This is a genomic window from Methylobacterium gossipiicola (assembly GCF_900113485.1).
Taxonomy (GTDB): Bacteria; Pseudomonadota; Alphaproteobacteria; order Rhizobiales; family Beijerinckiaceae; genus Methylobacterium; species Methylobacterium gossipiicola.
Genome location: NZ_FOPM01000008.1, coordinates 1 through 55,655, shown reverse-complemented (window position 1 = coordinate 55,655; position 55,655 = coordinate 1). Strand labels below are relative to the sequence as shown.

56 protein-coding genes and 1 riboswitch (1 of these 57 running past the window's edge) are annotated in these 55,655 nt (G+C 69.2%); of the genes, 19 read left to right on the top strand and 37 right to left on the bottom strand.

The features are described 5' to 3' along the window. Positions 1-824, top strand: the 3' portion of a protein-coding gene (xoxJ, locus tag BM249_RS08955) for a rare earth element methanol dehydrogenase accessory protein XoxJ (protein WP_091971022.1). 31 nt of this gene lie to the left of the window's left edge; 824 of the gene's 855 nt are visible here — the last part of the coding sequence; its start codon lies beyond the left edge, outside the window; its stop codon occupies positions 822-824. A gap of 45 nt (positions 825-869) precedes the next feature. Here xoxJ and folK read toward each other — a convergent pair whose 3' ends face one another. From folK to BM249_RS08900, 11 genes are all read right to left on the bottom strand, one after another. Further along, positions 870-1,349, bottom strand: coding sequence for a 2-amino-4-hydroxy-6-hydroxymethyldihydropteridine diphosphokinase (folK, locus tag BM249_RS08950; RefSeq protein ID WP_091971020.1), 480 nt, complete (start codon positions 1,347-1,349; stop codon positions 870-872). Then, a complete protein-coding gene (gene folB, locus BM249_RS08945; protein WP_091971018.1) occupies positions 1,346-1,723 on the bottom strand; it encodes a dihydroneopterin aldolase in 378 nt (125 codons plus the stop codon). The genes folK and folB overlap by 4 nt, the downstream gene beginning before the upstream one ends. Further along, complete coding sequence (gene folP / locus BM249_RS08940) at positions 1,720-2,493, bottom strand: dihydropteroate synthase (protein WP_177232374.1); 774 nt, start codon at positions 2,491-2,493, stop codon at positions 1,720-1,722. Before folP ends, folB begins: the two co-directional genes overlap by 4 nt. A 165-nt stretch (positions 2,494-2,658) precedes the next feature. Then, positions 2,659-4,530 carry a response regulator gene (locus tag BM249_RS08935; protein ID WP_091971014.1) on the bottom strand — a complete coding sequence of 624 codons (1,872 nt, stop codon included), beginning with the start codon at positions 4,528-4,530 and terminating at the stop codon, positions 2,659-2,661. 2 nt (positions 4,531-4,532) lie between these two features. Then, positions 4,533-6,287 (bottom strand): response regulator, encoded by a 1,755-nt coding sequence (locus tag BM249_RS08930; RefSeq protein WP_091971259.1) that lies wholly within the window; start codon positions 6,285-6,287, stop codon positions 4,533-4,535. Further along, complete coding sequence (cheB, locus tag BM249_RS08925) at positions 6,275-7,321, bottom strand: chemotaxis-specific protein-glutamate methyltransferase CheB (protein ID WP_091971258.1); 1,047 nt, start codon at positions 7,319-7,321, stop codon at positions 6,275-6,277. Before cheB ends, BM249_RS08930 begins: the two co-directional genes overlap by 13 nt. A 38-nt stretch (positions 7,322-7,359) precedes the next feature. Then, positions 7,360-9,549: a hybrid sensor histidine kinase/response regulator gene (locus BM249_RS08920; protein WP_091971012.1), complete on the bottom strand. Its 2,190-nt coding sequence runs from the start codon at positions 9,547-9,549 to the stop codon at positions 7,360-7,362. 117 nt (positions 9,550-9,666) lie between these two features. Next, positions 9,667-11,337, bottom strand: coding sequence for a methyl-accepting chemotaxis protein (locus BM249_RS08915; protein WP_091971010.1), 1,671 nt, complete (start codon positions 11,335-11,337; stop codon positions 9,667-9,669). 48 nt (positions 11,338-11,385) lie between these two features. After that, entirely contained in the window at positions 11,386-11,964 is a 579-nt protein-coding gene (locus tag BM249_RS08910; RefSeq protein WP_091971008.1) for a chemotaxis protein CheW, read from the bottom strand. Beyond that, entirely contained in the window at positions 11,961-13,442 is a 1,482-nt protein-coding gene (locus BM249_RS08905; RefSeq protein ID WP_091971006.1) for a CheR family methyltransferase, read from the bottom strand. The genes BM249_RS08910 and BM249_RS08905 overlap by 4 nt, the downstream gene beginning before the upstream one ends. After that, a complete protein-coding gene (locus BM249_RS08900; protein WP_342029851.1) occupies positions 13,439-13,948 on the bottom strand; it encodes a chemotaxis protein CheW in 510 nt (169 codons plus the stop codon). The genes BM249_RS08905 and BM249_RS08900 overlap by 4 nt, the downstream gene beginning before the upstream one ends. Before the next feature lie 193 nt (positions 13,949-14,141). Here BM249_RS08900 and BM249_RS08895 point away from each other — a divergent pair, with 193 nt between their 5' ends. After that, positions 14,142-14,396 (top strand): PepSY domain-containing protein, encoded by a 255-nt coding sequence (locus tag BM249_RS08895; protein ID WP_091971001.1) that lies wholly within the window; start codon positions 14,142-14,144, stop codon positions 14,394-14,396. Positions 14,397-14,653: 257 nt separating this feature from the next. Next, positions 14,654-16,447: an acetolactate synthase 3 large subunit gene (locus tag BM249_RS08890; RefSeq protein WP_091970999.1), complete on the top strand. Its 1,794-nt coding sequence runs from the start codon at positions 14,654-14,656 to the stop codon at positions 16,445-16,447. A gap of 37 nt (positions 16,448-16,484) precedes the next feature. Here BM249_RS08890 and BM249_RS08885 read toward each other — a convergent pair whose 3' ends face one another. Beyond that, positions 16,485-17,375, bottom strand: a complete 891-nt coding sequence (locus BM249_RS08885) for a class I SAM-dependent methyltransferase (protein ID WP_091970998.1) — start codon at positions 17,373-17,375, stop codon at positions 16,485-16,487. 145 nt (positions 17,376-17,520) lie between these two features. Here BM249_RS08885 and ilvN point away from each other — a divergent pair, with 145 nt between their 5' ends. The 4 genes from ilvN (at position 17,521) to BM249_RS08865 (ending at position 20,771) form a co-directional block, all read left to right on the top strand. Next, a complete protein-coding gene (ilvN, locus tag BM249_RS08880; protein WP_091970996.1) occupies positions 17,521-18,063 on the top strand; it encodes an acetolactate synthase small subunit in 543 nt (180 codons plus the stop codon). Between the two features lie 27 nt (positions 18,064-18,090). Beyond that, on the top strand, positions 18,091-18,729 hold the full coding sequence (locus tag BM249_RS08875; protein WP_091970994.1) for a glutathione S-transferase family protein: 639 nt from the start codon (positions 18,091-18,093) through the stop codon (positions 18,727-18,729). A gap of 158 nt (positions 18,730-18,887) precedes the next feature. Beyond that, positions 18,888-19,907, top strand: coding sequence for a ketol-acid reductoisomerase (gene ilvC / locus BM249_RS08870; protein ID WP_091970992.1), 1,020 nt, complete (start codon positions 18,888-18,890; stop codon positions 19,905-19,907). A 210-nt stretch (positions 19,908-20,117) separates the two neighbouring features. Next, on the top strand, positions 20,118-20,771 hold the full coding sequence (locus tag BM249_RS08865; RefSeq protein ID WP_091970991.1) for a pyridoxamine 5'-phosphate oxidase family protein: 654 nt from the start codon (positions 20,118-20,120) through the stop codon (positions 20,769-20,771). Positions 20,772-20,868: 97 nt separating this feature from the next. Here the strand turns inward: BM249_RS08865 and BM249_RS08860 are convergent, their stop codons facing one another. The 13 genes from BM249_RS08860 to BM249_RS08800 form a co-directional block, all read right to left on the bottom strand. Further along, positions 20,869-21,255 (bottom strand): hypothetical protein, encoded by a 387-nt coding sequence (locus BM249_RS08860; RefSeq protein WP_091970989.1) that lies wholly within the window; start codon positions 21,253-21,255, stop codon positions 20,869-20,871. Beyond that, positions 21,236-21,916 (bottom strand): hypothetical protein, encoded by a 681-nt coding sequence (locus tag BM249_RS08855; RefSeq protein ID WP_091971257.1) that lies wholly within the window; start codon positions 21,914-21,916, stop codon positions 21,236-21,238. Before BM249_RS08855 ends, BM249_RS08860 begins: the two co-directional genes overlap by 20 nt. Positions 21,917-21,942: 26 nt before the next feature. Continuing rightward, positions 21,943-23,100 (bottom strand): pyrroloquinoline quinone biosynthesis protein PqqE, encoded by a 1,158-nt coding sequence (gene pqqE / locus BM249_RS08850; protein WP_091970987.1) that lies wholly within the window; start codon positions 23,098-23,100, stop codon positions 21,943-21,945. Beyond that, positions 23,097-24,179 carry a pyrroloquinoline-quinone synthase PqqC gene (pqqC, locus tag BM249_RS08845; RefSeq protein ID WP_091970985.1) on the bottom strand — a complete coding sequence of 361 codons (1,083 nt, stop codon included), beginning with the start codon at positions 24,177-24,179 and terminating at the stop codon, positions 23,097-23,099. The genes pqqE and pqqC overlap by 4 nt, the downstream gene beginning before the upstream one ends. A gap of 159 nt (positions 24,180-24,338) precedes the next feature. Then, a complete protein-coding gene (pqqB, locus tag BM249_RS08840) occupies positions 24,339-25,238 on the bottom strand; it encodes a pyrroloquinoline quinone biosynthesis protein PqqB (protein ID WP_091970983.1) in 900 nt (299 codons plus the stop codon). Positions 25,239-25,283: 45 nt separating this feature from the next. Further along, a complete protein-coding gene (gene pqqA / locus BM249_RS08835) occupies positions 25,284-25,373 on the bottom strand; it encodes a pyrroloquinoline quinone precursor peptide PqqA (protein WP_055889187.1) in 90 nt (29 codons plus the stop codon). Positions 25,374-25,554: 181 nt separating this feature from the next. Beyond that, complete coding sequence (locus BM249_RS08830; protein ID WP_091970981.1) at positions 25,555-26,259, bottom strand: response regulator transcription factor; 705 nt, start codon at positions 26,257-26,259, stop codon at positions 25,555-25,557. Continuing rightward, on the bottom strand, positions 26,256-27,866 hold the full coding sequence (locus tag BM249_RS08825) for a sensor histidine kinase (protein ID WP_091970979.1): 1,611 nt from the start codon (positions 27,864-27,866) through the stop codon (positions 26,256-26,258). Before BM249_RS08825 ends, BM249_RS08830 begins: the two co-directional genes overlap by 4 nt. A gap of 127 nt (positions 27,867-27,993) precedes the next feature. After that, the gene (locus BM249_RS08820) at positions 27,994-28,200 is read right to left on the bottom strand and encodes a hypothetical protein (RefSeq protein WP_091970977.1); all 207 of its coding nucleotides are present in this window, start codon (positions 28,198-28,200) and stop codon (positions 27,994-27,996) included. A gap of 142 nt (positions 28,201-28,342) precedes the next feature. Beyond that, the gene (locus BM249_RS08815) at positions 28,343-29,140 is read right to left on the bottom strand and encodes a formylmethanofuran dehydrogenase subunit C (RefSeq protein ID WP_091970975.1); all 798 of its coding nucleotides are present in this window, start codon (positions 29,138-29,140) and stop codon (positions 28,343-28,345) included. Continuing rightward, complete coding sequence (gene fhcD / locus BM249_RS08810) at positions 29,137-30,093, bottom strand: formylmethanofuran--tetrahydromethanopterin N-formyltransferase (RefSeq protein WP_091970973.1); 957 nt, start codon at positions 30,091-30,093, stop codon at positions 29,137-29,139. Before fhcD ends, BM249_RS08815 begins: the two co-directional genes overlap by 4 nt. Before the next feature lie 33 nt (positions 30,094-30,126). Then, on the bottom strand, positions 30,127-31,770 hold the full coding sequence (locus BM249_RS08805) for a formylmethanofuran dehydrogenase subunit A (RefSeq protein WP_091970971.1): 1,644 nt from the start codon (positions 31,768-31,770) through the stop codon (positions 30,127-30,129). Then, positions 31,764-32,843 carry a molybdopterin-binding domain-containing protein gene (locus BM249_RS08800; protein WP_091970970.1) on the bottom strand — a complete coding sequence of 360 codons (1,080 nt, stop codon included), beginning with the start codon at positions 32,841-32,843 and terminating at the stop codon, positions 31,764-31,766. The genes BM249_RS08805 and BM249_RS08800 overlap by 7 nt, the downstream gene beginning before the upstream one ends. A gap of 306 nt (positions 32,844-33,149) precedes the next feature. Between BM249_RS08800 and BM249_RS08795 the strand changes: the two genes are divergently transcribed. From BM249_RS08795 to fae, 7 genes are all read left to right on the top strand, one after another. Further along, positions 33,150-34,127: a beta-ribofuranosylaminobenzene 5'-phosphate synthase family protein gene (locus tag BM249_RS08795; RefSeq protein ID WP_244528658.1), complete on the top strand. Its 978-nt coding sequence runs from the start codon at positions 33,150-33,152 to the stop codon at positions 34,125-34,127. Positions 34,128-34,252: 125 nt separating this feature from the next. After that, positions 34,253-35,146: an NAD(P)-dependent methylenetetrahydromethanopterin dehydrogenase gene (locus BM249_RS08790; RefSeq protein ID WP_091970966.1), complete on the top strand. Its 894-nt coding sequence runs from the start codon at positions 34,253-34,255 to the stop codon at positions 35,144-35,146. A 74-nt stretch (positions 35,147-35,220) separates the two neighbouring features. Beyond that, the gene (locus BM249_RS08785) at positions 35,221-36,294 is read left to right on the top strand and encodes an ATP-grasp domain-containing protein (RefSeq protein ID WP_091970964.1); all 1,074 of its coding nucleotides are present in this window, start codon (positions 35,221-35,223) and stop codon (positions 36,292-36,294) included. Beyond that, positions 36,291-37,277 (top strand): methenyltetrahydromethanopterin cyclohydrolase, encoded by a 987-nt coding sequence (mch, locus tag BM249_RS08780; RefSeq protein ID WP_091970961.1) that lies wholly within the window; start codon positions 36,291-36,293, stop codon positions 37,275-37,277. Before BM249_RS08785 ends, mch begins: the two co-directional genes overlap by 4 nt. Positions 37,278-37,522: 245 nt before the next feature. Beyond that, entirely contained in the window at positions 37,523-38,437 is a 915-nt protein-coding gene (locus BM249_RS08775) for an ATP-grasp domain-containing protein (RefSeq protein ID WP_091970959.1), read from the top strand. Further along, positions 38,437-39,270 carry a triphosphoribosyl-dephospho-CoA synthase gene (locus BM249_RS08770; protein WP_091970958.1) on the top strand — a complete coding sequence of 278 codons (834 nt, stop codon included), beginning with the start codon at positions 38,437-38,439 and terminating at the stop codon, positions 39,268-39,270. Before BM249_RS08775 ends, BM249_RS08770 begins: the two co-directional genes overlap by 1 nt. A 265-nt stretch (positions 39,271-39,535) precedes the next feature. Continuing rightward, positions 39,536-40,048 carry a formaldehyde-activating enzyme gene (gene fae / locus BM249_RS08765; protein WP_091970957.1) on the top strand — a complete coding sequence of 171 codons (513 nt, stop codon included), beginning with the start codon at positions 39,536-39,538 and terminating at the stop codon, positions 40,046-40,048. Between the two features lie 128 nt (positions 40,049-40,176). Here the strand turns inward: fae and BM249_RS08760 are convergent, their stop codons facing one another. Further along, positions 40,177-40,860, bottom strand: a complete 684-nt coding sequence (locus BM249_RS08760; RefSeq protein ID WP_091970956.1) for a HisA/HisF-related TIM barrel protein — start codon at positions 40,858-40,860, stop codon at positions 40,177-40,179. A 26-nt stretch (positions 40,861-40,886) separates the two neighbouring features. Here BM249_RS08760 and BM249_RS08755 point away from each other — a divergent pair, with 26 nt between their 5' ends. Together BM249_RS08755 and BM249_RS08750 are read left to right on the top strand one after the other, a co-directional pair. Further along, entirely contained in the window at positions 40,887-41,939 is a 1,053-nt protein-coding gene (locus BM249_RS08755; protein ID WP_244528657.1) for a hydantoinase/oxoprolinase family protein, read from the top strand. A 23-nt stretch (positions 41,940-41,962) separates the two neighbouring features. Further along, complete coding sequence (locus BM249_RS08750; protein WP_091970955.1) at positions 41,963-42,163, top strand: hypothetical protein; 201 nt, start codon at positions 41,963-41,965, stop codon at positions 42,161-42,163. A 3-nt stretch (positions 42,164-42,166) separates the two neighbouring features. Here BM249_RS08750 and BM249_RS08745 read toward each other — a convergent pair whose 3' ends face one another. Both BM249_RS08745 and BM249_RS08740 read right to left on the bottom strand, forming a co-directional pair. After that, positions 42,167-43,258, bottom strand: a complete 1,092-nt coding sequence (locus BM249_RS08745; protein WP_425284812.1) for a polyamine ABC transporter substrate-binding protein — start codon at positions 43,256-43,258, stop codon at positions 42,167-42,169. Positions 43,259-43,299: 41 nt separating this feature from the next. Beyond that, complete coding sequence (locus BM249_RS08740) at positions 43,300-43,659, bottom strand: RidA family protein (RefSeq protein WP_091970954.1); 360 nt, start codon at positions 43,657-43,659, stop codon at positions 43,300-43,302. 208 nt (positions 43,660-43,867) lie between these two features. Between BM249_RS08740 and BM249_RS08735 the strand changes: the two genes are divergently transcribed. Further along, positions 43,868-44,134 (top strand): GlsB/YeaQ/YmgE family stress response membrane protein, encoded by a 267-nt coding sequence (locus tag BM249_RS08735; RefSeq protein WP_091970953.1) that lies wholly within the window; start codon positions 43,868-43,870, stop codon positions 44,132-44,134. Positions 44,135-44,203: 69 nt separating this feature from the next. Here BM249_RS08735 and BM249_RS08730 read toward each other — a convergent pair whose 3' ends face one another. The 5 genes from BM249_RS08730 to rpsO all read right to left on the bottom strand — a co-directional run bounded on the left by BM249_RS08730 (position 44,204) and on the right by rpsO (position 49,895). Beyond that, complete coding sequence (locus tag BM249_RS08730; protein WP_091970952.1) at positions 44,204-44,425, bottom strand: YgaP family membrane protein; 222 nt, start codon at positions 44,423-44,425, stop codon at positions 44,204-44,206. A gap of 204 nt (positions 44,426-44,629) precedes the next feature. Then, positions 44,630-45,946: a sensor domain-containing diguanylate cyclase gene (locus BM249_RS08725; RefSeq protein ID WP_091970951.1), complete on the bottom strand. Its 1,317-nt coding sequence runs from the start codon at positions 45,944-45,946 to the stop codon at positions 44,630-44,632. A 7-nt stretch (positions 45,947-45,953) separates the two neighbouring features. Next, positions 45,954-46,682 carry a hypothetical protein gene (locus BM249_RS08720; RefSeq protein ID WP_091970950.1) on the bottom strand — a complete coding sequence of 243 codons (729 nt, stop codon included), beginning with the start codon at positions 46,680-46,682 and terminating at the stop codon, positions 45,954-45,956. 554 nt (positions 46,683-47,236) lie between these two features. Beyond that, the gene (pnp, locus tag BM249_RS08715) at positions 47,237-49,408 is read right to left on the bottom strand and encodes a polyribonucleotide nucleotidyltransferase (protein WP_091970949.1); all 2,172 of its coding nucleotides are present in this window, start codon (positions 49,406-49,408) and stop codon (positions 47,237-47,239) included. A 217-nt stretch (positions 49,409-49,625) separates the two neighbouring features. Continuing rightward, positions 49,626-49,895, bottom strand: coding sequence for a 30S ribosomal protein S15 (rpsO, locus tag BM249_RS08710; protein ID WP_091970948.1), 270 nt, complete (start codon positions 49,893-49,895; stop codon positions 49,626-49,628). A gap of 407 nt (positions 49,896-50,302) precedes the next feature. Between rpsO and BM249_RS08705 the strand changes: the two genes are divergently transcribed. Further along, complete coding sequence (locus BM249_RS08705) at positions 50,303-50,503, top strand: hypothetical protein (protein WP_091970946.1); 201 nt, start codon at positions 50,303-50,305, stop codon at positions 50,501-50,503. A 67-nt stretch (positions 50,504-50,570) separates the two neighbouring features. Here BM249_RS08705 and BM249_RS08700 read toward each other — a convergent pair whose 3' ends face one another. After that, a complete protein-coding gene (locus BM249_RS08700; RefSeq protein WP_091970944.1) occupies positions 50,571-51,632 on the bottom strand; it encodes a threonine aldolase family protein in 1,062 nt (353 codons plus the stop codon). Between the two features lie 53 nt (positions 51,633-51,685). Further along, positions 51,686-51,793, bottom strand: a riboswitch (SAM-I-IV-variant riboswitch). Between the two features lie 289 nt (positions 51,794-52,082). Further along, positions 52,083-52,892 (bottom strand): exodeoxyribonuclease III, encoded by an 810-nt coding sequence (locus tag BM249_RS08695; RefSeq protein WP_091970942.1) that lies wholly within the window; start codon positions 52,890-52,892, stop codon positions 52,083-52,085. Positions 52,893-53,059: 167 nt separating this feature from the next. Between BM249_RS08695 and BM249_RS08690 the strand changes: the two genes are divergently transcribed. Next, entirely contained in the window at positions 53,060-53,812 is a 753-nt protein-coding gene (locus tag BM249_RS08690) for a lysophospholipid acyltransferase family protein (RefSeq protein WP_091970940.1), read from the top strand. Between the two features lie 372 nt (positions 53,813-54,184). On the opposite strand, the gene BM249_RS08685 is transcribed toward BM249_RS08690, so the two are convergent. Further along, positions 54,185-55,072 (bottom strand): LolA family protein, encoded by an 888-nt coding sequence (locus tag BM249_RS08685; protein ID WP_091970938.1) that lies wholly within the window; start codon positions 55,070-55,072, stop codon positions 54,185-54,187. Positions 55,073-55,193: 121 nt separating this feature from the next. Then, positions 55,194-55,655 (bottom strand): DNA translocase FtsK (locus BM249_RS08680; RefSeq protein ID WP_280142660.1); only part of this gene is annotated, 462 nt, incomplete at its 5' end.

The following is a 55,655-nucleotide window of genomic DNA, read 5'->3' as shown; positions in this document are numbered from 1 at the left end:
CCGTCGCGCTCCTGCTCACCGCAGCAGGGGCGCGGCCCGCGTTGGCGCAATCGCTGCCCGACCTCGTCACCACCGACACCCTGCGCGTCTGCGGTGATCCGGGCAACATGCCGTTCTCCGAGCGCAAGGAGGACGGGTTCGAGAACCGGATCGCGGCGATCATCGCCGAGGAACTGAAGGTCAAGGTCCGGTATTACTGGCTGACCCAGGGGCCGGGCTTCGTGCGCAACACCCTCGGCACCGGTCTGTGCGACGTCATCATGGGGTCGGCGTCCGGCGGCGAGTTGGTTCAACACACCAATCCGTATTACCGGTCGGCCTACACTCTGGTCACCCGCAAGGGTGATCTCGATGGCGTGACACGCCTCGACGATCCCCGCCTCAAGGGCAAATCCATCGGGGTCATCGGCGGCACGCCCCCGGTGAACCGCATGGGTGAACTCGGCCTCGTAAGCGCGATGAAGGCCTATGCGCCGTATCAGCTCGATCCGGCGCGCAAGCACCAGACCATCGCGGCCGAGGTGATCTCCGATCTTGCCGAGAAGCGCATCGACGCGGCGATCCTGTGGGGGCCGGCCGCCGGCTGGCTGGCCAAGCAGAGTGGCGTCCCGATGACCGTGACGCCACTCCTCGAAGAGCCCGACCGGCCGCCGCTCACCTTCCGCATCGCCCTCGGCGTACGGATGGAGGAGAACGACTGGAAGCGGACCCTCAACACGATCCTGCGCAAGCGGCGGGCCGATATCGAGGCGGTGTTACGGGACTACGACGTGCCATTGCTGGAGGAAGAGGGCAACAAGCTCCTCAAGCCCGCCAAGCCCTGAACAATCCGAGACGGCCGGGACGCCCAAGCGCCCGGCTTCTTTCGTTCAGGTCGGGTTCCGCGTGATCCCCGTGGTGTCGAGTTTGCCCAGGGCCTGCGCCACGGTCTCGGGGCCGATGACGAGGTCGGGGGCGATCTCGGCGAGCGGCACCAACACGAAGGCGCGCTCGCGCACGAAGCGGTGCGGCAGGACGAGGCGCTCGTCCGTGATGGTCGCGCCCTCGTAGGACAGCACGTCGATGTCGATGACCCTCGGCCCCCAGCGCCGCTCGCGCACCCGGCCCATGGCGGTCTCGATGGCGAGGCCCGCCTCCAGCAGATCGTGCGGCGACAGCGCCGTCTCGATGCCGAGGGCCGCGTTGAGGAACCAGTCCTGATCGGTGTCGCCCCAGGGGGGCGTGCGGTAATCGGCCGAACGCGCCGTGATGCGGATCCCCGGCGTCACGGCGAGGCGCGCCACCGCCTCAGCGAGGGTGGCGGCCTTGTCGCCGATGTTGCTGCCGAGGCCGAGATAAGCGGTCTTCACGAGGCGTATCCGGCGCGGTGGCGGGTGATCGCGATGGCGACGCCCTCGATCACCGCCGGCACCGGGGCACTCGGCTTGTCCACCCGCACGCTCACGGACGCGACCAGGGTGTGCCGGGCCAGGATCTCGGCCGCGATGGCTTCCGCCAGGGCCTCGATGAGGGCGAAGCGCCGTTGCGTGGCGATGCGGGTGACGATCTCGGTGAGGTCGGCGTAGCTCACCGTGTGGGCGACGTCGTCGGAACGACCGGCGGGCGCGAGGTCGAGGCGGCAATCGAGGGAAACGTAGAAGCGTTGGCCGAGGCGCGCTTCTTCCTCCAGCAGCCCGTGATAGGCGAAGACCGCGATGCGCTGGACGAGGATGCGGTCGGTCATGGCTCAACCCTCATCACGGCGTCCACCACCCGCAGGGCGTCGACATGGGGGCGGACATCGTGGACGCGCACGATTCCGGCGCCGAGGGTGGCGGCCAGCACATGGCTCGCCACCGAGCCGAACAGGCGGTCGGCGGGTTTGGTCTCGGTGTCGTGCAGGCGCCCGAGGAGGGATTTGCGGGAGACGCCGACGAGGACGGGAAAACCGAGGGCCACGATCTCTGGCAGGCGGCGCAGGGCTTCGAGGTGCTGCCCCCAGCTCTTGCCGAAGCCGATGCCGGGATCGAGGACGATGTCGGCGTCGCGGATGCCGGCGTCGCGGGCGATCATGAGGGAACGCTCGAAGAACCGCAGCATGTCGGCGATGATGTCGATCTCCGGCTCCACGGTCTCGCGGTTGTGCATGATCATCACGGGCGCGCCGTGATCGGCGGCGACGCGGGCGATGTCGGGCTCGCGCTGGAGCCCCCAGACGTCGTTGACGATGCGGGCGCCGGCCGCGAGGGCGACGCGGGCCGTGGATGCCTTGTAGGTGTCGATGGAGATCGGCACGGGCAGGCGTTGGCTGAGATCGCGGATCACCGGCAGGATGCGGGCCTGCTCCTCTTCGGCCGAGACCGGCGTATGGCCCGGCCGGGTCGATTCGCCGCCGATGTCGATGAGGGCCGCGCCCTCGGCCACCAGGGTCTGGCCTTGCGCGCGAGCCGGCTCCGGATCGGCGAAGCGCCCCCCGTCGGAGAACGAATCCGGCGTGACGTTGAGGATGCCCATGACGAGGACGCGCTGCCCGAGATCGGGCAGCAGGGTCTGCAACTGCGAGGGAGGAGGGGGCACGGCGGCTCTGCGGCTGTCGGGACGGGTTGAACGTGCTTTGGCCCGATTAGCGCCGGGGGGCAACGGCTCTTCCGGAGGCTGCGGACGTCCGGGACGGGAGGCTCAGGCAGCGGGGGCGAGCAAGCGGGAAATTTCGGCCGCGAGGTCGCCGGACTCGAACGGCTTGTGCAGCACCGGCAGGTCGGGGGGGATCGGCAGGGCCTCGGCGTGGCCCGTGACGATGAGCACCGGCACCTCGGCCCAGCGCGCCCGCACGATCTCGGCGAACTCGACGCCGGTCATGCCCGGCATGGCGAGATCCACCACCACGAGGTCGAAGCTGTCCCGCTCCATCAGGGTCACGGCGGAAGGGCCATCCGCGGCCTCGCTCTCGGCATAGCCGAAGGCGTTGAGGAACGAGGCCGTCACGTGGCGCACCTCCGCGTCATCGTCGACCACGAGGATGCGGGCGGGCTGCACAGCCACCGGGGGCGAAGCCTCGGGGGCGACATCCCCTTGCGTCTCCATCCGGGTCAGGGGCAGCAGCAATTCCACCCGGGTGCCGGTGCCGACCTCGCTGTCGAGGTCGAGGCGCCCGGCCGATTGCTGGGCGAGCCCGAACACCATGGCGAGGCCGAGGCCGGTGCCCTGGCCCAGGGCCTTGGTGGTGAAGAACGGCTCGCACACCCGTTGCAGGATCGCGGGCGGAATACCGGTGCCGGTATCCGTCACCGTGATGACCGCGTAGTCGCCGTCGGCGAGATCGGGGTCGTCGCGCAGGGCCACGGTGCGGGTCGAGACCGTGATGCAGCCCCCCTCCGGCATGGCATCGCGGCCGTTGATGCACAGGTTGAGCACCGCGAGTTCGAGCTGGTCGGCATCGACGCAGGCGGCGGGGGCGGCGGGGTCGAGGTCGAGCCGCAGGGTCACGAGGCCGCCGAGGCTGCCCCGCAGCAATTCGGCCATGCCCGCGATGACGGCGTTGAGGTCGACCGCGCGGGGGCGCAGGTCGCGCGAGCGGCTGAAGCCGAGGAGGCGCTTGGTCAGGGTGGCACCGCGCTGGGCCGCCTGGGTGGCGTTGGTGACGAGGCGCAGCACCCGCGGCTGATCGGCGATCTTCGGGGTGGCGAGTTCGAGGCTGCCCAGGATGGCGGTGAGCAGGTTGTTGAAGTCGTGGGCGATGCCCCCCGCCAGGGTGCCCAGGGCCTGCATCTTGTCCGATTGGCGCAGGCGGGCTTCGAGGCTCTTCTGCTCGGTGATGTCGCGCTCGATGGTGGCGAGGTGCGCGACGGCGCCGGACGCCGCCCGGATCGGCACCCGCACCACGTGACGCCAGCGTTCGAGGCCGCGCTCGCCCGTGACCAGGAGGGTGTCCGTCGGTTGCCCGGCCGCGACGGCGGCGGCATCTGCCTCCGATGACGCATCGTCCGCATCCCCGCCGGCCTCGGCCCGCAGGGCATCCTCCGTCCGCCCGAGGCACTCGGCGACGCTCCGGCCGAGGGTTTCAGCCTTGCGGGCGTTGAGGCGCACGAAGCGGCCGTCCGCGTCCTTGAACGCGATGGCGTCCTCCGACTGGTCGAGGAGGCCCATGAGCAAGGCGCGCTCGGTGGCCAGGTCCCGGCCGAGGCAGTGGCGCTCGTAGGCTTGGCGCACAACGCCGCGCAGGAGGTCGGCATCCCACGGCTTGGTGGCGTAGCCGGTGATGCCGCCCTGGTTGAGGGCGGCGATGACGGCGCTCATGTCGGCGTAACCCGTGAGCAGGATCGCCTGAGCGTCGTGGAGGCCGCGCGCCTGCGCCAGCATGGCGTCGCCGGTCATGCCCGGCATCCGCTGGTCCGAGACGATGACGGCGATGTCGGGCTCGGCCGCCAAGATTTCGAGGGCTTCCACCGGTTTCGAGGTCGTCAGGACGCGGTATTCGTCCTCGAACAGATCTTCGAGGGCGATGAGAATGTCAGGCTCGTCATCGACGGCCAGGATCGTACCTTTGGACATGCTCACCGCGTCTGCCGGGGAATGCCGATGATGAAACAGGCTCCGCCGCCCGGAGCGGTCTCGACCGTGAGGGAGCCGCTATGCGCTTGTACGACGGAGTAGGCAATCGCGAGGCCGAGGCCGGTCCCGGCTCCCACGGGCTTGGTGGTGAAGAACGGCTCGAAAATCTTCTCGCGCAACGCTTCGGGAATACCCGGTCCGGTGTCGGAGATGCGGATCTCGTCGGTCTCGTCGGTGCTCGTGGTGAGAATCGTGATGGTGCCGGTCTCCGGCATGGCGTCGGCGGCATTGCCAAGGATGTTCATCACCACCTGATTCAGGAGCGCCGGGGTGCAGTGGATCTCCGGGCGACCCTCGAAGGTGGAGCGCACGGTGATGCGGTCGCCGAGCTTGTGCTGGATCAGGGCCAGCACCGTCTCGATGGCCTCCGGCACGTTGACGCGGGTGCGCTCGCCCTCGTCGAGGCGGGAAAATTTCCGGAGGTTGAGGACGAGGTCCTGGATGCGCGTGAGGCCCATCCGCATGGCGCCGACGCGGTCGCCGCACTTCTTCAGGCGCCGTCCCGCCTCGGCATCGTCCGGGGCCTCGATCACCTCACCGATCAACCGTTCGACGGTGCTCTGGTGGGCGAGAATGAAGGCGAGGGGGTTGTTGATCTCGTGTGCGATGCCGGCGACGAGCTCCCCGAGGGACGCCATCTTGGCCGCCTGGACGAGCTTGGCCTGGGCATCCGTGAGCTTGCGGTTGGCGGTGGCGAGGTCGGCATTGGCCCGTTCCAGGGCGCCCGCCAGGGCCGCGCGGGCTTCGGCCGCCTCGGCCTCGGCCCTGGCCCGCTCCAGGGCCCGCTCGCGGGCACCGAATTCCCCGGCGATGCGACGGTTGTCCTCTTCGAGGAGCTTGCGCCGCACGAGGCTGCGCACCCGCATCACCAGCACCTCGCCGTCGACCTTGGACACCACGTCGTCGGCGCCCGCCGCGAAGGCGGCGACGAGGAAATCCTTGGCCGGGCTGCTGCCGCTGATGCCGACGATGTGGAAGGTCGGCGTGCCGGGCTCGCAGGCGGCAGCATGGACCGCGCCGGGGGCCACGTCCGCCACCCGGGCGGCGAGCCCGGCCGCCCGGCGGGCGTCGATGGCGTGGCAGAGGGCGAGGCCGTCATAGGCGGGGCCAAGGAGATCGACGGTGACGCAATCGAACGCCGCCCCGTCCGCGTCGAGGGCAGCGAGGGCCGCCTCCGGATTTTCGGCCGCGCTGACGACGTGGCCCTCATGGGCGAGCAGCCCGGCCAGGAAGGTGCGGTAGGTGGCGCTGCCATCGACGACGAGGACGCGCCCGCGCCGGAAGCCCGAGGCGCCGGGTCCTTCCGAGGCGCCGCCCTGACGCTCGCGCAGGAGGGCGCGGATGCGCAGGATCAGGATGTCGCGGTCGGCGGATTTCGCCACGTAGGCATCGGCGCCGCTCTCCAGGCCCTGGCGCTCGCCGTCCCGCGCCCCCGTCAGCATCAAGAGGGGCAGGGCGCGGGTGCGCAGGGACAGGCGCAGTTGCCGGGCGAACTCGTCGCCGTTCATGCCGGGCAGGTGGTGGTCGGCGACCACGAGGTCGGGCAGGCGGGTGTTGAGGTGGTCGAGGGCCGCTTCCGCCGTGGCGCAACGCTCGACGGAAAAGCCATGGGATTCGAGGAGCAGGCGCAGTTCGAGGGCCTGGGTCTCGGAATCCTCCACGAGGAGGAGGCGCGGCGCGGCGCTCACGAGGCCGATCCCCCGGCGACGATCCGGGTCAGGTGGGCCGCCACCCGGTCGAGGGGCAGCACGTGGCCGGCGGCGCCCATGCGGATGGCGGCGGCCGGCATGCCGAACACCACCGCCGTGCTCTCGTCCTCCGCCACGGTGATGGCTCCGGCGCGGCGCATGTCGAGGAGCCCCGCGGCCCCGTCCTCGCCCATGCCGGTGAGGAGCACGCCGACCCCGCGCGCTCCCGCATTCCGGGCGAGGCTTCGGAACAGGGCAGTGGCGGCGGGACGCTGACCGCCGACGGGGGCGGCGTCGGTGATGCGCAGGGTGCCGCAGGGGGAGAGTTCGAGGTGGCGGTCGCCCGGCGCCACGTAGACGCGGCCGGCTTCCGGACGCTCGCCCTCCCGCGCCAGGGTGACACTGAGCCCGACGACGCCGTTCAGCCAGGCGGCGAAGCCTTCCATGAAGGCCGCGCCCATATGCTGAACCACGAGGACCGGCAGGGGAAAATCCAGCGGCAGGGCGCCGATGACGCGGGCGAGGGCGGGGGGACCGCCCGTGGAGGCGGCGATGGCGACCAGGCTCGGAGCCGCCCCGCGCGGGACGGGCGGGGGCGCGCTGAAATCCCGGGCCTTCCCGGCCCATTCGGCCCCGATGGCGCGGCGGCGGATCACCGGCACGTCGGCCATGATGCGCAGCTGCGTGCAGATCTGCGTCGCCACGGCCTCGTAACCCGCATGGGTGGTGGCGACGGGCTTCTCCACCACCGAGAGAGCACCGGCCCGCAGGGCGTTCATGGAGATCCGCAGGGACGAATCCTCGACAGCATCGGCCACCACCACGATGGGCGTCGGCTGCTCGGCCATGATCCGGCGGGTGGTCTCCAGCCCGTCGATGCCGGGCAAGCGGATATCCATGGAAATCACATCGGGCCGGGCGGTCGCGAGGGCGGCCAGGGCCTCTTCACCGGATGCCACGGCGGCCACGATCTCCAGGCGGGCATCGCGACCGACGATGTGGATAAGGAGCTGACGCACCACGAGGGAATCCTCGACGAGCATCACCCGCACGCGCGGGGCAGCGGTGGTGGAAAGTCCGGTCACAGCAATTGCCCGATGGTCTCGAGGAGGCGGCGCTGGTCGAAGCTCTGCTTGGTGAGGTAGGCGTCGGCCCCGAGTTCGAGCCCCCGGGCCACGTCCTCGGCGTCGCCCCGCGAGGTCATCAGGATGACCGGCAGGCGAGCCAGGGTCTCCTCCGCCCGGATGGCCTTGAGCAGGCCGAACCCGTCGAGGCGCGGCATCTCCACATCGGCGAGGACGAGGGCGATGGGTTCAATGCCGGCGCGCAGGCGCTCGATGGCGTCCTGCCCGTCGACGCAGACCACGACGCGATAACCGGCCGCCTCCAGGATGCCCTTCTCCAGGGTGCGTGTGGTGATGGAATCATCGACGACCAGAATGGTGATGAACTTGGGCGAACGTGACGCCGGAGCGATGGTTCCCCCCTGGATTTCCCGGGGCGGCGGCTCCAGACCGGCCTCGGCCGCGCGGGCGACGATCCCGTCCGGTTCGAGGACGAGGACGGGCCGGTCGCCGAGGATCACCGTGCCGGAAACCAGGGTCGGATCGGCGCCGACGGGCGGGGCCGGCAGGACGAGGTGGGTCCGAACCTCGCGCAAAGCCTCGACGGCCAGGACCACCCGCCGGGCACCGGCCCGCAGGACGAGGCCGGGCCGACGCCCGCCCGCCTCAGGTTCCCCCGGCGAGGCCCCTCCCAGGAGGTCTCGCAGGCCGAGGACCGGCAGCACCGTGCCCGCGCTGCCCTCGGCGGCGAGACGCAGCACCGGCCGGCCCATGGCCCGGTCGAGCTCGGACGGCGCGAAGCGGATCACCCGCTCGACGGCGGCACTCGGCAGGGCGTAGGTCGCACCCCCGGCCTCGACGAGGACCATCGGGCGCCGCGCCGCCGACAGGGGCAACGTCATGGTGAGACGCGTGCCCCAGGGGGCGCGGGGGGCGAGGCGGACCTGTCCCCCGAGGCGCCGCACGGTGTCGGCCACCACGGACAGGCCGATGCCGCGCCCCGCCAGAGTATCGACTTGCGCCGCCGTCGAGAGCCCGGCCTCGAACACCAGGGCGAGCAGCGCCTCGGGGTCGTCCTCCGGCACCGGCAGGCCGCGGCGGCGCGCCGCTTCCGCCACGCCGGCGAGGTCGGGGCCGCGTCCGTCGTCGTGGACCGCGATGACGAGACGACCGCCCTGGACGGTGACCTCGAGACCGACGGTCAGGGCCGGCGGCTTGCCGTGGGCGGCGCGGGCGGCCGGCGTCTCGGCCCCGTGGCTCAAGGTGTTGCGCAGGGCGTGCAGCACCGGGTCCTTCAGGGACTGAAGCATCGACCGCTCGATGGGAAGATCGAGGCCGCTGGTCTGGACGGCGATATCCAGACCACCCTCGCGGGCGAGTTCCCGCAGGGCCCGGGGGAAGCCGCCGAACACCGTCTCGGCCGGAACCAGGGCGAGGCGCTCGGCCTGCTCGGCTACCCGGGCCGCCGCCGCCTCGACGGCGGTGGCCACGGTCTGGCGCAGGCGCGACAGGTCGGCCGCCTCGCGGGCCAGGGCGAGGAGCCCCGTCTCGAGGCCGCGCAGATCCAGGGCGGCCGTGGTCTCGGCGCGCAGGCGCTCGGCGGCGAGGCCGAGTTCGGCCGCGCGGCGGGTCAACCGGGCCAGCCCCTCGGCAACGACGGCCTCCCCCCCGAGGGCGCCGGCGAGTTCGTGACTCGCCCGTGTCAGGGCATCGACGGCGTCGGCCGGGACACGCAGGAGGGCGCCGGCTTCGGCGGAGGGTTCGGGCGGCGTCGGCGCGGGAACGGGTGGGGGAGGAGCGGCCGGGGCGGGTGGCTCCCGTGCCGGCGGAAGAGGGCTTTCGGCGTCGAGGCAGCGGTCGAGGGCCAGCAGGGCATCGTCCGGCATCGGTGCGCCGGCTCCGTCGGTGAGGCCGCCGACATAAGCCTCGATCCGGTCGAGGGCGAGGTGCACGGCCGCCTCGGCCGACCGGTCGAGGGCGCCACCGCCCGCGACGACGCGGTCGAACAGGGTCTCCAGACGGTGGGCCACGGCTTCGACGGCCGGCAGGTCCACGGCCCGCGACGCGCCCTTGAGGCTGTGCGCCCGGCGGAACACGTCGTTCCAGTCGCGCGACTCCGCGTCCGCGGCCAAGGCGGCGCGGATCGCGTCGATATGCTCGCGATGCTCGACCTCGAAGGCCGCGAGGAGAAGTTGGCGGATGTCCATCCGGATCGTATCGGGTCTGCCTCAGGCCGGTTCCCGCAAGCTCGGAACCCGGGTGGAGTCCTTCGTCGGCCACGATCCCCGCACGGGGTGAGATCGTGGCCGCGCGGGCGGAAGGTGTCAGTGCCGGTAGCGCTCGGCCAGGGTCATGAGGGCTTGGGCGAGTTCCGTGAGATTGGCAGAGGCCGCCTCGACCTCGCGGGTGCCGGCGGCCGTCTGCTGGCTCGCCTGGCGGATGTTCTGGAGGGCGCCCATCACCTGCTCGATGCCGAGCTGCTGCTGATTCGTCGAGGCCACGATCTGCTGGAAGGTCTGGACGCTCTCATCGACCTTGGCGGTGATCTCCTCGATGGTCCGCTGCGTCGTGTCCGAGCGGGTCTTGCCGGCGGCGGCGCGCTTCACCGCCTCTTCCGTCAGCATCACGGAGGTGTTGATGCCGCGCTGGATCTCGCCGAGAATCGTGCGGACCTGCCCCGTCGCCGCCTTGGCCTGATCGGCGAGCAGCTTCATCTCCGAGGCCACGACGGCGAAGCTCCGGCCACTCTCGCCGGCCGCCGCCGCCTCGATGGCGGCGTTCAGCGCCAGGAGATGCGTGCGCTCCGAGATGTCGTTGACGGTGGTGATGATGTCGCCGATGGCCTGGGTCTTCTCGGACAGGGCGACGATGTTGCCCGCCACCGCCTCCGCCTGCTCGCGGATCGCCTCCATGGCCCGCGCCGTGTCGGCGACGGCGCGCAGGCCCGCCCGCGAGGTCTGGGCCGTGGATTGCGCCGTGGCGATCACCTCGCCGGCCCGCTTGCCGATCTGCGCGCCCGAATGGGTGATCTCGTCCACCGTGGCGGCCGTTTCCTGCACGGCGGCAAACTGCTCCTCGACGGAGGCCGCCTGCTCCTGGGCGGAGGCCCGGATCTCCGCCGCCGCCGCGTTGAGGTCCGCCGTCGCGGCCCGGTTGGTCCGGGCGAGATCGGCGAGGCCCGAGACCATGCCGTTGAGGGTCCGCCCGAGGCGGGCGATCTCGTCGTTGCCCTTCGCCTCGAGGGTGCCCGACAGGTCGCCGCCGCCGACGCGCTCGGCGAATTGCATCACCTCTTCCAAGGGCTTGACCACGCCCCGCCGGATCAGCCCCGTCACGATGATGCTGAGGAGCACGCTGGCGGCGAGCGTCAGGATCACCGACCAGAGGCTGCGATCGTAGATGTCGGCCGAGCGTTGCTGGCCGGCGGCGATGCCCTCGTCCAACGCCTCGCGCGTCCGATCGATATCGGCGAGGAGGATATCCTGCATCCGGTTGATCGTGTCGTTCTGTGCCTCGATGGCCTCGGCATCCCGGGATGCGACGGCGGCGAATTGCGGCTCGCTCACGGCCCGCAATTGCCTGAAATCGTTGGCCGCCCCGGCGGCGGTATCGCCGAGCTTCCGCCACGCCGCCGCCCGCATCGGCGACGGTGCCGTGGCGGCGTAAGTCCCGGCGGTCCGGACGATCTCGCCGAAGAGCGCCTCGGCCTCCTGGGCGACACGCCGCCAGTTGTCCACGATCTGGGAGACCTCGGAAGTCGGACGGTTTCGCATGAGCGCCGCCATCACGGCATTGCGCCGCAGCAGGCCCATGTCCCGCGTCTTGTTGCCGAGATCGTCGAGTTGCCGCGCCACCGTCAGGTCTCGCTTGACGATGGTGTTCATGTTCTCGCGCACGGCGCCGATCTGGTCGAGGGCGTAGAGTCCGAGGGCGAGGACCACCACCGTGATGGCGACGAAGCCGAGGAGGATGCGCTTTCCGATGGAGATCGACACAGGCTGGCTCAAGGCTCCGGGAAACGAACGCCGTCGCGGCGGACGGCGTCAGGACAGGTAGCGCCGCAGGAGACGCGGCAGATCGACGACGACGAAACCGGATTGCTGGCTCGGTTCCCGCTTGGATTCCCGACTCGCGACCGCTCCCGCCGGGGCATAGCCCGAAACCGTCTCGTTGCTCAAACCGGCGGTGGCCGGATCGACGAGCCCCTCGGGGGAGGCACGGTCCGCCGGATCGGCATCCGCCACGGCGAGGACCCCCTCCACCCGGTCGACCGCCAGGGCCAGGGCGGCAGCGCGCAGGATCACGAGGTGCCCGCCCTCCGGGATCACGGCGCCGCCGCGCCCGAGGGCGCGCGCCAGGGCGAGCACGCTCAGCACGCGGCCCGAGAGCGCGATGGCCCCGAGGATCGCAGCCGGAGCTCCCGGAACGGAGGTGATGGGACGCGCGGAGATCACCTGAGCCACCTGCGAGAGGGGCAGGCCGTAGCGATCGCCGCCGCAGGTGCAGATCAGGAACGAGGACGAGGGCGTCTCGCGCTCGACCGTCCTGACCCGCTCGGCCAGGGCGCGCGTCCTGGCCCGCCGCAGGGCCTGCCGGCGGAGGGTCTCGGCGGCCGGGTTCATCGCGCGGCCCCGTCGGCGGCGGACCGAATCAGCGCCGCGCTCTGCGCCAGTTCCCGCGGTCCGAGGCCGTCGGCCTCGGCGAGGCAGGCTTCGGCGGGCAGGGCTTGCCCGAGGCGGACGGCATTGTCGAGGAAACGGCGGCCCTCCTCCGGTCGCGACACGGCGAGGAGGAGGAGGCCGAGCTGGTGATGGGCCATGACGAAACCGGGGTCGAGATAGAGGGTGCGGCGCAGGGCCGCTTCGGCCTCCGCGTCGCGCCCGAGGGTACGGGCGAGGAGACCTTCGTAGTAGTGCAGGGCCGCCTCCATGGGAGCGGTCCGCAGGGCCGCGCGCACCCGGCGCCAAGCCTCGGCGGTCTCACCAGAATCGCTCAAGGCGCGGATCTCGGCGAGTGCGTCGCCCGGCGTATCGTGCGTTACGGCCTCGTCCCAAGAGGGCGCGGTCGGATCCCTCGACACGGCACGTTCCTCCACGACGGGGGCGATATCGGGGGAGGGCGCTTCGTGCGCGCCGTCGGGATCGGCGCCTTCCGCCTCGATCCACGGGAGGGCGGGCTGCCACGGGGCGGTGACGGCAGGCTTCGGCACCGCCGCGATCTCGCCGAGGCCGCCGGGGCGGTACGCGACGGTCCCGGGCAGATTCACGGGATCGAGGGTCTGGGCGAAGTCCGGGTTGGGCTCGGCATGGCCGACGAGCAACCAACCGTCCGGCCGCAGGCGCCGGCCGAGCCCCCGCACGATGCCGAGCACGACCTCCGCCTCGAAGTAGATCAGGACGTTGCGGCACAGGATGAGGTCGAACGCGTCGGTCCGGGGCGCGGCGGAACCGTCGACGAGGTCCATGAGGTTGCGGCGCTCGAACCGCACCATGCGACGATATTCGGGACGCAGGGTGTAGGTGCCCTCCCGGCCCGGTCCCGGGCGGATCGGACCGGGCACGAAGTAGCGCAGGCGCTCTTCCGGCGGCAGGGTCCGCATGGCCCAGCGGCCGTAGAGTCCGGCGCGGGCCGTGGCCAGGGCCGCCGTGCTGATATCGGTCCCGAGGATGTCGACGCGCCATTCGGGCAGGGCGGCTCCGAGAATCTCGTGCAGCAGGATGGCGAGGGAATACGGCTCCGCCCCCGTGGAGCAACCCGCGCTCCAGATCTTCAGGCTGCGCTCGGGCGCCCGGGCCGCGACGAGACCGGGCAGGATGGTGCCGCGAAGGGCCGCGAATTGCTCGGCGTAGCGAAAGAAGAACGTCTCGCCGATGGTGATCTCGGCCTCGAGGGCCGCCCATTCGGCGGGACCCGCGAGGCGATCGTCGAGGAGCCCCAGATAGGCGGCGGCCTCCGTCAGATCGTTGGCCCTGTAGCGCTTGCGCAGGCGATCCAACAGGAGATCGTCCTTGTCGGCATAATAATGGTGGCCGGTGCGCGCGATGATCCGCGCCTTGAGGGCGGGAAAGGCCGGATCGGATTCCGGGCCGGGCCGCCTCATGCGGTCGGCGGCCCGAAAGCCGCCAGGCGTGCGGCGGCGGCGCGGGTGAGATCGTCCAGTCGCTGGCGCTCCTCGGCGCCGAGCAGGCGGGCGGGATCGAGGACGTGGACCATGCGGTCGCGAAGGCCGATCTCGGCCATGACGCAGCCGTTGAGGGTTAGCGCCTCGGCCACGGGCCGGATCTCGGCCTCGGCCACCACCACGAGATCGTCGACCCGGTCCACCAGGAAGGCGATCGCCTCACCGGCAGCGAGGACGAGATGTCGATAGGGATCGTCGGCCTGCGCGCCCTCCCGCTTGGGCAAGCCGAGCAGGCGCGCGAGGTCGATCACGGGCACCGGCGTCCCCCCGAGATCGAGGAAGCCCACCAGGGGACCGCCGGCCGCCGGGGGGTTATGCAGATCGGGCAGGGGCAGCACTTCGCTCACCGCCGCTCGCGCCAAGGCGCAGGGAACGCCGGCGACGTCGAGGACGAGGAAGGCCGTGGTGGCGGGCAAGTTCTTCAACGACCCAATTTTCTTCAACGATGCACTTCTCGGGAGAAGGGTTGAGCCTCCGGCCCCTTCCGCGCGGCCTTCTTTCAGATAGAACGGAGAGCGCCATACGGGCAAACTATCGAAAGCGGATGCCCGCGTGTTTTCGCAGGTGTCTTCGAATACGTTCCGGACCGAGCATACCCGCAACGACAGGACCCCTCGCATGCCACGGATCGCCCGCCTCGCCCTTGGCCTGATTCTCTGCGCCGGTCCCGCCCTGGCGGACAATCCGGGGGCGGATTGGCTGACGCCGGCCCAGACCAAGCAGGCCCTGAAGGGCGCCGGCTACACGGAGATCCTCAAGCTCGAAGCCGATGATGGGCATTGGGACGGGGAGGGGATCAAGGACGGTCGCCGCATGAAGTTCGATGCCGATCCGCGAACCGGAGCGGTTCTAGGCGAAGTGCCCGTAGACTAATCGCGCGTTGACCCGAGCAATCGGATCGGCTACCAAACGCGACACCAATTTCGATCCGCAGCTTCGGTGAGCGGACAGGTCAGACGGTTTTCCGATGCGTGTCATCCTCATCGTAACGAAAGCGCCACCGACGGGGCGGTCCTGACAGCAGGATCGCGATCCGGATGGTGGCGCATGCAGGGTCCTTCGGGGCCCTTTTTTGTTGCCGCGACGAGAACCGACACGGGTTTCAGACGAGAGTTCGAGGAGCAGACACGATGGGCGGCGAGGTCATGACCGGGGCCGAAATGGTCATCCGGGCGTTTCAGGATCAGGGTGTCGATACGCTGTTCGGGTATCCCGGCGGGGCGGTGCTGCCGATCTACGACGCGCTCTACCATCAAGACAGCCTGAAGCACGTTCTGGTGCGCCACGAGCAGGGCGCCGTCCACGCGGCGGAAGGCTATGCGCGCTCCTCCGGCAAGGTCGGCTGTGTCCTCGTCACCTCGGGGCCGGGTGCCACCAACATCATCACCGGGCTCACCGACGCCCTGCTCGATTCGATCCCGCTCGTCTGCATCACCGGGCAGGTGCCGACACACCTCATCGGCACGGACGCGTTCCAGGAATGCGACACCGTCGGCATCACGCGCCACTGCACGAAGCACAACTACCTCGTCAAATCCATCGCCGACCTGCCGCGCATCCTGCACGAGGCCTTCTACGTCGCCTCGAACGGCCGGCCCGGCCCCGTGGTCATCGACCTGCCGAAGGACGTCCAGTTCGCGAGCGGCGTCTACGAGCGTCCGTCGCGGAACGGCCACAAGACCTACAAGCCGGCCTTCAAGGGTGACGCAGCGCAGATAAAGGCCGCCGTCGAGCTGATGGCGGGCGCGCGCCGGCCGATCCTCTACACCGGCGGCGGCGTCATCAACGCCGGCCCCCACGCCTCGACGCTGCTGCGTGAGCTCGCCGCCGAGACGGGCTTTCCCGTGACCTCGACCCTCATGGGGCTGGGCGCCTTCCCGGCATCCGACGAGAACTTCCTCGGCATGCTCGGCATGCACGGCACCTACGAAGCCAACCTCGCCATGCACGAATGCGACGTCATGGTCTGTATCGGCGCGCGCTTCGACGACCGCATCACCGGGCGCCTCGACGCGTTCTCGCCGTTCTCGAAGAAGATCCACATCGATATCGACGCCTCCTCGATCAACAAGGTCGTGAAGGTCGATGTCGGGATCGTCGGCGATTGCGGCGCGGTGCTGGAGGACATGCTGGCGGCGTGGAAGGCCCTGCCGACCCGGCCGGATCCGGAGCGCTTCGACGCCTGGATGGCCAAGATCCGGACCTGGAAGGCGCGCGACTGCCTCGCCTACTGGCCGTCGGGCACGATCATCAAGCCGCAATACGCCGTGCAGCGCCTCTACGAGGCCTGCCGAAATCTCGAACAGAAAACCGGCCGTGAGACCTACGTCACCACCGAGGTCGGTCAGCACCAGATGTGGGCGGCGCAGTACTTCAAGTTCGACGAGCCGAACCGCTGGATGACCTCGGGCGGCCTCGGCACCATGGGCTACGGCCTGCCCGCCGCCATCGGTACCCAGCTCGCCCATCCGGACGGTCTCGTCATCGACATCGCCGGCGAGGCCTCGATCCTGATGAACATCCAGGAGATGTCGACGGCGGTGCAGTACCGCCTGCCGATCAAGATCTTCATCCTGAACAACGAGTATATGGGCATGGTGCGCCAGTGGCAGGAGCTGCTGCACGGCTCGCGCTACTCGCAGAGCTACTCCGAGAGCCTGCCGGACTTCGTGAAGCTCGCGGAGGCCTACGGCGCCAAGGGTATCCGCTGCGACAAGCCCTCCGACCTCGACGCGGCGATCCAGGAGATGCTCGACTACGACGGTCCGGTGATCTTCGACTGCATCGTCGACAAGAAAGAGAACTGCTTCCCGATGATCCCATCGGGCAAGGCCCACAACGAGATGATCCTGTCCGACTACCTCGGCGAGACCGGGGCGGAGATCGGCGACATCATCTCGGAAGAGGGCAAGATGCTGGTCTGACGGTTGAGATCGGCCGCGCCTTCGGGCTCGGCCGATCTCAACGCGGGTCGCCGAGGCGGCCCACCCTGGCAAGGCGGCTGCGCCAGCCCGGACGCGCCGGGCGCGGCGCCCGCCGGTCGGGTAGGGGCGTGGAGGCGGCCCGCTCGGCGGGCGTGGCGCCCTCGCATTTGCACAGCAGGGCGAAGAACTCGATCTCGCCGAAGGGCGTCGGCGTCAATTCGCGGAACGCGAACGGCACCAGCCCGAGGGCGATGATCTCGCCGAGGACGGCCGTGAAACTGTCGGGGGTGAAGACACTGCAATGCACGTCGATCATGCCATCGGTCTCGTGGACGCGCCGCGCATGCTCGAGGCCGGCTTCCGGTCCATGCCCCGCGAACAGGGGGAAGCGGGTTTCGCGGCCGGCCCAGACCGCCTCGGCATCGACCTGCATCGCCTTGGCGAAGTGCTCGTAGACCTGGGCCGCGCTCGGACGGGTGGCGCCGGCGAGATGGGCGCCCACGAGGTCTCCGGTGGTGGTGAGGGTGCGGCCCCGGTCGAAGGTGAAGCGCATGTCCGGCACGGCAAGGAACAGCAGGCCGTCCTCGCGCAGGGCCTCGGCGCAGTCCTTGAGCCAGCCGATGACGTCGGGCAGATGCTCGATGACGTGCGAGGCGACGATGTAGTCCACGGGACCCCGGGCCCCGAGGGCTTGGCGCAAGGTCTGGGTCTCGAGAACCAGATCGACCTCCACGAGGGCGCCCCGCGCCTGCGGACCGGCGGCGGCGTGGCCGGCATACTTACGGGCGAGACCTTCCGTCGAAAGATGGTCGGCGTAGAGAATGTCACCGTCGCCGCGGCGCACGAGGGGCCGGTCGAGGGGGCCGAGTTCGACGCCGGTCCGACCGTGGGGCCTCACGGCGGCGAGCGTGCGTTGGCGACTGTCCATGGGCGGCGCGGTATCACGCGGCTTGGAACGGGTCCAGCTTGGACCCGGACGAGGGTTGCGTCGGAGCAAAGTGGGAAATCCGTCTTGTGAAGCAAGCAAACGGATTTCGTTGAGAGACATCGAAGAGTTGAAACTGGGGCAAGCCATGAACGCGATGAACACCCACTACCCCGACGCCGTCCGGGTCGAACCCATCAACCGGCACACCCTCGCTGTCATCGTCGACAACGAGCCGGGCGTGCTCGCCCGCATCTCGGGTCTGTTCTCGGGCCGTGGCTACAACATCGAGAGCCTGACCGTCTCCGAGACGGAGGTGGCGCGCCACATTTCGCGTATCACCATCGTGACCACGGGCACGGATGCCGTGATCCAGCAAATCAAGGCGCAGCTCGACCGCCTCGTTCCCGTGCACCGGGTCGTGGATCTGACGCTCCAGGGTCAGTCCCTCGAGCGCGAACTCTGCCTCGTGAAGGTGGCCGGCACCGGCGAGCACCGCACGGAATCCCTGACCCTCGCCGCCGCCTTCGGCGCCAAGACCCTCGACGCGACGCTGAACTCCTTCGTGTTCGAGGTGACCGGCACCACGGAGGAGATCGACCGCTTCATCGGCCTGATGACGGTGATCGGCCTCGTGGAGATCTCGCGCACGGGCATCGCCGCCATGGGGCGCGGCTCCGAGGCGATGTAGCGTCGCGTCCCGCCGCAAGGACATCTCATGACCATCCTCTACTACGCCCCCGGCGCCTGCTCGCTCGCCTCCCACATCGCCCTGGAGGAGACGGGCGCGCCGTTCGAGACCGTCCGGCTCGACCTCGCGCAGGGCGACCAGCGCGCGCCGGAATACCTCGCGGTCAACGAGCGTGGCCGGGTGCCGGCCCTGGTGGAGGGCGATTGGGTCCTCACCGAGAACACCGCCATCCTGCGCCACATCGCGCGCCTGCACCCGCAAGCGGGCCTGTGGCCGGACGCCCCCCGCGACCAGGCCCGGGTCGACGAGTGGCTCGGCTGGCTGTCCACCGGCCACCACATCGCCTACGCGCATATCCGCCGGGCCGAGCGCTACACGAACGACGAAGCGGCCTATCCGGGCATCCAGGCGAAGGGCGCCGAGACCTGCGGCGACCTCTTCACCATGACGGAGGTCAAGCTTTCGAACGGCGGCTGGGCCCTGGGCGAACGCTACAGCGTTGCCGATCCCTACCTGCTGCTGTTCTGGACCTGGGGGCGCGGGCCGTCCCTCGGTTTCGACATGGCGGAGCGTTTCCCCGCCTGGACGGCCCATGCCCGGGCCATGGCCGAGCGTCCCGCCGTCCAGGCGGTGTTCGCCCGCGAGGGACTGCGACTGCCGGCCTGAAGGGCCGTCGCGGGGTAAAGAACGGGGCCGTGCGACAATTCCCCTTCCGTCAAGGGGATCGCCTCGCTAAAAGCGCGCGGATCGCACGGCCGCGCGGATGCTGTTTCAGATGAGGGCGCCGGGGCGCGCTCATGTTCAAAAAAAGAGAAGGTACCGCCATGCGGGTCTATTACGATCGCGACGCCGACATTAACCTGATCAAGGGCAAGAAGGTCGTCATCGTTGGCTACGGCAGCCAGGGCCATGCCCACGCGCTGAACCTGCGCGATTCCGGCGTGAAGGACATCGTCATCGCCCTGCGCGAGGGCTCCGCCACCGCCAAGAAGGCCGAGCACGAGGGCTTCAAGGTGATGAACGTCGCCGATGCCGCCGCCCAGGCCGACGTCGTCATGATGCTCACCCCCGACGAGCTCCAGGGCGACATCTACAAGGAGTCGCTCGCCCCGAACATGAAGCAGGGCGCCGCCCTCCTGTTCGCCCACGGCCTCAACGTGCACTTCAACCTCATCGAGCCGCGCGCCGACCTCGACGTGCTCATGGTCGCCCCGAAGGGCCCCGGCCACACCGTGCGCGGCGAGTATCTCAAGGGCGGCGGCGTGCCGACCCTCATCGCCATCGCGCAGGACGCGTCCGGCAACGCCCACGATCTGGGCCTCTCCTACGCTTCGGCCAATGGCGGCGGTCGCGCCGGCATCATCGAGACCACCTTCAAGGAAGAGTGCGAGACCGATCTGTTCGGTGAGCAGGCCGTGCTCTGCGGCGGCCTCGTCGAGCTCATCAAGGCCGGCTTCGAGACCCTGGTCGAGGGCGGCTACGCCCCCGAGATGGCCTATTTCGAGTGCCTCCACGAGGTGAAGCTCATCGTCGACCTCATCTACGAGGGCGGCATCGCCAACATGAACTACTCCATCTCCAACACCGCCGAGTACGGCGAGTACGTCACCGGCCCGCGCATCGTGACGCCGGAGACCAAGGCCGAGATGAAGCGCGTCCTCAACGACATTCAGTCGGGCAAGTTCACCCGCGACTGGATGCTGGAGAACAAGGTCGGTCAGACCTCGTTCAAGGCCACCCGCGCCAAGCTCGCCGCCCACCCCATCGAGGAAGTCGGCGCCAAGCTGCGCGGCATGATGCCGTGGATCTCCGAGAAGGCCCTGGTCGACAAGGCCAAGAACTGATTTTTTCGGGATTTTGCGGCCGGGCTTCGCTCGGCCGCATGTCGTGGGACAGCCGGTGTCGCGAAAGCGGCGCCGGCTTTTTCGCGCGGGCCACCCTTTCCCCCAAAGGAGAGAAGGAGGCGCACCGGTGTTGTGATCTCCAAGAAATCCCGGCATTCCTCCCCGCAACGGCAGCCCACGTGAGAGCAGCCGAAACCGGAGGACACGGAAATGGCATCGCTCTACTACGACGCCCATCGCGCACTGCAGGAGGAGTACAACACCGTCAAGCTGGCGGAGCGCCTGGATACGGGCTGGGTCCAGGACCGGATCGGAGAGACCGAGGCAGCCTTCATCGGCAGCCGGGACATGTTCTTCCTCTCCACCGTCGATCCGGACGGCATGCCCACCGTCTCGTACAAGGGCGGCGGCACCGGCTTCGTGAAGGTGCTCGATCCCACCACCCTCGTGTTCCCGGGCTTCGACGGCAACGGCATGTGGTATTCGATGGGCAACATCGAGGGGCAGTCCAAGGTCGGTCTGCTGTTCATCGATTTCGAGACCCCGCACCGGGTCCGCGTCCAGGGCCATGCCCGGATGCTGCGCGACGACCCCCTGATGGCCGAGTACACCGAGGCCAAGTATCTCGTGCGGATCGAGGTGACGAAGGCCTGGGTCAATTGCCCGCGCTACATCCACAAGTACCAGAAGGTGTCGCAGAACCGGTATGTGCCGACGCCCGACAAGGAGACCCCCCTCGCCCTGTGGAAGCGCCTCGACATGGTCGGCGACGTGATCTCCGACGAGGACAAGGCCCGCGTTCAGAATGAGGGCAGGATCGAGATTTCCGAATACGAGGCCCGGGTCGCGCGCGGCGAAAGCTGAGGCCGCGATCGGGCAAACAAAAGGGCGTGGTCCGTCTCAGACCACGCCCTTTCCAAGAGCAGCCATCCGGATCCAACCGGAGCGTCGGCCCGGCCGGTCAGGCCCCGCCGCGATAGCAGCGGATCTCGGCCTCCGCCTGCGCGCGGCGCAGTTCGGCCACCTTGTCGTCGAACACCTTGGTCGATTTGAACTCGTTGGCCCGCTGCCCGATGCCCTGGCGCATGGACAGCACGGTGCTGGCCTGGACGTAACGGTCGTAGGGCAGGATCGACGCGAGGGCGTCGAGGGAGCACGAGCAGCGCGACAGGGATTCGCGAGACTGGCCATTGGCCGCCATGCAGCCGAAGATGTAATCGGCCCGCGCTTCCGTCGGATAATCGTTCTCCGATTCCGCGGCCTTCACCGGCCCGGCCATCAGGGACGTCGCCAGGATCGCAGCCGGAAGGACCGACCGGGCGACGCGCTCAACCAGCGTTCGGGACATAGGTCAACTTCTCTTCCAGGAGTTCGCCACCATCGGCGGTCTTCGACTGCGCTTCGATGGACACCAATTCGCCGGGTACGGCGTCGGAGGTCACGAAGGTGTAGCGGATGTTCTCCAGCCCCCGCATGCGCTCCTTCATCCGGTCATCCACGAACGGCTGCGTCTCGACGCGCCAGGCGGGTACCTTCTGCCCCTGATAGTCCACGGTGGTCGGCGTCACCGTGGCGTTGTCGCGAAGCCCCTTGCGGATGGCGTTCTTGATGTAGCGCGGATTGGCCGACAGCACCCGGGCCATGTCCATGAGGTGATGCTCGAGGAACAGCGTCATCACCGGGTTGCCCGGCATGTCCTCGAACGGGCCGGCGGGAAACCGGTTGGCGCCCGAGAACATCTCCACGCGGATATCGCGGCCGTCGGCGGTCTTGCCGGGCTCGACCCCGAGCTTGATGGTGTCGTCCATGGGCGGCCCGAACGGCCCCTTGGAGATGCCGCTGCGACGCAGATACGCGTAGGTGAGCTTCGTGCCGGGCGGCACGTTCTTCATCTGCGGCTTCTCGAACAACAGGTCGGACGCGTTGGGAGCACTTGTGCTGGCGGGGGTCATGGCCGGGGTCTCCACGGTGGAGGTGCCTTCGGCCAGGACGGGAGACGCCGCGAGCATGAGCAGGGCGGCAAGGGGAACGAACTTCAAAGGGGCGCTTCCTCGTTGAGCGGAGACCGCACATTGGATTGCACATTACTCCCGATGGTTCGGTACGTGTAGTCCGGCGGCGTCTCGGCCGCTTCCTCCGTGGCAAGATCCCGCACCTTCGCGTGCAGGGGCGAGAGCGAGCAGGCCGGGTCCGTCGCGGCCGCGTCACCCGCGAGGGCAAGGGCCTGACAGCGGCATCCGCCCCAGTCCTTCTCGCGCCGGTCGCAGGAGCGGCAGGGCTCCTGCATCCAGTCGGTGCCGCGATAAGCGGTGAAGGCCGGCGAATTGGCCCAGATGTCACCCAGGGAATGGTCGGTGACGTACCAGAATTCGAGTTGCTTGATGGTCTCGGCGGCGTGGCAGGGCAGAACCTTGCCGGCCGGGGTGACGTTCATGAGCTTGCGCCCCCATCCGCCGGCGCAGGCCTTGGGGTATTTCGCGTAATAGTCGGGCACCACGAGGTCGATGACGAGCTGGCCCTTCAGGCGCTCGCGTGCGGCTTCGACGATACGGATCGAGCGATCCACCTCGGCCTTGTTCGGCATCAGGGCGGCGCGATTGACGTAGGCCCAGCCGTAATACTGGGTGTGGGCCACCTCGAGGCGCTTCGCCCCGAGCGTCACCGCGAGATCGATGAAGCCTTCGACCTCGTGGATGTTGCCCCGGTGGATCACCGAGTTGAGGGTGAGGGGCAGGCCGAGTTGCGTCACCCGCTCGGCGAAGGCGAACTTTTGGGGTTGGGCGTTCTTCAACCCCCCGATCTTCTCGGCATTGGCCGCGTCGACGCCCTGCACCGATAGCTGCACGTGGTCGAGACCGACGTCGTAGAGCGCGTCGAGCTTGGCCAACGCCCCACCGACGCCCGAGGTGATGAGGTTCGAATAGAGCCCGAGCTTGGCGCAGGTCTGGGTGATCTCGACGATGTCGTTGCGCGCCGTCGGCTCACCGCCCGACAGGTGGACATGCAGCACGCCGAGGGCCGCCGCCTCCGTCAGCACCCGCTGCCACGTCGCCGTGTCGAGCTCCCCCGAACGCCGGTCGAGTTCGAGGGGGTTCGAGCAATACGGGCAACGCAGGGGGCAGCGATGCGTGAGTTCGGCCAGGAGACCGACGGGCGCCGGCAGGGCGGGGGCATTCGGCGTGATGGCGTTCATCGCTCCAGAACCCGTTTCGTGGCGAGATCGTTCAACATGACGAGGATGTCGGCCTCGATCACGGTGCGGTCGGCGGTGAATTTCTCCGCGAGCAGCCCGGCGATGTCGCGCACGCTCCGGGTGCCGTCGACGACTTCGAGGACCGCCACGGCATTGGCGTCGAGGTCGAAGGTCCGCTCGGGGGCGAGGAGCACGTGCTGATTGCGGACGGCATCGTGGCGCAGGCGCACGCCACGGGGCAGGCGCGGCACGTCGTGCGGGCCGAGGGTGCCGGTCCCGGCCGCCTGCGCCGTCGCCGTCTCGGCCACGAGGCCGGTGCCGGGGGTCCAGGCGTCGGGCGGGATCAATCCGGGCGCCACATACGCGAAGTACAGGGCATCGAGTTGGGTCCACAGCACGTTGCACTTGAAGGTCAGGGCCGCCATGGCCTGACGCTGCAGCTCCGGCGTGGTGGCGTGTTTCTGAACGTAGTCGAGGGCGAAATCGGCGTCACGCGGCGCCTGGGTCATGCGCTTGTCGAAATACGCCAGAGTGTCCTTGGTGATGAAGTCGTAGTTCTTCAGCATCCCGGCGACGCGCTCGGAGATGATGGTCGGTGAGAACATCTCCGTCAGCGACGAGGCGATGGCTTCGAGGAGCGAGCGCTCCTTGACGAAATGCACGTAGGCATCGACGGAAAACCGGGTGGCCGACAGGATGCCTTGCGTCGATTCCACGTAGTCCCGCGCGAACCCGACGCCCTCGGCGAGCTTGAGCCAGCGCTCGATGCCGCCATCACCGGGGGCGTCGCCGTCGTGATCGACGATGCGCTGGCGCCAAATCCGGCGCAGGCCCGCATCCTCCATCCGGGCCAGCACGGCGGCATCCTTGATGGGGATCATCGCCTGATAATAGTAGCGGTTGAGGGCCCAGGCGCGGACCTGGTCCTTGTTGAGCTTGCCGTCGTGCAGCAAGCGATGGAACGGATGCAGGTTGTGATAGCGCCGCGCACCGATATCGCGCAGCGCCGCCGCGAGTTCATCCGGGCTCAGCAGACGCTGGGTCTCATCGGTGACGGGCGTGGGGAATGGCGCTGTCATGGGGCGTGATCCGAGTCCGACGAAGAGGCTTTGTCTGAAGGCGTCTTCTAGATGGCGCGCAGGACCGTGTCAGACCAGCGACGCCGCAGACGCGATTATATTGCGCGTTATGTAATTGGTCGGCAGAAAATTGCCACCCCATCGCTTTTCGGCGACGCGTCAGAGCGACAGGCTCAACCCATCATACCCGACGGTCCACCCCTTGGCCTCGACGGCGAGCCGCTCCGGAGACCCTTCCACGAGGACTGGGTTGGTGTTGTTGATGTGAACGAAGATGCGCCGGCCGATCTCGACCTCGGCGAGGGAGGCAACGGAGCCGTTCTGCCCGGCCATGGGCACATGCCCCATGCGCCAGCCGGTCTTGGTCCCGACACCGGCGAGAATCATGTCGTCGTCGAACAGCACCGTCCCGTCGAACAGCAGGACATCGGCGCCGTCGAGTTGCGACTTGAGCTTGTCGGTCACTCGGGCGCAACCGGGGACATAGGCAATCCGCCGGCCATTCGCTTCAATCATCGCCCCGACGGTGGTCTCGGTCTCGGCGCCGAGTTCGACGGTCTCGCCTTCGAGCCAGAGCGGCACCTTGCCGGGCACGGAAAATAGGGTGACGGTCAGGCCCGGCACGGGCTCGAAGGTGGCATCGAGGCCGATGGGCTCACGGGCGACCACATCCTCGGCCATCACATCGAACACCCTGTTGGCGTTGACGGAATCGAGGATGCCGGACGTGCCGTACAGTGTGAAGGGCTGGCCTTCGCGCAGGGTCAACAGACCGGCGACATGATCGACATCGCCGTTGGTGAGCAAAACCGCATGGATCGGCGAGTGCCGCAGCCCTTCGCGCGGATGCAGGGCCGGCGTATCGAACAGTTGCTGCCGGATATCGGGGGAGGCATTCACCAGGAGCCAGCGCTCTCCATCGGGGGAGACGGCGATGCTCGACTGGGTCCGCGGCCTGACGCGGCTGGAATCCTCGCGGGCGAGGGAGCAGATCGGGCAGCGGCAATTCCACTGAGGAAGGCCGCCGCCCGCGGCGGAACCGAGGATTACGACATGCATGGCTGAACCAACGCCGTCCCGCTCCTCAGGCTCGCCCCAACAACGTTAGTTGAAGGTATCGATCTCGGCCGACTCGTAGCTCGTGACTTCCATGCCGACGCAGATCTCGGAAACGATGGGGGCAGCCCAGGTCATGGTGTTTCTCCAGAGTTTCTTTTGTACGGCACTGTCCCGACCAATCATAAGAAGATCGTAAGACACTGACGGCGCAGTGGTTTCTGTCGCGAGAGCTATATCGACAATTCTATCCGGCAGGGCAAGCGCTAAATTGCCGGATCGTCCTGACGTCCATCGAAAAACCCCGTTCTCCCCGTTTTCAGTGCCGAAAATCCTGCCCCTTGAGATCGAGCATGAAGCCGCGTCCGCGCACGGTGACGATGACCGGACCGCCCAGACGCACGAAATCCGACAACTTGGTGCGCAGGTAACCCACGTAGACATCGACCACATTCAGCGACAGGCCGCCCTGTCCGGCCCAGAGCTTGTCGAAGATGTCGCCCCGCGACACCGGCTGGTTGGACTTGTCCATGAGGAGCGCCAGCAACTCCGCCTCGCGGGGCGTGAGACGCGCGGTCGCATCCGCGAATCCGACCTGACGGATGTTGAGGTCGAGGACGAGGCGCCCGGCGGTGACGATGGTGCGCGGCTCCTCGGATTCCTTGCGCCGCAGGAGATGCGTCTGCAGGCGGGCGAGGAGTTCGTCGAACACGAACGGCTTGACGATGTAGTCGTCGGCACCGAGGGCCAGTCCCTCGACCCGGTCGCGCACCTCGTCGCGGGCGGAGAGGAACAGGATCGGGCCGGGATAGCCCCCTTCGCGCAGGGAGCGGCAGACGTCGTGGCCCGACCCGTCGGGGAGCGTGATGTCGAGCACCACGGCCTCCGGCGCGGAATCGCGCGCCGCCACCAAGGCATCGTCGACGCAGCCGGCGACGCCCACCGAGAACCCTTCCGCTTCCAGCCCGCGCGCGAGCATGGCGCGGATGTCGCTGTCATCCTCGACGATCAACACCCGTGTCATGCGGTGGGCTCCTTCTCGATGGAATGGGTGGGGGTCATTGTGCCGTCGGAGACCGGCAAGGCGAGGGCGACCCGAGCGCCTCGCCCCGATGGGGCTGCCCTCAACTGGATGGTGCCATCATGCCGCTCCACGACCCAGCGCGCCAGGGCCAGGCCGATGCCGAACCCGGTCTCGCCCGAGGGGCTCTCGCGGCGGAAACGTTCGAACAGGGCTTCGCCGGCCCGCGAAAATCCCGGACCGTCATCGGTAACCGTGAGGATCGCTGAATCGCCGGACGAAACATCGAGCGCCAGGGTCACGCGGGTGAGCCCTTGGGCGTGCCGGAGAGCGTTGTCGACGAGACTTTCCAGAACCTGACGCAGCCATTCCCGATCGGCCAGGAGGGTCGCATCGGCCGTGATCGGTTCGAGGGCGAGGCTCACGCGGCGGCGGGCCGCCTCGGAGGCCATCCCGTCGATGGCGTCGGTGAGGATCACCGATGCAAGGACGGGCCGCCGGTCGAGTTCGATCTGGCCGGATTCCGAGCGGGCGACTCGAAGCAGATCCTCGACCCGGCGTTGCAGCCGCAGGGCACGCTTGCGGATGGTGGCGAAGACCGGTGCGTGATCGATGCCGGGTCGTCCCGCCGAACGGGCGGCGATGTCGCATTCCCCCAGGATCACCGTCAGGGGCGTGCGCAATTCATGACTGACATCGGCGAAGAAGCGACGGCGCGACCGGTCCACCGCTTCCAGGCGCTCATTGGCGGTGCGCAGATCGGTGGTTCGGACCGCCACGGTATCCTCCAGGGCCGCCCGGTCGGCGGCGAGGCGCCCTTCGCGACGGGCGAGGCGGGCGGCCATGCGGTTGAAGTTGGCGACCAGCAGGCCGAGCTCGTCGCGGGTCGCCACGGAGAGCCGGGTGTCGAGTTCGCCCCGTCCGATGGCGCCGGCCGCCTGACGCACGGCCGCGATGCGGGCCAGCGTCGGGCGGGTCACGCCCCGATAGAGGCCGAACAGGATGGCGAGGGCCACCGCCACGGCCGCGAGGGAGGCGAGCCGCAGGGTCGCCGAGAGTTCGCGCGCGGCGTCCGAGCCGGCGATCATGGAGCGGCGCTCCACTTCGATGAGAAACGAGAGCGGTTGCCCGGTCATGGCGCCGAAGCCGTTGAGGGCGCCCCGGATGGCATTCTTACGCTGCTCATCGTCCGAGCGACGCAAGACCTGCGCGACCTGCCGGTCGAGGATGGCGCGGGCAGCACGAAGTTGGGCGAGGGGCCGCGACCGGGCGGCGTATTGTGTCCGGTCGAGGGGATCGTTGCTCACCGCGATGCTACGGCCCAGGGCTTCGTCCACGGCGATGAGGGCGTGATCGACATTGGCGCGGGCGACGGACAGGCCCTCGGGTTGCGCATCCGGATTGCTCACGGCCTCCAGGGCGGCGAGGCCGTACTGGGTCATGCGTCCCGACAATTCGACGAGCAGTTCGAGGCGCCCCTGCGCTGCCAACGTCCGGTCGATGGTCCGCTCGGCCGCCGCGATCGAACCGAGCACGCCGAGGGCCGCCAGGATGACGAGGGCGGCGGTGCTGCCGAGGAGGAGCGCAAACCGAGCCTTCAGCGAGCGCATCGGCCAGCCAAGTTTTGCCTATTTCTCCCGTAAGCCACGGAAATCTCACGCCTCTTCGCGACACCGAGTGGGTGTCTATGCGCAGGCGGGCCGTGTTCGCAAGGGGAGGCCGACGCGGGTGCGGCGATCACAGGTCGCGGGGTTCACTCCCCCGCACGGCGCAGCGCCAGCGGTTGACGTGCCACTCGGGATGCTCGGCCTGCCATTTGGCGAGGGCGCTCTGCGAATGGCGCAGGCACACCGTCGGGCTACGCGCCTCGAACGAGAGATCGATCCGCTCCTCCCGGCATCGCGACGGATCGGACAACAGGCAGATCGAGAGCAGAAGAAGCATCGACCGGATCTCGGAATGGGTTGGAGAACCGTCCGGGTCAGCACGATAAGGCTTCCCGGCGGGACGGAAAGGTCGCCCGCACGGGAAATTTAAGCAAGATCGTGAGGGACTCCAGAGGAAAGCCCCGCTGTCGCAGCCCTGATCAGGCGGCCGACACCCAGAGTTCGCCCTTGCCGAGGGTCGCGAGATCGCCCGAGTAGCGCTTGAGCGCACCGGCCGCGAGGTCGGCGTGCTCCGCGCTCAGGGGCCGGAGCGAGCGGGCGAGGAGGCGCAGGAACACGAGGTCGTGCGTCCCGGTCTCGACGAAGCTCGGGGTGACGGTTCCCGTGGTTCCGGCCAGGATCGTGCCGCGCCGCATGCCGAAACCCGGATGGTCGCCCAGTGAAATCGCCGCGATGGTCCCGGCGATCATCCGCGCGCCGGCATGGGCGCCGGCCGAGCCGACGAGGATGAGACCGCGCCGCATGCGATCGCCGAGGTGATCGCCGGCCGTGCCCCGGACGATCAGGGTCGCGCCGTCGAGACCGGCCTTTGCACCGTAGACAGCTCCGCCGGCATGGTCGCCGGCATCGCCCTCGACCGTGATGGTGCCGCCGGTCGCGCCCGACCCGGCGAAGGGACCGGCGGCCCCCGTGACCGTGACGGTGCCGCTGCGCATGCCCGCGCCGAGGCGCTGGCCGACATCGCCGACGACCCGGATGCTGCCGCCGTCGAGGGAGGCGCCGACCCGGTCGAGGCGCGACGAACCGCCTTCGATGACGAGGGTTTCGGAACCGTCGAGGGTGATGGTGAAGCAGTCACCGAGGGTCAGACCACGGCGGCTGGTGCCGACGGGCAGCTTCGCCGCCTCGGCTTCGCTGAGACCGCTGAGCGAGAGCGGATTGATGTTGAGGAGGTCGAGCCGCTCCGGCGGCTCCTGGCGCAGGGTGAGGGTGCTCATGCCGCTCCAGCCTCGCTCGCCGGCTCCTTCGAGAGCAGGTTCTTCAAGTGATAATGATGGCGGCCGAGATTGCCGCCGTAATTGCCGGCCGTCACCGCCACGAGGCCGTGGGCGGCCCCCGCCGCCGTCGCCGCATGCAGGGCGGCCCGCATGGATTCGGCCACGGCGTGCGAGGTCAGGGCGTCGATGACGATTTCCAGCACGACCCCGACCTCGGACGAGAGTTCGGTCCCGGCGCGCCCCTTCAGGGTTGGGCAATAGGCGTCGTTGGTGGAGGCCATCATGCCCTTGGTGCGCGCGCCCACCTTCGAGCCCGAGCGGACGATGCCGCCGGGGAAGGGCAGGATCGCACCCGGCACCAGACGCGCCGCATCGACGGCGATCTCGGCGACTTTCAGGGTCTCGGCGTGGTTGCGGCCGAGGAACAGCAGGTTGCCGCCCCCCACGGCGCCATCCACGGCGCGCACGAAATCCTCGCACAGGAACTCGCCGTCCATGACCGGGATGCGCCAGTAGCGGCGGGACTTGCCGGTCAGGGGGTCGTGCAGGCGCTTGGCCACGGCGAAGCCGTCACCGAAATAGCGGATCGCACCACCGAGCTTGATCTTCGTCGGCCCGTCGACACCGGCGTAGCAGGCCGTGCCCGGGCAGGTGAGGATGCACTGACCGACGCGCTTGAGAAGCTGATCCTTCAGGCCGTTGGGCTCGAAGCCGAACAGCAGGACGCGCACGCCGGGGCGGCCATCGGGCGTCTCCTCGGGCGACAGCTCGCAGTCGATGCCGGCCTCGGCGCCGCAACCGATGACCGAGGTCGCGAACCCCGTCATGGTGGTCGCGGCGATCATCGCCCACTTCGCCGTGTCGTTGGTGATGATGATCGCCGTGCCGGCGACGTCGAACGCCTCGGCGAAGGTGTCGATCACCGGGATTCCGTTGAGGGTGAGGTCCGTCATCTCAGTCACCCGTCCTCACGCGACGTTCTTCTTTCAAGACAGGCATGCGACCTCCTCGAACACGTCGGCCTTCGGGAAGGCCTCGTCCGGCACCGAGAAGGAGTCCAGACCCGTGCCGTAACGGTCCTGCAGGTAGGTCTCCGAGCGCGCCACCATGGCCTTGTCGGACTCGACCGTGAGTTCGAGGGTGTGGCCCGAGCGCCAAGCCACGACCTCGCCGTCCTCCACGATGGTGACGCCATCCTTGAGCACGAGCTTGGCCCGGGCGAACATGGCGGTGCGATCGCGGTCGTCGCGGTAGATCGCGACGTCGGCCCGCGCGCCCTCGCGCAGATGCCCACGATCGGTCAACCCGAGGAGCTTGGCCGGGCCGGAGCGGGTGAGCTGCGCGATCTCCGAGAAGGTGTACTCGCGCTCGATGGCGCAGAGGCCCGAGCGCTCGCCGATGATCTTGTGGAGACCGGCGATCTCGCGGTCGCGCTTCTCCTTGTCCATCAGGAGATGGATGATGTGCGGATAATCCGTGAACGGACCGCCATTGGGATGGTCGGTCGTCAGGATCGTGCGCTCCGGCTCCTTGGACAGCAGCATGAGTTCGAGGCCGATGGCCCATTGCAGCGAGCTGACGGCGCCGCGCGGCTTGTAGAGGAACGGCACGACGCCGCCGCCCTCCGCGTCGCCGGCCGTGAGGATCCACTTCTTCGGATTGGCGCCCTTGCGCCCCGCGAACTGGCGCAGGATGTCGAGGGAGATGGTCACGGTCTGGCCGAAGGCGACCTGACCGACATCGAAGGTGGCGTTGGGATGCTTCTCCATCGCCTCGGTGATCCGCTCGGCCGCCGAGCGGAACCCACCCGTGGTCGGGTTCTCCGGATCGGTGACGCCGTAGGCGTAGAACTGGGCGTGGGCGAAATGGATGCGTCGGCCTTCGGCCGCCTCGAGGGTGTCGACGAAGGATTCGTCGGCGCCCGGAATTCCGAGGTTGTTGCAATGGACGTGCAGGGGATGCGGCACGCCGATCTCTTCCACGGCGTCCAGCAAAGCGGTCATGATCTTGCGGGTGGACAGGCCGTAGACGGGGATTTCCTCATCAAGGCTGAGCTTGAGCATCCCATCCTTGAAGGCCGAGGCGCCGCCCGCGTTGATGCACTTGACGCCGAGTCCCCGCGAGGTCGCCACCGACAGGGCCACGAGGTCGCGCACCGCCGCCTTTCCCTCGCGCTGACGCAGGAGCTGCAGCAGCTGGTCGTCATTGCCCATGACGGTCAGGGCACCGCGATCGAGCAGGGGGATGTCGGCGAGTTCGAGTTGGGTGGCGAGGGCGTTGGCCGGCGGCATCGCGGGCTCGACGGCGACGGTGTAGCCCATGCGCGCGTAGTTCGCGCCGATCCAGGCGGCCGAACCACCCGCATGGGCGAACGGGTGCCCCTCGGGAGCCGCTTCGCTGGTGTACAGCTCGGGCAGAAGCAGGCGGCTCATCACCACGTTGCCGCCGGCGATGTGGGAGTGGACCTCGACGCCGCCGGCCATCACCACGCAGCCCGTGGCGTCGATGGTCCGGTCGGGTGTGCGCTCGGAGGCGGCGACGATCCGGCCGTTCTCGATCCAGACGTCGCCGACGGCGTCGCGTCCGGCCGTCGGATCGACGACCCGTCCCCCCTGGATACGGATCAGCATGAGGCGCCCTTCTTCTGCACGAGGCGGTCCTGGATGGCGGCGAGCACGCCGGCGGCCGTCAGCGCGGTCGACTGCCCGCTCGGCGGCGCGTACGAGATGGTGGCCCGGCGGTCGTTCCAGACGGAACCACCCACGCCTTCCCCGGGCACGCCGACCGCGATGACGATCTCGGCGGCATCGCCCGTGGCCTCGGGGCTGCCCTCGCCCACGATGGCGATGCTCGGCAGGGTGCCGAGCCAGTCGGGCCGGGGCGCGGGGAGGGAGGCCAGCCACAGGGCGGCGTCGGCCTCGCCGGCGGCGATCTGGCGGGCGCTGTCGAAGCGCCAGGGATCGTGCTCGGGCAGGTGACGACCGAAGCCGACGCGGGGCGCCTGGCCCGTGGTCCAGGCCGAAAGCTGGAGCAAGGCGCGGCCCTGATACGGGTCGGAGACGGGCAGGGCGAAGAAGCGCGTGACCTCGTTGAGATCCTTGACCATGCCCTGGAGCATCTCGACGCCGAGTTCGCCGAGCTCGGCCGGATCGTACAGCACGACGCCGTACTGGGCGGAGGCGAGGCGCTTGGCGAGGTCGCCATAGGCGGTTTCGCCGGCCAGATGCCCCTTCAGATAGGCGCGAAGGTGGGCCACGGAGACCGCGAGACCACCAGCCTCGGCCGGATAGGCCACGTACCGGGTGGCGCCGTTGCCGGGGCCGCCGAGGGACAGGAGGGTGCGCTCGCTCCCGGCGGCCCGTCCCCGCGTCGGCGTGGATTCGGCGATCTCCTGAACCACGGCGCGCTCCCAGGGGGCGTTGCCGATGATGAGGACCGCGTCCGCCCGGCCCGTCGTCTCGGCCGGCGTGGTGAGCATGGCGCCCGAACGGCTCAAGGGGCCGAGCTCGGCGTAGAGGGCCGGCCCCGCCACGGGATCGACGGACGCCCCGATGGCATCCGCGAGATGATAGGCCGCCCGCACCGCGCTCAGCTCGGCACAGAGCCCCGCAACGATCGGCGCCTGCGCCGAAGCGAGGAGCGTCGCGGCGGCTTCCACCGCTGCGTCCGCATCCGTCGCACCACCCTTCACCCAGGCCGCCATACTTTGCACCTTGGAACATCGAGGGCCCGGCGCACGCTCCCGATGATGGGCGTCGCGCACGGCGGGACTGAGCCAGTCCGAACGATCGGGCGGCACGTTTGCATCGCCGCCGCCGCCCAAGCAAGTGCCAGAAGCTGTACCGTGGGGATGGGGGTGCAATTTTTCTCACGGGGCGCATCGCGAAACGCCGTCACGGGCGCGCGACCCGGAAGGCCGCGATGGCGCTTGCAGGGCGTCCGCGCTCCGTGGGAAAAGCCGGCCCGCCGGGCCTTCCACGCACCGGCAGCGGGACAGAAGGGGATCGATGTGACGCGGATCCCGGATGGGGCAGGGGACGGAATCGAGGCGACATCCGTGCGGGTGCAAGCCCCGGGGCGACTGCATTTCGGCTTCCTCGATCTCCATGGCGGCCTCGGGCGCCGCTTCGGCAGCCTCGGCCTCGCCCTCGACGCGCCTGCCGTCACCCTGACGGCACGCGCGGCCCCCGACCTGACGGTGACCGGGCCGGAGGCGGAGCGCGCGCGGGCCTACGCCCTGGCGGCGGCCGGACATCTCGGGATCGCCGGACACGCCGCCCTGACCATCGAGGAAACGATGCCCGCCCATGCCGGCTTCGGCTCGGGCACGCAGCTGGCCCTGGCCACCGCCGCCGCCCTGGCGCACCTCGCCGGCCGCCCCTTCGCGCCGGACGCCTTCGCGGACGCCCTCGACCGGGGCAACCGCTCCGGTGTCGGCCTCGCGGCCTTCACGCAGGGCGGGTTCATCGTGGATGGCGGGCGCGACGGCCTCGGCACGCCACCGCCGGTGATCGCACGGCTGGCTTACCCGGATGCGTGGCGCGTCGTCCTTATCCTCGACACCGGCATGACCGGCGTCCACGGCAGCCGCGAGGTCGCGGCGTTTCGTGATCTGCCGCGCTTCCCGGAGAGCCAAGCCGCCGAGATCTGCCGGCTCGTCCTGATGCGGGTGCTCCCCTCCCTCGCCACGGCGGAGCCCGAGGGCTTCGGCGCGGGCATCACCGAGATCCAGCGCCTCATCGGCGACCACTTCGCGCCCCATCAGGGCGGGCGCTACGCCAGTCCCGCCGTGGCGGAGGTTCTCGCGGCCATCGCCGCGCAGGGCATCGCCGGATACGGCCAGAGTTCGTGGGGACCGACGGGCTTCGCCCTCGTTCCGTCCGAGGACGCGGCGCATCGCTTGGTCGCCTCCCTGGAGCGGTCCGGTCCCTTGCGCTTCATCATCGCGCGCGGGCGCAACACCGGCGCCACGGTGACGCCGCTTTAAGACGTGCCGCCCTAGGGTGCCACCGCTCGATCCGGCGGCGACCGGCTTTGACATTTTCACGCCCCGGCGCACGATCGGGGCGCGACGTTTCGCACAGAATACGACCGAACGGAGGGAAACCGACCATGGCTCGCTCGATCCTGCACATGATCACGCCCCTGAAGCACATGAGCCCGTTCGACGTGAACATGGCCGTGGATGCCGGGTTCGAGACCATCGCCACCTACACGGGCGCGACGCTCCCCGACGTGACCTCCCTGGTGCAGGACTCGATCTTCTCGCGGGCGCCCCAGGACGGCGTTCGCACCGGCATCTTCATTGCCGGCAAGAACGCCGAAGAGGCCCTCGACATGGTGGACCGGGCCAGGAAGGCCCTGGTGCCGCCCTTCGCCAACCACATCTTCGCCGACCCGGCCGGCTCCTTCACCACCGGCGCCGCCATGGTCGCCGAGGTGACCCGCGCCCTGAAGGCCAAGTTCGACACCGAACTCGCCGGCAAGCGCATCGTGATCTTCGGCGGCGCGGGCGTCGTCGCCTACGTGGCAGCAGTGATCGGGGCGCTCAACGGCGCCGAGACCATCATCGTCGGTCATGACGGCGAGGAACGCGTCAGCAAGATCGCCAGCACCATGCGCTGGCGCTTCGGCGTCGAGGTCGGTGCCGTCGACGGCTCCACCGTCGAGGCGCGCCGCGCCGCGATCCGGCAGGCCGACGTGATCCTGTCGGCCGGCCCCGCCGGCGTCGCGATCCTCACGGCGGAAGACCTCGAATCGGCCCCGAACCTCCTCGTCGCCTCGGACGTGAACGCCGTGCCCCCGGCCGGCATCGCCGGCATCGACGTCAACGCCATCGACGTCCCCCTGCCCGTGGGCAAGGGCGTCGGCATCGGCGCCCTGGCGGTGGGCAACGTGAAGTACCAGACACAGGCTCGTCTGTTCCGCCGTATGCTCGAGGCCCAGGAGCCGCTCTGCCTCGATTTCCGGGACGCCTATACCCTCGCGGTCGAGGTGGCGGGCTGACGAGCGCAGGCGACAGCCTCCTCATCGCCGCGCAGTCCGGCCGGGCGCTCGCCCAGGCCGCGCGGCGGGCGGGGTTGCGCCCCCTGGTCCTCGACCTGTTCGGCGACGCCGACACCCTGGCCCTCGCCGAGCATTACCGCCCGGCCTCCGGCCGGTTCGGGGACGGGCGCCTCGGTGGAGCGGCGGTGCTGGGGGATCTCGATGCCCTGGCGGCGCTTTGCGACCGGCCGCCCCTCGGGATCGTCCTCGGCAGCGGCTTCGAGGGAGCCCCGGACCTGATGGCGGCCATTGCCGGCCGGTTTCGTCTCCTCGGCGCCACTCCCGAGGCTGTGACGCGCCTGAAGGACCCGCTCGCCTTCGCGGATCTCTGCGCCCGCCATGGCATTCCCCACCCCACCGTCACCCGCGATCCGGTGGAAGATCGCCCTGCCTGGCTCCTGAAGCAGGCGGGCGGATCGGGCGGCACCCATATCCGCGCAGCCACGGCCGGCCCGGCACCGCCGGGCGCCTATTTCCAGGCCCGTGTTCCCGGCCGGGCCCATGCCCTGTCGTTCTTGGCGGACGGGCGCGACCTCGCCGTCGTCGGCCTCACCGAGCAATGGTGCACCCCCTCGCCCCGACGGCCGTTCCGCTATGCCGGCGCCCTCATGCGTGCGCGGGACGAGGAGCAGGCCCTCCCGCCACGCATGGTGGATCGAATCATTGACGCCGTGTCGCGTCTCGTCGCCGCGACCGGCCTGCGCGGGCTCGCCAGCGCCGATCTCCTCGTCTCGGGCGAGGAATGGTGGCTTACCGAGATCAACCCACGCCCCGGCGCCACCCTCGACGTCCTCGACCGGCGCCCGACGCCGTTGCTGACCCGGCACATCGCCGCCAGCCTCGGCCGCCTCACCGCGATCGAAGCGGTGCCGGTGGATGCGGCGGCGACGGAAATCTGTTACGCGGCCACCGGCTACGCGCCGATGCCGCCGTTCGACTGGCCGGCTTTCGTTCGCGACCGCCCAAGATCCGGCACCACGGTGGCGCGCGACGCGCCCCTGTGCACCCTGTTCGCAGCGGGGCCGGACTCGGCCGCCACGCGAGAAAAGTTGCGAGGCCGGGCCGCCGACATACGGGCCCGGCTCGCCCAGACGGAGGGACCCCCATGACCACGAGTCCGACGACGCCGAAAAGCCCCTATCCGAGCGTCAACGCGCTCACCGCCCCCCTGGTCGAGCGCCTGGTGGCCGATGCCGCGACCCTGCGCCTCGCCGTGACGACCCAGGACGGCGCCCGCATGATCGATGCCGGCGCCTCCGTGCGCGGCTCCATCGAGGCCGGCCGTCGCATCGCCGAAATCTGCCTCGGCGGCCTCGGCACCGTCACCATCGCGCCGTCCGGCCCCGTGGCGGGTTGGCCCTATTCGGTGGTGGTGCATGCGTCCGATCCGGTCATCGCCTGCCTCGGCAGCCAGTATGCCGGTTGGTCGCTCGCCGACGAGACCGGGGATTCCGGCTTCTTCGCCCTCGGCTCCGGCCCCGGCCGGGCCGTCGCCGTGGTCGAGGACCTCTACGCCGAGCTCGGCTACCGCGACACCGCCACCCAGACCGCCCTGGTGCTGGAAGCCGCCGGCGGCCCGCCGGCCTCCGTCATCGCCAAGGTGGCCGAGGCGACGGGGCTTCGCCCCGAGCAGCTCACCTTCATCTACGCGCCGACCCAGAGCCTCGCCGGCTCGACCCAGGTGGTCGCCCGGGTCCTCGAAGTCGCCCTGCACAAGGCCCACACCGTCGGTTTCGATCTGCACAAGATCGTGGACGGCCTCGGCTCGGCGCCGCTCTCGCCCCAGCATCCGGATTTCATCCAGGCCATGGGCCGCACCAACGACGCCATCATCTACGGCGGCCGGGTGCACCTCTACGTCGAGGCCGACGAGGCCGACGCTAAGCAGCTCGCCGAGCAGCTGCCCTCCACCACCTCGGCAGACCACGGCGCGCCCTTCGCCGAGATCTTCGGACGGGTGAACGGGGATTTCTACAAGATCGACGGGGCCCTCTTCAGCCCCGCCGAGGTGATCGTCACCTCCGTCACCACGGGCAAGAGCTTCCGCGGTGGCCGGCTGATGCCGGAACTGGTGGACGCGTCGTTCAGCTGAGCTGAATCGAGGGGGTGGGGCGACTCCCCCCCTTCCCCGTAGGCCCGACCGGATTCCCCTATGCGCGGGCAGCGCGGATCCCCTCTCCTTTCAGGAGAGGGCACCTTTCGTGGTTCATGCCGACCTGTCGAGGCGCGTGAAAGCGGTCCGATAGAGCGGTGTGAACACGCCAGCCGTTGGGGCGGGGCAAGGGAATGCGCCGCAACCGGGCGGGATCGTTCCGGACATCGTGTGAGAACAAGACCATGCGGATCGGGCTCGCGGCCGACAACGGCAATTGGCACAAGGCGCGCCTGAAGGCGGCCCTGGAACATCTCGGCGCCGAACCGGTGCTGTTCTCGCTGGCCGACGTGGCCATCGTCACGGGCGGGCACGAGCCCCTGCGGGTGCCGGGCTTTCCCGATGCCCTGCCGGACGGCGTGCTGCTGCGGACCGTGGCGGGCGGCACCTTCGAGGCCACCACCATGCGGCTCGGCGTGCTCCACGCCCTGGTCGCCTCCGGCACCACCGTGTGGAATTCGCCGACCGGGATCGAGCGCTCCGTCGACAAGGCGATGACGAGCCTGCTCATCGACCGCGCCGGCCTGCCGACGCCCGGCACCTTCGTGGTGTCGAAGCGCGAGGCGGCGGCCGAGATCGTGGCCCGCGAGGCCGGGCCCGGCCGTCCCCTCGTGCTCAAGCCCCTGTTCGGCTCGCAGGGGGAGGGGCTCCAGCTCATCGAGACCCCGGACGACCTGCCGGACGAGGACGCCGTATCCCGCGTCTACTACCTCCAGCGCTACATCGCGCGCCGCGACGGCCTGTGGCGCGACTACCGGGTGTTCGTCTGCGAGGGACGGGCCATCGCCGGCATGATCCGCGAGGGCGACGGCTGGATCACCAATGTCCATCGCGGGGGCCGCCCCCTGTCGTGGGACATGCCGCCGGCCGCCGCCGATCTCGCCGAACGGGCGGCGGCGGCCGTGGGCGTCGATTACACCGGAATCGACCTCGTCGAGGATGGGGAGGGCGGCTTCCTCGTCCTCGAAGTCAATTCCATGCCGGCCTGGTCGGGGCTGCAGAAGGTCACCGAGACCGATATCGCACTCGCCGTCGCGCGCGGCTTCCTCAATGCCGTACGGGCGGCCCGGCCCCCGCGCCTCGTCTCGGCCCTCGGCTGATGGAGGCCGAAACCCTCGGGACAACCCGCATCGGGGCGGCCTATCGGGCAAGTTGCCTCGCCGAACTCGACGCCCTCAAGCCCGGCAACGTCCACGCCTACGCCGCCGGCCATCGCATGGCGGTGGCGGATTTCGTCACGAGTGCCGAGGTCTCAACCCCCCACCTCGCCCGCGCCGGGGCGCGGGTCGGCGAACGTATCCGCGGCGGCATGGCGGCGACCCTGGCGGCGGTGGGCCAGAACACCAATCTGGGCATCCTCCTCCTCTGCGCGCCCATCGCCCGTGCCGCGGAGGCCGGGGGCGACCTGGAGACCGCCCTCGCGCAGGTCCTCGACACCCTCGACGGGGCGGACGCGGCCGATGTCTACGCGGCGATCCGGCAGGCCAATCCCGGCGGCCTCGGCACGGCCGCCCGCCACGACGTGACGGCAACGGGCCCCGTGCCGGCCTTGCGCGACGCCATGGCGGAGGCGGCCGCCCGCGATGCCATCGCACGCGCCTACGGGACCGGCTTCTCCGACGTGTTCACGATCGGGCTGCCCGCCCTCGCGGCCGCCCGGGCCGGGGGGCTCTCGGAGCCCTGGACCACCACGGCCGTGTTCCTCGCGTATCTCGGCCGGGTGCCCGACAGCCACGTGGCGCGCAAGCACGGCCACGCCCGCGCCGAGGCCCTGCGCGAGGAGGCGGCCGCCCTCCTCGACCTCGACCTCGGGGCGCGCCCCGTGGAGCTTCTGCTGGCCCGGGACGCGGCCTGGAAGGCGGACGGTCTGAATCCCGGCACCAGTGCCGATTTCACCGTGGCGACCCTGTTCCTCGACCGCCTGCTGGGTTGAGGCCGAGGGCGTTTCGAGGACGCGGCGGCGCGTCAAGCCGTTTACCCTTTGAAAAGATTTGTTCCGGGCCGCCGCGAATAATTTGCCCAAAACAACCGCCCCCACAGGGTTGTTCCTGGGAAACGCCCAGAGTAGGTTCCGCGCCGCGATCCGGGCTAACCGGTCCGGCCCTCCGAGGGCTGGACGCCGTGAACAAGGATAGCTTTCGGCCGCGCCCGTTTCCGGGGGCGGTCACGTCTTTCAAGACTCCTGGGAGAAACCCCACATGGCGAAGATCAACAAGCTCCAGGTCGGCGAAGCCCTCGTTGGCGATGGCAACGAAGTCGCTCACATCGACCTCATCATCGGACCCCGTGGTTCGCCGGCCGAGACGGCCTTCGCAAACGGCCTCGTGAACAACAAGCACGGCTTCACCAGCCTGCTCGCGGTCATCGCGCCGAACCTGCCGTGCAAGCCCAACACCCTGATGTTCAACAAGGTCACCATCAACGACGCCCGTCAGGCCGTCCAGATGTTCGGCCCCGCCCAGCACGGTGTCGCCAAGGCCGTGCAGGATGCCGTCGCCGAGGGCACCATCCCCGCCGATGAGGCCGACGACCTGTTCATCCTGGTCGGCGTGTTCATCCACTGGGAAGCGGCCGACGACGCCAAGATCCAGAAGTACAACTACGAGGCCACCAAGCTCTCCATCGAGCGCGCCGTGAAGGGCGAGCCCACCGCTGCGACCGTGACCCAGCAGCGCAACTCGGCGACCCACCCCTTCGCTTCGAACGCTTAGATTGGAGGCAGTCCTGGGCAGAGCGAGCCTCCGCCCGCACCGCGGGGCCTGATCCAGCGACTGGCATCCATCTTCCTCGGACGATGAACTTTTGGAATGGGGCGGCTTCGGCCGCCCCTTTCTTTTGTCTACGCCGGGAGCGTACCGTCGTGGATCGCCGTGGCCACGAGGGCGCCCGCGACGCCGATGGCCGCGAGGGCCGCAACATCCTCCGCACCCCGCACCCCGCCCGCCGCGTAGAGGCGTGTCGCCGGGCTCGCCGTCCGGAGGGCGCGCAAGCGCTCCAGATCCGGACCGGCCCCGACGCCGACCCGGCCCAGCGTCATCACGATAACGTCGCGCGGCCAGTGTTCCGGCTCGTCGTGGAGGGCCGCCGGCCCGAGGCGTTCCGCCCCCCGCGTGTCGAGGGAGAACACGGCGCGATTCCCCAGCGCCCGCACTAGGCCGGCATCCCTCTGGCTCTCGCTGCCGATCACCGGCCGCCCGAATCCGGTGTCCAGGAACGCCTCGACCCCGGCCGCCTCGGCAAATCCCGCATCGACCCAGAGGGCGACGCCGGGGCAGGCAGCGCGAATCGCCGCGAGACTCGTCCGGTCCGGCGGGACGCCGTCCATGATCGCGTCGAGGTCGGCGACGTAGAGCGTCGTCGCCCCCACGGCGCCGAGCAAACCTTCCGCCACCGCTCCGGGCGACGATCCCTTTGCCAACGGCGTCACGATCGGGGCATAGGAAGCACGGTCCCCGGCCCGCGCCCGCACCACCTGCCCGTGGCGCAAGTCGATCACCGGGATGATCTCGAATCCGTCCGCCATCCGCCCTCTCGTTCCAGGCTCGCTCCGTGACAGCAGAAATCGCCTCCACGTCCGCCCCGGTGATCGGCTGGGATCTCGGGGGGGTCCATGTCAAGGCGGCCCTGGTGCGGGACGGCCGGGTCGAGACCGTGGTCCAAGCCCCGTGCCCCCTGTGGCGCGGCCTGCCCGCCCTCGATGCGACCTTTTCGGGGTTGCCCGACTGGGCGCGCGGCCAAGCCGACCACGTCGTCACCATGACGGGCGAACTCACCGACTGTTTCGCGGACCGGGCCGACGGCGTGGCGCAGCTCGCCGACTGGGCGGGTGCGAAGCTCGCCGGGTCCGTGCGCATCTATGGCGGCCGGGCGGGCCTCACCGATCCGAATCGGGCACGGGATCTCGCCGTCGACATCGCCTCGGCGAACTGGCACGCGACGGCGGCCCTCGTCGGGCGCTACCGGAGCCACGCGCTCCTCGTCGATATCGGCTCCACCACGGCCGACCTCATCCCCATCGTCGGCGGCGTGCCGGCGGCGACGGGCTACAGCGACGCCGAGCGCTCGGAGACGGGGGAACTCGTCTATACCGGCGTGGTGCGTTCGCATCCCATCGCGCTGACCGATCACGCACCGTTCCGGGGCCGCCGCACCCGCCTCATGGCCGAGACCTTCGCCACCATGGCGGACGCCTACCGCATCACCGGCGATCTGCCCGAGGGCGCCGATCAGCAGGGAAGCGCCGACGGCAAGGGCAAATCCCTGCGCGAGAGCGAGACGCGCCTCGCCCGCCTCATCGGCCGCGACCATGGCGAGGGCGCGTCCGCCGACTGGCAGGCGCTCGCCGCCCATTTCGCCGAGGCACAAATGCGCCCCTTGCATGACGCGGCCGCCCTGCTGCTCTCGCGCGCCGATCTGCCGGCGGACGCCCCCCTGGTGGTCTGCGGAGCCGGCCGATTCCTGGCCGAACGCCTCGCGGCCCGCCTCGGCCGCCCGACCGTGGCGCTGACCGACCTCATCGCCGATGCCCTTCCCCGGACGGGGGCCGACTGGGCCTCCACCTGCGGACCGGCCGTGGCCGTCGCCCTCTTGGCCGCGTCCTGATCTTCCCCCTCGGAGCCGACCCTATGACCGCCACCCATCGCCTCGCCCGTATCCTCGCCACCCATTCGGGCGCCGACATCGAACTCGCCTTCGCGACGCAGGACGGCCTGACCGTCAAGGTCCTGGCCACCCCGGACCAGATCGACCGCCTCGTGGACGAGCTGGAGGATATCCTGAACTCGCCGGCCGGCCCCGAGGCACCCGAGCCGCCCGCCGCCGCGTGAAACTCAGCGGCCGGTGCGGATACGGGTCCAGAGGCGGCCGACGAAACGCTGGGTCCGCTCGTCCAAGGCGGGGGCGACGGACAGGCGCTGCATCGTGGCATCGTCCGGATAGATCCCGGGATTGCCCAGGATCTCCGGCTTCACGAACCGCTTCGCGGCGGCATTGCCGCTCGCATAGGCGGTGAAATTGGTGTTGGCCGCCGCCACCTCGGGCCGCATCATGTAGTCGATGAAGGCGTGAGCCTCGGTCGCGTGGGGGGCGTCCTTCGGGATCGCGAAGGCGTCGAACCAGATGAGCGCGCCCTCGCGGGGGATGGCGTAGGCGACCTCGACGTCGTTGCGGGCCTCCTCGGCCCGCTTCTTCGCCTGCATCATGTCGCCGGAGGAGCCGACCGCGAGACACAGGTCGCCGTTGGCGAGGCCGTCGATGAACTCCGAGGAATGAAACTTCCGCACGGCCCCTCGCACCTTGAACAGAGCGTCGGTGACCTGGGTGATGTCGTCCCAGCGCTTGGTGTCCGGCTTGAGACCGTAGGCCGGCAACAGGCTCGGGATCAGATCCTCGGGCGAATCGAGGAGCATCACGCCGCAATCCTTGAGCTTGTTCAGCAGACCGCCGTTGAGGACGAGGCTCCAGGTGTTGAGGGGCTGCGCAGCGCCGAGGCGCTCGCGCACGAGGCCGAGATTGACGCCGATGCCCGTGGTGCCCCAGGTGTAGTCGACGGCGTAGGCATTGCCCGGATCGTAAGCGGCGAGCCGACCGGCGATCTCCGGCCAGACATGGACGAGGTTCGGGAGCTTCGCCTTGTCGAGGGGCTGGAACGCCTGCGCCCGGATCAGTCGCTGCAGGAACGGCCCCGACGGCACCACGACATCGTAGCCGGACCGGCCGGCCAACAGTTTGGTCTCCAAGACCTCGTTGTTGTCGTAGGTGTCGTACACGACCTTGATGCCCGTCTCCTTCGTGAAGGCATCGAGCATCCGGGGATCGAAATAATCCGCCCAGTTGTAGATCGCGACCACGCGCTCCGGCGCGGCCTTGGGGGACGGAGCTTGGGCGCGCGCAGGAGCGTCCCAGCCGCAGGCCAGAGCCAGAAGCGCCCCGACGACGCGACCGCGACGGCTGCGCGCGCGGCTCACGCGGCGGCCTTGACGGCGACGATGACGATCTCGACGAGGTATTCGGGACCGGCGAGACGAGCTTCGACGGTGGCGCGGGCCGGCGGGTTCTCGCGCGACACCCAGGCGTCCCAGGCGGCATTCATCTCCGCGAAGGTGGCGATATCGGCGAGATAGATCGTAGCCGTGAGGATGCGGGTCTTGTCGCTGCCCGCCGCCGCGAGGAGGCGGTCGATGCTGGCGAGGATTTCCTGGGTCTGCGCCGTGACGCCGGCTCCCACGGTGGTCCCGGCCACCTGACCGGCGAGGTAGACCATGTCGCCATGGGTGACGGCCTGGCTCATGCGCGGGCCGGATTCGAAGCGCTGGATCGTCATAGGAACGTGTTTGCCTTTTGCGGCCCGTCCATCGCGGGCCATGGGTCCGCGTTGTGCCGCGCGGCGGGGGCGACCGTAAAGGGGGCGATGCCGCCGGTGTGTCGCCGATGCGACAATCTCGCCAGTTCCCCGCAACCAGTCCTGCGATGCGGCGTTTCCTGATCACTCAACGGCCAAGTCTGGACCGAGGCGTATCGAGGATCGACCCATGGGTATCATCTGGACCATCATCATCGGCTTCATCGCCGGTGTCGTCGCCAAGTTCATCATGCCGGGCAACAACGAGCCGGCCGGCTTCATCATGACGACGATCCTGGGCATCGTCGGCGCCTTCGTCGCCACATTCCTCGGTCAGGCCCTCGGCTGGTACGGCCCGAATCAGGGCGCGGGTTTCATCGGCGCCGTGGTCGGCGCCATCGTGGTGCTCGCCATCTACGGCTTCGTCGCCAGCCGCCGCACCACCCGCACCTTCTGATCCGTCCCTTCCGGATCCGGATCCGCGAAACAGCCACCAGCAGGGGCGCCCTCGGGCGCCCCTTTTCGTTCAGGCCGTGTGGTTGATCTGCTTGACCGGGCAATGGCCGGTGGCGCCCCGGATGGCGAGGCCCGCGCCGATGACCAGGGCGGCGAGGCTGAGGAACTTGTTCGGGCGCGGCTGGGCGGCGGCGGCGGCGATGCCGAGGCCGAGCACCACGGAGACGGCCCGCTCCGTGGTCGTCAGGTTGGTCTCACCCTCGAACAGGCTGGGGATCATCGGATCGGACATTCTGAAACGGACTCCTGGAACGTGCCGAAGCGGCATCGCGAGGCGAACGCGGGGTGAGGGCGGGCGTTCCGCAGGGCACGGACTGATACGGTTTCCGGTTGATTGCTTCGGATTGATCGGGCGCGACGGGCTCCCTCTCTTGGAAGGAGAGGGAGCCCGCGCTTGCCAGAGACCGAATGAATCAACCGGAAACCGTATGAGACGTCAGGCGGCGCTGCGCCGGTCCGAAGACGGCGCGCCATCGGCCGCCTCCACCCGGTTGCGGCCGTTGCGCTTGGCCTCGTAGAGGGCGAGATCGACGCGGGACAGGAGGGCGTCGACGCTGTCGCCCGCCCTCAGTTCGGCGACGCCGAACGAGCAGGTGAGGTCGCCGACCGCCGGAAACGGCGTCTCCTCCACGCGCCGGCGCATGGCTTCCGCCAGGGCGCGGACGGTGGCGCCGTCGGCCTCCGGGCACAGCACCATAAATTCCTCGCCGCCCCAGCGCCCCAGTCGTGCGCCCGGCGGCAGAATCCCGCGCAGGAGATCGGCGCAGGCGACGAGGACGGCGTCGCCCGTCGCATGGCCGTACCGGTCGTTGATCCCCTTGAAGTGATCGACATCCGCCAGGATGACGCCACAGCGAGCGCCGGCCTGCGCCACCGCCTGCGCCAATCCTTCGTCGAGGTCGCGACGATTGCCGAGGCCGGTGAGCGGGTCGGTACGGGCGAGGCGTTCGAGATCGCGGGTCCGCGCCTCGACGCGGGCCTGCAGCGTGGCGTTGACCTCCTTCAGATCGCGCATCAGCGCGGCGTTCTCGTCGAAGGCGCCGCGCAGCTTCGACGCCATGGCATTGAACGCCTGGGCCAGGAGGTGGAGTTCGTGGTGGCCCCGCGCCGGCAGCGGCAGGGGGCGTGCCCCGAGGGTCTCGGAATCGAGCCCGTCCACGAAGTGGCCGATCCGCGCGAGGGGGCGCCCCACCATGGCGTGGACCACCACCCAGAAGATCACCCATAGGGCCAGGGTCTTCAGGATGGAGTTCACCAAGATGACGATCAGGGTGCCTTTCACCTGTTCGAGGGCGATGCCGTCGTTGGAACGGACGGTCCAGCGTCCGACCGGGTGGGGCTGCCCCGCCTCGTCCATGTAGACGAGGGCGAACTCACGGGTGATGGGCCGGTCGAGGAACGAGCCGCTCGGTACGCGGGCCTCCGGCGCGTCGCGGCGCTCGACCTCTCGGCCATGCTCGTCGCGAACCTCGACCCCCATCACGACGGGCATCTGGACCATGCCGTTGAGGATGCCGCGCAGGACGCCGGTGTTGTAGCTCCAGAGGGCATCGGCCAAGCCAGCCCCGAAGGTCCGTTCCATGGCCTGAACGTCCGCCTCCAGGCGGCGATGGGCGCTCCGGTATTCGGTCAGGATCTGGAGGGCGGTGACGAGGACCGCCACCCCGAGATAGCAGCCGAAGATCACCCGCAGCAAGCGACCGGCGAGGGAGCCGGCGGGGCGCACCGCGCGCGCGGGGAGGGAGAGCGGCATCGCGTGCCTACTCACTCTTCAGGAACGCGTTGTCATAGACGTTTCGGATCGTCGGGAGATCATCCGGATCGGCCCAGGCCTCGACGATCTGCCGGTAAGCCGGCGTCGTGCGCTCCACCCGCAGGATCGCATCAATGCGCTCGACGAGGCGCCGCCCCCAGGGCGTTTTCGGGCACATGACGCGGGCGAAGACCGGTTCGGGCTCCTCGATGAACGGAAGGGCCGCGAAGGCGTCGGCCTGCCCGAGGCTCCTCGCGCCGTAGCTCGCGATGGTCGGATACTCGACGAGATAATCCAGCCGCTTGGCGAAAAGCATCCGCAAGGCCTCATCGAACTCCGCGTGGAGGTGAGGGGAGGCGGCTTGCGCCAGCAGGCTATCGACTCGACTGCCCAAGGACCGGCTCCTCAGCACGCTCGTTCGCAGGGTTCGATCCGCGAGCAACGTCGCCAGCGACAGGGGGGCGAGCGCCGCGAATCGCGCACGTTCGGACGCAGGCACGATGATCCGGACAGGATAGAACAGGGCGACCGGCAAGGAAAAGACCGCGAACGCCTCCCGTTCGGGTGTCTTCACCCCGCCGATGAAACAGAACGCGACGCCGTCCCGGAGGGAGGCGAGGACGCGGGGGAACGGTGCCCGCAGGGTCGCGGCGGGCGCCCCCGACAGTCGCTCGTCCAGAAGCGCGCGAATCCGGTCGAAGATTCCCGCATTTCGGTCCGCTCCGCCCGCGATCATGAACGGGGGGGCATCGTAGATCGCCCAGACCGGGCTCGGCTCCTGCCCCCGGACCGACGTCGCTAACGAAATCGTGATCGCTCCACTGAGTAGAACGCGGCACCAATCTCGCCTGTTGCGAGGTTTGGTCCGGCCCTTCGAGGTGACGGGAAGACGAGATCCGATCAGCATGAATCCCTATCGCATGGGAAAAACTAAAATCCCATCGACAAGGCGCAGGCGGGAAGCACGTCACCGTCATCGGCCATCCCATTGCCTTTGGGGCATCACGACATCCGGAGCGAGAAGGAACAACAAACCTTCGAAGAGCATACCAAGGCCATCGGTACCGTGCACATCTTCCGCGACCGCCAACATTGCTCGCCGAAGCGGAGGCCGGCTTGGCAAACGTCACGGCGGCTTATGAATGACCGAGAGCCCGTGTCCGTCTTCGAGAGCCCGGGCAAGCCGCATCGCGCAACAAAAAAGGCGCGGCCCCTCATCGGGGCCGCGCCTGGTTCGTCGCGCCCCCCACGGCGACGATCGTCACCATGGGAAGGCGTCGCGGTTGGGGCTTACGCCTCCTGCCGGGGGCCGCGGGCGCGGTCCTGCTCGGCGTTGCGCTCGGCCTTCAGCTTCTCGGTGATGTCCTCACCGGTCTCCTGATCGACCACCTTCATGGAGAGGCGGATCTTGCCGCGGTCGTCCTGACCGAGGAACTTCACCTTCACCTTTTGGCCTTCCTTGACGACGTCCGTCACCTTGGCGACGCGCTGGGCGGCGAGTTCCGAGATGTGAACGAGGCCGTCCTTGGCGCCGAAGAAGTTCACGAAGGCGCCGAACTCCATCGTCTTCACGACGGTGCCGTCGTAGATCATGCCCGGCTCGGCTTCCGCCACGATGGAGCGAATCCAGTTATAGGCCGCCTTGATGGCCTTGCCGTCTGCGGAAGCGATCTTCACCGTGCCGGTGTCGTCGATGTTGATCTTGGCGCCGGTCTTCTCGACGATCTCGCGGATCACCTTGCCGCCGGTGCCGATCACTTCACGGATCTTGTCGGTGGGGATCTGCATGGTCTCGATGCGCGGCGCGTACTCGCCGAGCTCGGGACGGGCGTCGGTGAGGGCCTTGGCCATTTCGCCGAGGATATGGACGCGGCCTTCCTGAGCCTGCTCCAGGGCGACCTTCATGATCTCCTCGGTGATGCCGGCGATCTTGATGTCCATCTGCAGTGAGGTGATGCCGGCTTCCGTGCCCGCCACCTTGAAGTCCATGTCGCCCAAGTGATCCTCGTCGCCGAGGATGTCGGACAGCACGGCGTAGCGCTCACCCTCGAGGATGAGGCCCATGGCGATGCCCGCCACGGGACGGCGCAGGGGCACGCCCGCATCCATCAGGGACAGCGAGGCGCCGCAGACGGAGGCCATGGAGGACGAGCCGTTGGACTCGGTGATCTCGGACACGACGCGGATCGTGTACGGGAACTCGTGGGCCGGCGGCAGCACGGGGTGCACGGCGCGCCAAGCGAGCTTGCCGTGGCCGATCTCGCGACGGCCGGGCGAACCCATGCGGCCGGTCTCGCCCACGGAATAGGGCGGGAAGTTGTAGTGCAGCAGGAAGGTTTCCTTATAGGTGCCTTCGAGGGCGTCGATGAACTGCTCGTCTTCGCCGGTGCCCAGGGTCGCGACCACCAGGGCCTGGGTCTCGCCGCGGGTGAACAGCGACGAACCGTGGGCGCGCGGCAGCACGCCGACCTGGGACTCGATGGGACGCACGGTGCGGACGTCACGTCCGTCGATGCGCGACCCGGTGTCGAGGATGTTCCAGCGGACCACCTTCGACTGCGCTTCCTTGAATGCGGCCTTGACCTTCTCGGGGCTGAACTTCTGCTCGCCCTCGGCCGGGCAAAGAGCCGCGACCACCTTCGCCTTCACGGCGTCGACGGCGGCGTAGCGCTCCTGCTTCACCGTGTTCTTGTAGGCCTCGCGCAGCTCCGACTCGCAGATTTCGAGCACGGCCTTCTCGACATCGCCGTTCTCGGGCGCGGAGAAGTTGCGGGGTTCCTTGGCGGCCTTCTCGGCCAGGCGCACGATGGCCTCGATCACCGGCTGGAAGTGCTTGTGGCCGAACATCACGGCGCCGAGCAGAACCTCTTCACTCAGCTCCTTGGCCTCGGACTCCACCATCAGGACGGCGTCGCTCGTGCCGGCGACGACGAGGTCGAGGGAGGAGGCGTCGAGATCGGCGACCAGGGGGTTCAGGCTGTACTGGCCGTTGGCGTAACCGACGCGGGCGGCGCCGATGGGACCCATGAACGGCACGCCCGACAGGGTGAGCGCGGCGGAAGCCGCCACCATGGCGAGGATGTCGGGATCGTTCTCGAGGTCGTGGGTCAGGACGGTGACGACGACCTGGGTGTCGTTGCGCCAGCCCTCGACGAAGAGCGGGCGGATCGGACGGTCGATGAGGCGGGAGACCAGGGTCTCCTTCTCGGAGGGCCGGCCCTCGCGCTTGAAGTAGCCGCCGGGGATGCGGCCGGCGGCGTAGGCGCGCTCCTGATAGTTCACGGTGAGCGGCAGGAAGTCGATGCCCGCCTTGGGCTCCTTGGCGGACACGACGGTGGCGAGCACCGAGGTCTCGCCATACGTCGCCATCACGGCGCCGTCGGCCTGGCGGGCGACCTTGCCCGTCTCGAGGACGAGCTTGCGGTCGCCCCACATGAGCTCTTCGCGTTGGACGTCGAACATTCTTTGATCCTTGCCATCATGCGGTCGGGCGAACCCGACGGCGCCAGGGGCAAGATGGCGCGCGGTTCCCGGGAGCAACCGGTAAACCGCGCGCGATCCTGTCCCCGACGAGCCGCCTTCAAGTCGCCCGGGGTTCGGGAGGCCGGACCCATTCCGGCAGCCCGATCTGTGGAAACGCGGCCCCGGGCCGGGCCCGGAACCGCGTGAAAGACGCCGCTTAGCGGCGGATGCCGAGGCGCTCGATGAGGGCGCGGTAGCGGGCCTCATCCTTGCGCTTGACGTAGTCGAGCAGCGAGCGGCGCTGCGAGACCATCTTCAGGAGGCCGCGGCGGGAGTGGTTGTCCTTGCCATGGGTCTTGAAGTGGCCGGTGAGGTTGGTGATCCGCTCCGTGAGGATCGCCACCTGGACCTCGGGGGACCCCGTGTCCTTGCCGCCCGTTGCGTATTCCTTGATGAGCGCGGTCTTGCGCTCTGCCGTGATCGACATCGCTATCCCTTTCGGTGGGGTGTTCGGATCGGGCGAGCCCCAGCCATGCGGAGTCTCGCGAACGCTCGAGGGGTGGCCGGTGCCGGGATGTCGTCCAGCACGGTCGCTCCACAAGCAGCTTGTGCCCCGGCCCCGTTCACACGGGTCGAAGCGCGCGGACCATACACGAAACCCCGTGCCGCGCCACCCCCGCCCCGGCCCCGTCCAATGCCCCTGCGGACCGCCGCGGAGCCGTCCGGGCTCGGCGCAGCCCGAACACGCCGCCCGCCGTCCCGATCGGTGATCGCGCACCCCGGGAACCTCCGTCCCGATAGCCCGTTGACGATCAGATTAGAGTTCTTCCAACTCGCAACTGACGACGGTGCTGCTGCTCAGGTGGCGGCCGCGGACGCAACGGGAGCAGGGTCATGGCGAACGCCAAGTGTGAGAGCTGCAGGTTCTTCGACGAGCACAAGGTCAACGGCGCGATGGCGGCGGCCGACGAGGGCCTGTGCCGGTTCAATCCCCCGGTCAGCCAGCCCGAACCGAAGTCGCCCGGCCTGTGGCCGGTGGTGGGCGCCGCCGATTGGTGCGGCCACTACACGCCCGAGATGAGCGCGGCCGAGTAAACCGTCCTTCGGAGCCGGATACGCGAAGGGCCAGCCGCGCGGCTGGCCCTTCTTCGTTCTCAGACCCTCAAGCCGCCCTGCGACTGAGGCTGCCGATGTCCCGCGCCAGGGCATCGACTCGGGCCGGATCGGAATCCCACGCGAACATGAACCGGGCCCCGCCGCCGATGAAGGTGTAGAAGCGCCAGCCGCAGGCGCGCAGGGCCTCCAGTCGCTCGGGGTCAGCGGCGAGGAACACCGCGTTGGCCTCGACGGGGAACATCGCCCGCCAGTCGGGCAGGTCGGCCACGGCCTCAGCGAGGCGGCGCGCACAGGCATTGGCGTGGCCCGCATGCCTGAGCCAGGCGCCGCCCTCCAGCATCCCGACCCAGGGCGCCGAGAGGAAGCGCATCTTCGAGGCGAGCTGCCCCGCCTGCTTGCAGCGGTAGCCGAAATCCTCCGCCAGGACAGGATCGAAGAACAGAATCGCTTCTCCCGCCGCCATGCCGTTCTTGGTGCCGCCGAAGCACAGGAGATCGACGCCCGCGCGCCACGTCATATCGGCCGGGGCGCAGCCGAGGCTCGCGCAGGCATTGGCGAAGCGGGCGCCGTCCATGTGAAGGCGCAGGCCGAGATCCCGGCAGGCGGCCGAGAGGGCGCGGATCTCCGCGAGGGTATAGACTTGGCCCGTCTCCGTGGGCTGGGTGATCGTCACCACCCGAACCTTGGGAAAGTGGATGTCGGATCGCCCGGTGGCCAATGCCCGCACCGCCGCCGGAGTCAGCTTGCCGTTCTCGGTGGGGGCGACGAGGAGCTTCGAGCCGTTGGAGAAGAATTCCGGCGCGCCGCACTCGTCCGTCTCGACATGGGCCGAGGCCGCGCAGATGACGCTGTGATAGGATTGGCAGAGGGACGCGAGGGCGAGGGCATTGGCGGCGGTGCCGTTGAAGGCGAAGAACACCTGCGCGTCGGGCTTGTCGAACAGATCCCGAAAGGCGTCCGCCGCGCGCGCCGTCCACGGGTCCTCACCATAGGCCGGCATCGAGCCCGCGTTGGCGGCCTGCGTCGCTGCCCAGGCTTCCGGACAGATGCCGGCGTAATTGTCGCTGGCGAATTGCTGAGGCGTCGGAGTTTGGTCGTCGAGGGGCATCGCTGAATTCGCCTGTCGATCCGGGGCCGCACGGGAGGCGGGACGACGCTGTGGCGAAACCCGTTTTTTGCCGGTCCGGCCACATCCCCTCGCGTCCGAGGGCACCACCTTGCCCGGGAGCAGGTTGGCGTCGGGCGTCGGCCCGACTCTTGATGCGATGCCCATCGTAGCAGACCGAGGCTGCGCCGCAAGGCAGCGTGGGCCGGACACGAAAACGGGCCCCGCAGGGCCCGTTCCGTTCACAATCGTCTCGACGCCGGATGTGGCGAAGTCTCGCTCAGTACGAGCGACGGGTCGGCGTGCCGGAATAGCGGCGACGGAAGTAGGATACGAGCTTCGGCAGGAGGAAGGCGACGAGCAGCTTGCGCATGGATACTCCAGGTTGGCCGCACCGGGCGGCATCTTGGAGGACCAATGCGGATGCCCCGGCCCGCGTTCCCGCCGGCGCCGTCAAAGCTCCAGGGTCAGGGTCACCGGGGCGTGGTCGGAGGGGCGCTCCCAGCCGCGCGCATGTCGCGCCACAGTGACGTCGCGCACGGTGCCGGCGAGGTCGGGCGAGACCCAGGCATGGTCGAGGCGCCGGCCCTTGTTCGCCGCCGCCCAGTCGGGCGAGCGGTAGCTCCACCACGTGTAGATCTTCTCGGGCTCCGGCACGAGGAGACGGGCCGTATCGACCCAGCCGGCCTCGCCCCGCAGGGTCTCGAAGGCTTCTGTCTCCACCGGGGTATGGCTCACCACGTCGAGGAGCTGCTTGTGCGACCAGACGTCATGCTCGAGCGGCGCGACATTGAGGTCGCCCACCAGAATCGCCGGACCGGACGGACGGCGCCCGCCCCAGGCCCGTAACTCGGCGAGGAAATCGAGCTTGTGGCCGAATTTCGGATTGAGATCGCGGTCGGGCACGTCGCCGCCGGCCGGCACGTAGAAATCGTGCAGCACGAGGCCGGCGGCCGCCCCCGCCTCCGGCCCCAATACCGCCGAGATGTGGCGCGCGTCCAGCCGCTCGCAGAACGCCATGCAGTCGCGGGACAAAAGCGGAAACCGTGACAGGATCGCGACGCCGTTATAGCCCTTCTGCCCGGCGAAGACGACATGCTCGTAGCCCGACCCACGCAGGGCCTTGAGGGGAAAGGCGTCGTCGGGACACTTCGTCTCCTGCAGGCACAGGACATCGGGCCGAGCCTCGGCGAGGAAGCGCAGGACGAGATCGATGCGCAGGCGCACCGAGTTGATGTTCCAAGTGGTGACGGTGAGGCGCAACGATCGGCTCGCTTGGACCAGGAAAACGTATAAAGGATCGGGCGCGCGGCGGCGCGGCTTCGCTTTAGACCGAAACCGCCCCGGCCGTCGCCGTGGGAAATGCCGCGTCCGCCCGTGATCCCCTCGGGGATCGGGGACGGACGCGCGATTCGAGGACTCCTCTGACCGTGTCGCGCATCCGCTCCACGCTGTTCAACCTGTACTGGGCCGGCTGGACCGCGCTCTTCCTGGCGCCCCTGGTGGTGCTCGCGGCCCTCGGCTCACCCGCGAAACCGATCCGCGCGGCGACGCGCCTGTGGTCGAGGGGCATCCTGTTCGGCCTCGCCCGCATCGTGCGCCTCACCTACGTGGAGGAGGGACGGGCGAACATTCCGGCCGAACCCTGCCTCATCGTCGCCAACCACCAATCGGCCTGGGAAACCCTGGCCTTCCTCACCCTGGTGCCCAATGTCGCCATCGTGGCGAAACGCGAACTCGTGGCGATCCCCATCGTCGGCTGGTTCCTGCGCCGCTCGCCGATGATCATCATCGACCGGGCCAACGGCACCCAGGCCCTTCGGGTGATGATCGACGAGAGCCGGGCGGCCATCGCGGACGGTCGCTCGGTGCTGATGTTTCCGGAAGGCACCCGCAACGCCATCACCGAACCGGTGCAGTTCAAGCGCGGCGTCGAACTCCTCTACGCCAAGCTCGGCCTGCCGGTGCTGCCGGTGGCGGTCAATTCCGGTCTGTTCTGGCCCCATGGCGGTTCGCGCCATTATCCCGGAGCTGTGACGGTGCGCTATCTCCCGCCCCTGCCGCCGGGGCTTTCGGGCGCGGCGTTCCTGGAGGGGACGCAGGAGGCAATCGAGGTGGAGCTGGACCGGTGGCGCGTCCCGTCCGACAAGCGGCCCGCCGATACGCTCCTAGCGGACGGCTGAGCGCGGCACGTCCCCTCGGTCAAACATCGGTCGAGCCACCACGATCCCGAGAACCGTGCGGAGACGCCTCAGCGCTTTGGTAGGGTCGCAGACGATACGCCCCTCGCGGAGACCTGAACCGCGCGAAGCGACATGAGAGGACAGCCGTCCGGTGATCCCGGCAGTCGTCGAACCGATCCGCCTCAATCCGAGATCACAGATTCCTTTGAAAAGCGGCTTGGATATCCATCCGGACAGCAGGGAACGACAAGACATCGACGAGAAGACTAGCGACAATACCCGATTGATCTTTCCGAACCTGTCCGACCAGCCGCACTCCTTGCGGTATGAACTCACGCCCCCGGCGCGATGACTCGACATCCTTGGCGCGCCTTATTGCGCCCGGATCTGCTTCTCCATAGCCCGATCCTCGGTCCGACCGTAATTGATGAAGAACGCCGTGCCGTCGACGCTGCGGCCTTTCTGCAGGTTCGAGAGCTGCACCGTGGTCTGGTAGCCCTGCGGGTCGGTGATGCGCCATTGGCTCAGGGTCTTCACCTCGGCGTCGAAGAACAGTTGGATCTTCGAGGTGCCGCCGAGCGTCGAGCGATCTTCCAAGGAGATGCGCACGCCGCCCGGATCGTTCGAGACGTCCGAGACCGTGAGGTCGCGGGCCAGATCGATCTTGTCGCGCAGGAGGAATTTCAGGGGCGTCTGCGAAATGAAGTAGAGGTCCTGGGTGCCGAGCTTGCGGTCCTTCACCGCCACCGACGTGCCGTCCGCCACCACTTCGAGGGGGGAGGGCTGGTCGTAGTCGAAGCGCAGGCGGCCGGGCTTGGCCAGGGTGAGCTTGCCGCCGATGCGCCGCCCATCGGCGCCGATCTGGATGAAGTTGCCCGTGAGGGTGGTGATACCGTTGAAGTAGGCGTTGGCCTGCGCGAGCACGGCGCCGGCATCGGCGTCCTGCGCCAGGGGCGCGCCGACGGCCGCCACCTTGGCCGAATCGGCGGCCTTCGCGGCGGCCTTGGGTGAAGCACTCTTGTCGCCGGGCGGCTTGGCGGGCGTCTCCTTGGCGGGCTTTGCCGCCTGCGGCGCGGGCTTCTTCGCGGCGGGCGCCGGCGACGGGGCTTCCGGTTCGACCGGCGCGGGGGCCGGCTCTTCCTTACGGCCGAACAGGCCGTCGAGGAACGAGCCTTGCGCCATGGCGGGCACCGGAGCGACGACGGCCGCCGCCAGGATGAACAGCGGGCCGGCGGCGAGACGGGGACGGCGGCCGATCATCTGACGATCTCCTGAAGGTGGTCCGGGCGGGGCGGCCTCGGCTTAGAGGCCGCCCCTGTGGCGATTATGCGACGGCGTGAAGAGCCGCGCACGGGTCGGCAACCCACGCGGTCAACACGGATCAATCGTCGTAATCCATCATGGCGACGGGGCCGCCCTCCATGAGGATCTCGCGCTTGCCGGCATGGTTGGCCGGGCCGACGATGCCCTCGATCTCCATCCGCTCCATGATTGAGGCGGCGCGGTTGTAGCCGATCTGGAGGCGGCGCTGGATGTAGGAGGTGGACGCCTTCTTGTCCCGCATCACCACCTGCACGGCCTGATCGTAGAGTTCGGCGCCCGGATCGATACCACCGGTCGCCGCGAAGGCGCCGCCGTCGAAGATCGGCGCGTCGAGATCCTCGGACTCGATGGCCTGGGCCTTCTCGGCCTTGTCGGCCTTCGAACCCTTGGCCGGCTTCTCGTCGGGCGGCGAATCGTCGGTGGTCACGGCTTCGAGGTAGGACGGACGGCCCTGTCGCTTGAGGTGCGCCACCACGCTCTCGACCTCCGAATCCGAGCAGAACGGCCCGTGCACGCGGGT

What these genes read in the sequence shown, in the direction of transcription:
- folB (WP_091971018.1), bottom strand. Translation starts at nt 1,723, where the DNA reads ATGACCGACCGCATCCTCGTCCAGCGCATCGCGGTCTTCGCCTATCAC.
- folP (WP_177232374.1), bottom strand. Translation starts at nt 2,493, where the DNA reads ATGGGCATCCTCAACGTCACGCCGGATTCGTTCTCCGACGGGGGGCGC.
- BM249_RS08935 (WP_091971014.1), bottom strand. Translation starts at nt 4,530, where the DNA reads ATGTCCAAAGGTACGATCCTGGCCGTCGATGACGAGCCTGACATTCTC.
- cheB (WP_091971258.1), bottom strand. Translation starts at nt 7,321, where the DNA reads ATGCTCGTCGAGGATTCCCTCGTGGTGCGTCAGCTCCTTATCCACATC.
- BM249_RS08920 (WP_091971012.1), bottom strand. Translation starts at nt 9,549, where the DNA reads ATGGACATCCGCCAACTTCTCCTCGCGGCCTTCGAGGTCGAGCATCGC.
- BM249_RS08910 (WP_091971008.1), bottom strand. Translation starts at nt 11,964, where the DNA reads ATGAACCCGGCCGCCGAGACCCTCCGCCGGCAGGCCCTGCGGCGGGCC.
- BM249_RS08905 (WP_091971006.1), bottom strand. Translation starts at nt 13,442, where the DNA reads ATGAGGCGGCCCGGCCCGGAATCCGATCCGGCCTTTCCCGCCCTCAAG.
- BM249_RS08895 (WP_091971001.1), top strand. Translation starts at nt 14,142, where the DNA reads ATGCCACGGATCGCCCGCCTCGCCCTTGGCCTGATTCTCTGCGCCGGT.
- BM249_RS08890 (WP_091970999.1), top strand. Translation starts at nt 14,654, where the DNA reads ATGGGCGGCGAGGTCATGACCGGGGCCGAAATGGTCATCCGGGCGTTT.
- BM249_RS08885 (WP_091970998.1), bottom strand. Translation starts at nt 17,375, where the DNA reads ATGGACAGTCGCCAACGCACGCTCGCCGCCGTGAGGCCCCACGGTCGG.
- ilvN (WP_091970996.1), top strand. Translation starts at nt 17,521, where the DNA reads ATGAACGCGATGAACACCCACTACCCCGACGCCGTCCGGGTCGAACCC.
- BM249_RS08875 (WP_091970994.1), top strand. Translation starts at nt 18,091, where the DNA reads ATGACCATCCTCTACTACGCCCCCGGCGCCTGCTCGCTCGCCTCCCAC.
- ilvC (WP_091970992.1), top strand. Translation starts at nt 18,888, where the DNA reads ATGCGGGTCTATTACGATCGCGACGCCGACATTAACCTGATCAAGGGC.
- BM249_RS08865 (WP_091970991.1), top strand. Translation starts at nt 20,118, where the DNA reads ATGGCATCGCTCTACTACGACGCCCATCGCGCACTGCAGGAGGAGTAC.
- BM249_RS08860 (WP_091970989.1), bottom strand. Translation starts at nt 21,255, where the DNA reads ATGTCCCGAACGCTGGTTGAGCGCGTCGCCCGGTCGGTCCTTCCGGCT.
- BM249_RS08855 (WP_091971257.1), bottom strand. Translation starts at nt 21,916, where the DNA reads ATGCTCGCGGCGTCTCCCGTCCTGGCCGAAGGCACCTCCACCGTGGAG.
- pqqE (WP_091970987.1), bottom strand. Translation starts at nt 23,100, where the DNA reads ATGAACGCCATCACGCCGAATGCCCCCGCCCTGCCGGCGCCCGTCGGT.
- pqqC (WP_091970985.1), bottom strand. Translation starts at nt 24,179, where the DNA reads ATGACAGCGCCATTCCCCACGCCCGTCACCGATGAGACCCAGCGTCTG.
- pqqB (WP_091970983.1), bottom strand. Translation starts at nt 25,238, where the DNA reads ATGCATGTCGTAATCCTCGGTTCCGCCGCGGGCGGCGGCCTTCCTCAG.
- pqqA (WP_055889187.1), bottom strand. Translation starts at nt 25,373, where the DNA reads ATGACCTGGGCTGCCCCCATCGTTTCCGAGATCTGCGTCGGCATGGAA.
- BM249_RS08830 (WP_091970981.1), bottom strand. Translation starts at nt 26,259, where the DNA reads ATGACACGGGTGTTGATCGTCGAGGATGACAGCGACATCCGCGCCATG.
- BM249_RS08825 (WP_091970979.1), bottom strand. Translation starts at nt 27,866, where the DNA reads ATGCGCTCGCTGAAGGCTCGGTTTGCGCTCCTCCTCGGCAGCACCGCC.
- BM249_RS08820 (WP_091970977.1), bottom strand. Translation starts at nt 28,200, where the DNA reads ATGCTTCTTCTGCTCTCGATCTGCCTGTTGTCCGATCCGTCGCGATGC.
- BM249_RS08815 (WP_091970975.1), bottom strand. Translation starts at nt 29,140, where the DNA reads ATGAGCACCCTCACCCTGCGCCAGGAGCCGCCGGAGCGGCTCGACCTC.
- fhcD (WP_091970973.1), bottom strand. Translation starts at nt 30,093, where the DNA reads ATGACGGACCTCACCCTCAACGGAATCCCGGTGATCGACACCTTCGCC.
- BM249_RS08805 (WP_091970971.1), bottom strand. Translation starts at nt 31,770, where the DNA reads ATGCTGATCCGTATCCAGGGGGGACGGGTCGTCGATCCGACGGCCGGA.
- BM249_RS08800 (WP_091970970.1), bottom strand. Translation starts at nt 32,843, where the DNA reads ATGGCGGCCTGGGTGAAGGGTGGTGCGACGGATGCGGACGCAGCGGTG.
- BM249_RS08790 (WP_091970966.1), top strand. Translation starts at nt 34,253, where the DNA reads ATGGCTCGCTCGATCCTGCACATGATCACGCCCCTGAAGCACATGAGC.
- mch (WP_091970961.1), top strand. Translation starts at nt 36,291, where the DNA reads ATGACCACGAGTCCGACGACGCCGAAAAGCCCCTATCCGAGCGTCAAC.
- BM249_RS08775 (WP_091970959.1), top strand. Translation starts at nt 37,523, where the DNA reads ATGCGGATCGGGCTCGCGGCCGACAACGGCAATTGGCACAAGGCGCGC.
- BM249_RS08770 (WP_091970958.1), top strand. Translation starts at nt 38,437, where the DNA reads ATGGAGGCCGAAACCCTCGGGACAACCCGCATCGGGGCGGCCTATCGG.
- fae (WP_091970957.1), top strand. Translation starts at nt 39,536, where the DNA reads ATGGCGAAGATCAACAAGCTCCAGGTCGGCGAAGCCCTCGTTGGCGAT.
- BM249_RS08760 (WP_091970956.1), bottom strand. Translation starts at nt 40,860, where the DNA reads ATGGCGGACGGATTCGAGATCATCCCGGTGATCGACTTGCGCCACGGG.
- BM249_RS08750 (WP_091970955.1), top strand. Translation starts at nt 41,963, where the DNA reads ATGACCGCCACCCATCGCCTCGCCCGTATCCTCGCCACCCATTCGGGC.
- BM249_RS08740 (WP_091970954.1), bottom strand. Translation starts at nt 43,659, where the DNA reads ATGACGATCCAGCGCTTCGAATCCGGCCCGCGCATGAGCCAGGCCGTC.
- BM249_RS08735 (WP_091970953.1), top strand. Translation starts at nt 43,868, where the DNA reads ATGGGTATCATCTGGACCATCATCATCGGCTTCATCGCCGGTGTCGTC.
- BM249_RS08730 (WP_091970952.1), bottom strand. Translation starts at nt 44,425, where the DNA reads ATGTCCGATCCGATGATCCCCAGCCTGTTCGAGGGTGAGACCAACCTG.
- BM249_RS08725 (WP_091970951.1), bottom strand. Translation starts at nt 45,946, where the DNA reads ATGCCGCTCTCCCTCCCCGCGCGCGCGGTGCGCCCCGCCGGCTCCCTC.
- BM249_RS08720 (WP_091970950.1), bottom strand. Translation starts at nt 46,682, where the DNA reads ATGATCGCGGGCGGAGCGGACCGAAATGCGGGAATCTTCGACCGGATT.
- pnp (WP_091970949.1), bottom strand. Translation starts at nt 49,408, where the DNA reads ATGTTCGACGTCCAACGCGAAGAGCTCATGTGGGGCGACCGCAAGCTC.
- rpsO (WP_091970948.1), bottom strand. Translation starts at nt 49,895, where the DNA reads ATGTCGATCACGGCAGAGCGCAAGACCGCGCTCATCAAGGAATACGCA.
- BM249_RS08705 (WP_091970946.1), top strand. Translation starts at nt 50,303, where the DNA reads ATGGCGAACGCCAAGTGTGAGAGCTGCAGGTTCTTCGACGAGCACAAG.
- BM249_RS08700 (WP_091970944.1), bottom strand. Translation starts at nt 51,632, where the DNA reads ATGCCCCTCGACGACCAAACTCCGACGCCTCAGCAATTCGCCAGCGAC.
- BM249_RS08685 (WP_091970938.1), bottom strand. Translation starts at nt 55,072, where the DNA reads ATGATCGGCCGCCGTCCCCGTCTCGCCGCCGGCCCGCTGTTCATCCTG.